The sequence below is a fragment of the Streptomyces sp. NPDC005263 genome (assembly GCF_042872365.1).
Lineage (GTDB): Bacteria > Actinomycetota > Actinomycetes > Streptomycetales > Streptomycetaceae > Streptomyces.
The window spans coordinates 56,354-111,195 of sequence record NZ_JBIAKJ010000009.1 but is presented as its reverse complement, the minus strand read 5'-3'; the positions used below and the strand labels follow the sequence as shown (position 1 = coordinate 111,195).

At 70.5% G+C, this 54,842-nt stretch carries 50 protein-coding genes (1 of these 50 cut by a window edge); 16 read left to right on the top strand and 34 right to left on the bottom strand.

Going from position 1 to position 54,842, the window contains the following annotated elements; all coding sequences use genetic code 11:
* Nucleotides 1–111: 111 nt before the first annotated feature.
* From ACFYRY_RS33410 to ACFYRY_RS33395, 4 genes are all read right to left on the bottom strand, one after another.
* A complete protein-coding gene (locus ACFYRY_RS33410; protein ID WP_389154212.1) occupies nt 112–1,164 on the bottom strand; it encodes an aminotransferase class V-fold PLP-dependent enzyme in 1,053 nt (350 codons plus the stop codon).
* A 116-nt stretch (nt 1,165–1,280) separates the two neighbouring features.
* A complete protein-coding gene (locus tag ACFYRY_RS33405; protein WP_389154209.1) occupies nt 1,281–1,997 on the bottom strand; it encodes a DsbA family oxidoreductase in 717 nt (238 codons plus the stop codon).
* Between the two features lie 74 nt (nt 1,998–2,071).
* A complete protein-coding gene (locus tag ACFYRY_RS33400; protein ID WP_389154206.1) occupies nt 2,072–2,623 on the bottom strand; it encodes a GNAT family N-acetyltransferase in 552 nt (183 codons plus the stop codon).
* Nucleotides 2,620–3,615, bottom strand: coding sequence for a GlxA family transcriptional regulator (locus ACFYRY_RS33395; protein ID WP_389154203.1), 996 nt, complete (start codon nt 3,613–3,615; stop codon nt 2,620–2,622). Before ACFYRY_RS33395 ends, ACFYRY_RS33400 begins: the two co-directional genes overlap by 4 nt.
* 70 nt (nt 3,616–3,685) lie before the next feature.
* Here ACFYRY_RS33395 and ACFYRY_RS33390 point away from each other — a divergent pair, with 70 nt between their 5' ends.
* Nucleotides 3,686–5,068 (top strand): MFS transporter, encoded by a 1,383-nt coding sequence (locus ACFYRY_RS33390; protein WP_389154200.1) that lies wholly within the window; start codon nt 3,686–3,688, stop codon nt 5,066–5,068.
* On the opposite strand, the gene ACFYRY_RS33385 is transcribed toward ACFYRY_RS33390, so the two are convergent.
* On the bottom strand, nt 5,034–5,642 hold the full coding sequence (locus ACFYRY_RS33385; protein ID WP_389154197.1) for a DUF1349 domain-containing protein: 609 nt from the start codon (nt 5,640–5,642) through the stop codon (nt 5,034–5,036). The two genes, ACFYRY_RS33390 and ACFYRY_RS33385, sit on opposite strands and share 35 nt — an antisense overlap.
* A 46-nt stretch (nt 5,643–5,688) precedes the next feature.
* On the bottom strand, nt 5,689–7,218 hold the full coding sequence (locus ACFYRY_RS33380; protein ID WP_389154194.1) for an aldehyde dehydrogenase (NADP(+)): 1,530 nt from the start codon (nt 7,216–7,218) through the stop codon (nt 5,689–5,691).
* Nucleotides 7,219–7,372: 154 nt separating this feature from the next.
* Between ACFYRY_RS33380 and ACFYRY_RS33375 the strand changes: the two genes are divergently transcribed.
* The 3 genes from ACFYRY_RS33375 (at nt 7,373) to ACFYRY_RS33365 (ending at nt 10,184) form a co-directional block, all read left to right on the top strand.
* A complete protein-coding gene (locus tag ACFYRY_RS33375; RefSeq protein WP_356776745.1) occupies nt 7,373–8,146 on the top strand; it encodes an IclR family transcriptional regulator in 774 nt (257 codons plus the stop codon).
* 5 nt (nt 8,147–8,151) lie between these two features.
* Nucleotides 8,152–8,622, top strand: coding sequence for a GNAT family N-acetyltransferase (locus ACFYRY_RS33370; RefSeq protein ID WP_389154191.1), 471 nt, complete (start codon nt 8,152–8,154; stop codon nt 8,620–8,622).
* A gap of 113 nt (nt 8,623–8,735) precedes the next feature.
* Nucleotides 8,736–10,184 carry a peptidoglycan D,D-transpeptidase FtsI family protein gene (locus tag ACFYRY_RS33365; protein ID WP_389154188.1) on the top strand — a complete coding sequence of 483 codons (1,449 nt, stop codon included), beginning with the start codon at nt 8,736–8,738 and terminating at the stop codon, nt 10,182–10,184.
* Between the two features lie 98 nt (nt 10,185–10,282).
* Here the strand turns inward: ACFYRY_RS33365 and ACFYRY_RS33360 are convergent, their stop codons facing one another.
* A complete protein-coding gene (locus ACFYRY_RS33360) occupies nt 10,283–11,215 on the bottom strand; it encodes a formylglycine-generating enzyme family protein (RefSeq protein WP_389154185.1) in 933 nt (310 codons plus the stop codon).
* Between the two features lie 37 nt (nt 11,216–11,252).
* Between ACFYRY_RS33360 and ACFYRY_RS33355 the strand changes: the two genes are divergently transcribed.
* Entirely contained in the window at nt 11,253–11,402 is a 150-nt protein-coding gene (locus ACFYRY_RS33355; protein ID WP_389154182.1) for a hypothetical protein, read from the top strand.
* 43 nt (nt 11,403–11,445) lie between these two features.
* Here ACFYRY_RS33355 and ACFYRY_RS33350 read toward each other — a convergent pair whose 3' ends face one another.
* Nucleotides 11,446–12,897, bottom strand: a complete 1,452-nt coding sequence (locus tag ACFYRY_RS33350; RefSeq protein WP_389154179.1) for an NCS2 family permease — start codon at nt 12,895–12,897, stop codon at nt 11,446–11,448.
* Nucleotides 12,898–13,168: 271 nt separating this feature from the next.
* On the opposite strand from ACFYRY_RS33350, the gene ACFYRY_RS33345 reads away from it, so the two are divergent.
* Both ACFYRY_RS33345 and ACFYRY_RS33340 read left to right on the top strand, forming a co-directional pair.
* Entirely contained in the window at nt 13,169–13,735 is a 567-nt protein-coding gene (locus ACFYRY_RS33345; protein WP_356776800.1) for a SigE family RNA polymerase sigma factor, read from the top strand.
* Nucleotides 13,732–14,598: a hypothetical protein gene (locus tag ACFYRY_RS33340; protein ID WP_389154176.1), complete on the top strand. Its 867-nt coding sequence runs from the start codon at nt 13,732–13,734 to the stop codon at nt 14,596–14,598. The genes ACFYRY_RS33345 and ACFYRY_RS33340 overlap by 4 nt, the downstream gene beginning before the upstream one ends.
* 40 nt (nt 14,599–14,638) lie before the next feature.
* Here ACFYRY_RS33340 and ACFYRY_RS33335 read toward each other — a convergent pair whose 3' ends face one another.
* Nucleotides 14,639–15,793, bottom strand: a complete 1,155-nt coding sequence (locus ACFYRY_RS33335) for a right-handed parallel beta-helix repeat-containing protein (RefSeq protein WP_389154173.1) — start codon at nt 15,791–15,793, stop codon at nt 14,639–14,641.
* Nucleotides 15,794–16,026: 233 nt separating this feature from the next.
* Here ACFYRY_RS33335 and ACFYRY_RS33330 point away from each other — a divergent pair, with 233 nt between their 5' ends.
* On the top strand, nt 16,027–18,249 hold the full coding sequence (locus ACFYRY_RS33330; RefSeq protein ID WP_389154170.1) for a family 43 glycosylhydrolase: 2,223 nt from the start codon (nt 16,027–16,029) through the stop codon (nt 18,247–18,249).
* Here ACFYRY_RS33330 and ACFYRY_RS33325 read toward each other — a convergent pair.
* From ACFYRY_RS33325 to ACFYRY_RS33230, 20 genes are all read right to left on the bottom strand, one after another.
* A complete protein-coding gene (locus ACFYRY_RS33325) occupies nt 18,242–19,039 on the bottom strand; it encodes an HAD family acid phosphatase (protein ID WP_389154167.1) in 798 nt (265 codons plus the stop codon). The two genes, ACFYRY_RS33330 and ACFYRY_RS33325, sit on opposite strands and share 8 nt — an antisense overlap.
* Before the next feature lie 693 nt (nt 19,040–19,732).
* On the bottom strand, nt 19,733–20,845 hold the full coding sequence (locus ACFYRY_RS33320; protein ID WP_389154164.1) for a chondroitinase-B domain-containing protein: 1,113 nt from the start codon (nt 20,843–20,845) through the stop codon (nt 19,733–19,735).
* A 39-nt stretch (nt 20,846–20,884) separates the two neighbouring features.
* Nucleotides 20,885–22,036 carry a dienelactone hydrolase family protein gene (locus tag ACFYRY_RS33315; protein WP_389154161.1) on the bottom strand — a complete coding sequence of 384 codons (1,152 nt, stop codon included), beginning with the start codon at nt 22,034–22,036 and terminating at the stop codon, nt 20,885–20,887.
* Nucleotides 22,029–23,303 (bottom strand): polysaccharide lyase family 1 protein, encoded by a 1,275-nt coding sequence (locus ACFYRY_RS33310; RefSeq protein WP_389154158.1) that lies wholly within the window; start codon nt 23,301–23,303, stop codon nt 22,029–22,031. The genes ACFYRY_RS33315 and ACFYRY_RS33310 overlap by 8 nt, the downstream gene beginning before the upstream one ends.
* Entirely contained in the window at nt 23,296–24,339 is a 1,044-nt protein-coding gene (locus ACFYRY_RS33305; RefSeq protein WP_389154155.1) for a pectinesterase family protein, read from the bottom strand. Before ACFYRY_RS33305 ends, ACFYRY_RS33310 begins: the two co-directional genes overlap by 8 nt.
* A gap of 1 nt (nt 24,340) precedes the next feature.
* The gene (locus tag ACFYRY_RS33300) at nt 24,341–25,465 is read right to left on the bottom strand and encodes a pectinesterase family protein (protein ID WP_389154153.1); all 1,125 of its coding nucleotides are present in this window, start codon (nt 25,463–25,465) and stop codon (nt 24,341–24,343) included.
* A gap of 233 nt (nt 25,466–25,698) precedes the next feature.
* Nucleotides 25,699–27,012 carry a polysaccharide lyase family 1 protein gene (locus ACFYRY_RS33295; RefSeq protein ID WP_389154150.1) on the bottom strand — a complete coding sequence of 438 codons (1,314 nt, stop codon included), beginning with the start codon at nt 27,010–27,012 and terminating at the stop codon, nt 25,699–25,701.
* A gap of 30 nt (nt 27,013–27,042) precedes the next feature.
* Nucleotides 27,043–27,834, bottom strand: a complete 792-nt coding sequence (locus ACFYRY_RS33290; protein WP_389154147.1) for a rhamnogalacturonan acetylesterase — start codon at nt 27,832–27,834, stop codon at nt 27,043–27,045.
* 123 nt (nt 27,835–27,957) lie between these two features.
* Nucleotides 27,958–29,307: an ABC transporter substrate-binding protein gene (locus ACFYRY_RS33285; RefSeq protein ID WP_389154144.1), complete on the bottom strand. Its 1,350-nt coding sequence runs from the start codon at nt 29,305–29,307 to the stop codon at nt 27,958–27,960.
* Nucleotides 29,308–29,387: 80 nt separating this feature from the next.
* Nucleotides 29,388–31,370, bottom strand: a complete 1,983-nt coding sequence (locus ACFYRY_RS33280; protein ID WP_389154141.1) for a pectinesterase family protein — start codon at nt 31,368–31,370, stop codon at nt 29,388–29,390.
* Between the two features lie 30 nt (nt 31,371–31,400).
* Entirely contained in the window at nt 31,401–32,906 is a 1,506-nt protein-coding gene (locus ACFYRY_RS33275) for a family 43 glycosylhydrolase (RefSeq protein ID WP_389154138.1), read from the bottom strand.
* Nucleotides 32,903–33,748, bottom strand: a complete 846-nt coding sequence (locus tag ACFYRY_RS33270; RefSeq protein ID WP_389154135.1) for a PmoA family protein — start codon at nt 33,746–33,748, stop codon at nt 32,903–32,905. Before ACFYRY_RS33270 ends, ACFYRY_RS33275 begins: the two co-directional genes overlap by 4 nt.
* On the bottom strand, nt 33,748–34,890 hold the full coding sequence (locus tag ACFYRY_RS33265) for a Gfo/Idh/MocA family protein (RefSeq protein ID WP_389154132.1): 1,143 nt from the start codon (nt 34,888–34,890) through the stop codon (nt 33,748–33,750). The genes ACFYRY_RS33270 and ACFYRY_RS33265 overlap by 1 nt, the downstream gene beginning before the upstream one ends.
* Entirely contained in the window at nt 34,887–35,099 is a 213-nt protein-coding gene (locus ACFYRY_RS33260; RefSeq protein WP_389154129.1) for a hypothetical protein, read from the bottom strand. The genes ACFYRY_RS33265 and ACFYRY_RS33260 overlap by 4 nt, the downstream gene beginning before the upstream one ends.
* On the bottom strand, nt 35,096–35,992 hold the full coding sequence (locus tag ACFYRY_RS33255; protein ID WP_389154126.1) for a carbohydrate ABC transporter permease: 897 nt from the start codon (nt 35,990–35,992) through the stop codon (nt 35,096–35,098). Before ACFYRY_RS33255 ends, ACFYRY_RS33260 begins: the two co-directional genes overlap by 4 nt.
* On the bottom strand, nt 35,989–36,924 hold the full coding sequence (locus ACFYRY_RS33250) for a sugar ABC transporter permease (protein WP_356776785.1): 936 nt from the start codon (nt 36,922–36,924) through the stop codon (nt 35,989–35,991). Before ACFYRY_RS33250 ends, ACFYRY_RS33255 begins: the two co-directional genes overlap by 4 nt.
* 287 nt (nt 36,925–37,211) lie before the next feature.
* Nucleotides 37,212–38,951, bottom strand: a complete 1,740-nt coding sequence (araD, locus tag ACFYRY_RS33245; protein ID WP_389154122.1) for an L-arabinonate dehydratase — start codon at nt 38,949–38,951, stop codon at nt 37,212–37,214.
* Entirely contained in the window at nt 38,948–39,856 is a 909-nt protein-coding gene (locus tag ACFYRY_RS33240; protein WP_389154119.1) for a dihydrodipicolinate synthase family protein, read from the bottom strand. The genes araD and ACFYRY_RS33240 overlap by 4 nt, the downstream gene beginning before the upstream one ends.
* On the bottom strand, nt 39,853–40,527 hold the full coding sequence (locus tag ACFYRY_RS33235) for a GntR family transcriptional regulator (RefSeq protein WP_389154116.1): 675 nt from the start codon (nt 40,525–40,527) through the stop codon (nt 39,853–39,855). The genes ACFYRY_RS33240 and ACFYRY_RS33235 overlap by 4 nt, the downstream gene beginning before the upstream one ends.
* 266 nt (nt 40,528–40,793) lie before the next feature.
* Nucleotides 40,794–41,390, bottom strand: coding sequence for a TIGR03086 family metal-binding protein (locus ACFYRY_RS33230; RefSeq protein WP_389154113.1), 597 nt, complete (start codon nt 41,388–41,390; stop codon nt 40,794–40,796).
* Between the two features lie 240 nt (nt 41,391–41,630).
* Here ACFYRY_RS33230 and ACFYRY_RS33225 point away from each other — a divergent pair, with 240 nt between their 5' ends.
* Nucleotides 41,631–42,911, top strand: coding sequence for an MFS transporter (locus ACFYRY_RS33225; RefSeq protein WP_389154110.1), 1,281 nt, complete (start codon nt 41,631–41,633; stop codon nt 42,909–42,911).
* Here ACFYRY_RS33225 and ACFYRY_RS33220 read toward each other — a convergent pair.
* Both ACFYRY_RS33220 and ACFYRY_RS33215 read right to left on the bottom strand, forming a co-directional pair.
* Nucleotides 42,848–44,011: a hypothetical protein gene (locus ACFYRY_RS33220; RefSeq protein ID WP_389154107.1), complete on the bottom strand. Its 1,164-nt coding sequence runs from the start codon at nt 44,009–44,011 to the stop codon at nt 42,848–42,850. The two genes, ACFYRY_RS33225 and ACFYRY_RS33220, sit on opposite strands and share 64 nt — an antisense overlap.
* A gap of 33 nt (nt 44,012–44,044) precedes the next feature.
* Nucleotides 44,045–44,986, bottom strand: coding sequence for a 5-dehydro-4-deoxyglucarate dehydratase (locus ACFYRY_RS33215; RefSeq protein ID WP_389154105.1), 942 nt, complete (start codon nt 44,984–44,986; stop codon nt 44,045–44,047).
* A gap of 227 nt (nt 44,987–45,213) precedes the next feature.
* Here ACFYRY_RS33215 and ACFYRY_RS33210 point away from each other — a divergent pair, with 227 nt between their 5' ends.
* The 6 genes from ACFYRY_RS33210 (at nt 45,214) to ACFYRY_RS33185 (ending at nt 51,380) form a co-directional block, all read left to right on the top strand.
* Nucleotides 45,214–46,023: an NAD-dependent epimerase/dehydratase family protein gene (locus ACFYRY_RS33210; RefSeq protein WP_389154102.1), complete on the top strand. Its 810-nt coding sequence runs from the start codon at nt 45,214–45,216 to the stop codon at nt 46,021–46,023.
* A gap of 333 nt (nt 46,024–46,356) precedes the next feature.
* A complete protein-coding gene (locus tag ACFYRY_RS33205) occupies nt 46,357–47,127 on the top strand; it encodes a DeoR/GlpR family DNA-binding transcription regulator (protein ID WP_389154099.1) in 771 nt (256 codons plus the stop codon).
* A 110-nt stretch (nt 47,128–47,237) separates the two neighbouring features.
* Nucleotides 47,238–48,611 (top strand): ABC transporter substrate-binding protein, encoded by a 1,374-nt coding sequence (locus ACFYRY_RS33200; protein WP_389154096.1) that lies wholly within the window; start codon nt 47,238–47,240, stop codon nt 48,609–48,611.
* Nucleotides 48,608–49,546: a carbohydrate ABC transporter permease gene (locus ACFYRY_RS33195; RefSeq protein ID WP_389154093.1), complete on the top strand. Its 939-nt coding sequence runs from the start codon at nt 48,608–48,610 to the stop codon at nt 49,544–49,546. Before ACFYRY_RS33200 ends, ACFYRY_RS33195 begins: the two co-directional genes overlap by 4 nt.
* On the top strand, nt 49,543–50,394 hold the full coding sequence (locus ACFYRY_RS33190; RefSeq protein WP_356776397.1) for a carbohydrate ABC transporter permease: 852 nt from the start codon (nt 49,543–49,545) through the stop codon (nt 50,392–50,394). Before ACFYRY_RS33195 ends, ACFYRY_RS33190 begins: the two co-directional genes overlap by 4 nt.
* Nucleotides 50,391–51,380: a zinc-dependent alcohol dehydrogenase family protein gene (locus ACFYRY_RS33185; protein WP_389154090.1), complete on the top strand. Its 990-nt coding sequence runs from the start codon at nt 50,391–50,393 to the stop codon at nt 51,378–51,380. Before ACFYRY_RS33190 ends, ACFYRY_RS33185 begins: the two co-directional genes overlap by 4 nt.
* Nucleotides 51,381–51,426: 46 nt before the next feature.
* On the opposite strand, the gene ACFYRY_RS33180 is transcribed toward ACFYRY_RS33185, so the two are convergent.
* Nucleotides 51,427–51,783 (bottom strand): hypothetical protein, encoded by a 357-nt coding sequence (locus ACFYRY_RS33180; RefSeq protein ID WP_389154087.1) that lies wholly within the window; start codon nt 51,781–51,783, stop codon nt 51,427–51,429.
* A gap of 294 nt (nt 51,784–52,077) precedes the next feature.
* Here ACFYRY_RS33180 and ACFYRY_RS33175 point away from each other — a divergent pair, with 294 nt between their 5' ends.
* Nucleotides 52,078–53,307 (top strand): TerD family protein, encoded by a 1,230-nt coding sequence (locus ACFYRY_RS33175; RefSeq protein ID WP_389154083.1) that lies wholly within the window; start codon nt 52,078–52,080, stop codon nt 53,305–53,307.
* A 50-nt stretch (nt 53,308–53,357) separates the two neighbouring features.
* Here the strand turns inward: ACFYRY_RS33175 and ACFYRY_RS33170 are convergent, their stop codons facing one another.
* The gene (locus tag ACFYRY_RS33170) at nt 53,358–53,945 is read right to left on the bottom strand and encodes a TetR/AcrR family transcriptional regulator (protein WP_389154080.1); all 588 of its coding nucleotides are present in this window, start codon (nt 53,943–53,945) and stop codon (nt 53,358–53,360) included.
* 120 nt (nt 53,946–54,065) lie between these two features.
* Nucleotides 54,066–54,842 carry the 3' portion of a carbohydrate ABC transporter permease gene (locus ACFYRY_RS33165; protein WP_389154077.1) on the bottom strand. 96 nt of this gene lie beyond the right edge of the window, so only the last 777 of its 873 coding nucleotides appear in the window; its start codon lies off the right edge, out of view; the stop codon is at nt 54,066–54,068.

The window sequence follows — 54,842 nt, the reverse complement described above, 5'->3', positions numbered from 1 at the left end:
GAAATCCCCCCGGGTCATTTACCCCCGGGCCCCGGGGGGGGGGGGGGCCCCCCGGGGGGGGCCCCCCCCCCCCCCGCGCCCCCCCCGCCCGCTCCAGTGCGTTCCCCGCCTTCAGCCGGACAGGACGTCCAGCAGCCGGTCGACGTCGTCGGACGTGTTGTACAGGTGGAAGGAGGCGCGCAGATTGCCCGCGCGGCTGGCGGTCTGGATCCCGGCGTCGCTCAACCGGGGCATGTGGTGGCCGAGCCCCGGGACGGAGACGATCGCCGAGCCGGGAGCGGGCACGGGTTCGTGGCCGAGGGCGGCCAGCCCCGTGCGGAACCGGTCGGCGAGGGCGAGGTCGTGGGCGTGTACGGCGTCGACGCCGAGTTCCTCGACGAGTTCCAGGGAGCGGCGCATCCCGGCGTAGGCGGCCAGGTCGGGAGGCAGGTCGAACCGGCGGGCGGAGTGGGCGAGTTCCGCCAGGGGTCCGTAGCAGCTGTCCCAGGGGTTCTCCCCCGCGACCCAGCCGGCCAGGATCGGCGTGAGACCGCCGAAGTCCTCCGGTACGACGAGGAAGGCCACCCCGTGCGGGCCGAGCAGCCACTTGTAGCTGACCGAGACGGTGTAGTCGTACGCGTCGGCCCCGATCGGCAGCCATCCGGCGGACTGGGAGACGTCCACGTACGTGCGGGCGCCGTGCTCGCGGGCTGCCTCCCGGAGCGCGGGCAGGTCGGCGATCCGGCCGTCGGCGGACTGCGCGGAGCTGACGGCGACGAGCGCGGTGCCGGGGCGGACGGACTCGGCGAGCCGCTCCAGGGGCACGGCGCGCACCTTGAGGTCGCCGCGGGCGTGGAAGGGGTTCACGACGGAGGCGAAGTCGCCCTCGGCGGTGAGGACTTCGGCGCCCGCGGGCAGTGAGGCGGCGACCAGCCCGGTGTGCGCGGTCACCGAGGACCCGGCGGCGACCCGGCCGACCGGGACGCCGGCCAGCCGGGCGAAGGCGGCCCGGGCGCTCTCCACGTCCTCGTACAGCGCGTCCAGCGGACTGCCGTCGGCCCGCGTCAGCGCCGCCTCCTGGAGGGCGGCCACGGTACGGGCGGGGAGGAGCCCGCTGCTCGCGGTGTTCAGAAAGGTGTTCTTCGGGGCGAACTCGGCTCGGACGAGGCTCTCGAAGGTCTCCATGAGACCACTGTGAGCCACCCCTCATCCCTCGTCCATTGGGCGTTTCCACGTGGGTCCGCCAAGGGATCCTTATACGTCAGCCCCGACCTGCCCGCCGTTCAGCGGCCCGGTACGGCTCAGTGCTGCGGCACCGCGCACCCGTCGGGACCGCACGCCTGTGCGTCGCCCTCGTCGATCAGCTTCAGCGGTGACCGCTCGCCCCACGCCTCGGTCAGCGCCTGTGCGAAGACCTCCGCGGGCTGGGCGCCGGAGACACCGTGCTTGCGGTCGAGGACGAAGAAGGGCACGCCGTTGGCCCCGAGCTGGGCGGCCTCACGCTCGTCGGCGCGGACGTCGTCGGCGTACGCGGTCGGGTCGGCGAGGACCGCGCGGGCGGCGTCGGCGTCCAGGCCCGCGGCGACGGCCAGCTCCACCAGTCGTTCGTCGCCCTCGGAGAAGACGGACCGCTCCTCGGCGAAGTTGGCCGTGTAGAAGGCCTGGATGAGCTCGCCCTGCCTGCCGTGCTCCTTGGCGAGGTGGAGCAGCCGGTGCATGTCGAAGGTGTTGCCGTGGTCGCGGTCCCGGGTGCGGTACTCAAGCCCCTCGGCGGCGGCCTGCGCGCCCAGGTTCTCCTCGCCGGCCTGGGCCTGGGCCTCGCTCATGCCGTACTTCTTGGTGAGCATCGCGAGCACCGGCTGGACGTCGCCCTTGGCCCGGCCCGGGTCCAGCTCGAACGACCGGTGCACGACCTCGACCTGGTCGCGGTGCGGGAAGGCCTCCAGCGCCTTGTCGAAACGGGCCTTTCCTACGTAGCACCAGGGGCAGGCGATGTCCGTCCAGATCTCGACGCGCATGGTCTCGGCTCTCTCCAGTCGTACGGGTGCGAAGGCTCCCTCCGCCGAGTGCGTGAACGTTAAAGCAGTGTGGTTCATTCCCGGGTGGCGTGCGGACGGGAGGTACCGTCGCCGGGATTGCTGACGTGGCCGTCGACGGCGTACCGCAGGAAGAGGTGGTGGTCGTCGTCGGCCGGTGGGTTCTCCGGGTCGGGGATCCAGCCCTGGCGGGCATAGAAGGCCTGGGCCCGCCGGTTGTCGACGTGCACGTCGAGCACCGCGGTGCGTCTGCGGTCGGCCCGCCACTGCTCCACGCAGGCCGTGTGCAGGGCCGTACCGATGCCGGCGCGCCAGTGGCCGGGGTCGACGTGGAACTGGAACAGCTTGACCATGTCCGCGGGGGCGCCCTCCGGGGTGCTGAAGGCCGCGAGGCCGATGATCCGGCCCTGCTCGACGGCGCACAGCACATGCCTGTCGGACCGCTCGACGGCCCCCCGCCAGGCGGCGGTCCAGTCGGTGCCGTCGTCGGGGATCCCGTCCGGATAGTAGGTCGCCCGGGCCCGCGCGTGCAGCGCGGTGACGTCCTCGACCTCGGCGGGCAGTGCGGTGCGGATCACCAGGCTTCCGGTCACGCGTTCGTTGATCATGCAGCGGAAGACGTGGCCGCCACGGACGTGGTTCCCAGGCGGCTGAACTGCGTCCGGTAGGCGCTGGGGGTCAGTCCGGTCCGCCGCACCACATGGGCGCGCAGTGAGTCGGCGGTGCCGAGGCCGCAGGCGCGGGCCACCTGGTCCATGGGCAGGGTGGTGGTCTCCAGGAGTTCCTTCGCCCGCTCGATGCGCTGGTGGAGCAGCCATTGCAGCGGGCTCACCCCGCTCTCGGCGTGGAAGCGCCGGGTGAGGGTGCGCACGGAGACGCCCGAGTGCCGGGCCAGCTCGGCCAGGGTGAGCGGCTTGTCCAGGTTGCGCATGGCCCAGCCGCGGGTGTCCGCGCAGGCGGTGCCGCGCTCGGGCGGCAGCGGGGTCTGGGTGAACTGCGTCTGGCCGCCCGGGCGTACCGGGGCGACGAGGGCGAGCCGGGCGACCTGGTTGGCGACGGCGGCGCCGTAGTCGGTGCGGATGAGGTGCAGGCACAGGTCGATGCCGGCGGCGTACCCGGACGCCGTCAGATACGGCCCGTCCTGCACGTACAGCACGTCCGCGCAGAGTTCGACCTGCGGGTACCGGGTGCGCAGTTCCTCGGCGTGCGCCCAGTACGTCGTGGCCTTGCGGCCCTGGAGCAGGCCCGCCTCTGCGAGTTGGAAGGCGCCGGTGCACAGGGACGCGATGCGGGTGCCGGCGGCGGCCGCCTCGCGGACGGCGGCCACGATCCGCGGCTCCGGCTCGAACGGTGCCCCGGTGCCCGCGACGAGCACCGTGTCCGCGTCCCGCACGGCGTCAAGGCCGTGCGGGACGTGCAGGTCGAGGCCGCCGGTCGTGGGCAGCGGGCCGGGCTCGGCCGCGCAGATGACCACCTCGTACCCCGGCCGCCCGTCCCGCTCGACCTTGCTGAAGAGCATCTCCGGGATGGCGAGGTTGAACATCGAGACGGGTGAGGGCGCGATGACCGCGATGCGGTGCGGGGCGAACTGCTCGGGCATGGCCAGAACCTCCGGGCATATGGCATTGCGGCCACTACTGTACGTCGGCGGAGATCCGCAGCATGGAGTCATGACCACGAAACAGTCCCTCCGCCCCGATCGACTCGCCCCTCTGGAGCGCGAGTTGGGACCCAGGAGAGCCTCCTCCGCGCTCACCCTCACCGCCGCCCTGCTCGGCTTCGCGCTGATCTGCCTGGACGCGTCGGTGGTGAACGTGGCGCTGCCCGCGATCGGTTCGTCCCTCGACGCCGGCATGTCCGGCCTGCAGTGGGTGGTGGACGCCTACACGCTGGCCTTCGCCGCGCTGATGCTGTCCACCGGGGCGTTCTCGGACCGGGTGGGGGCGAGCCGGGCGTACGCGCTCGGCGCCACCGTGTTCACGTTCGCCTCGGTGGCCTGCGGACTGGCTCCGAACCTGCCGACCCTGATCGGCGCCCGGGTGGTGCAGGGGGTGGCGGCGGCCGTCGTGCTCCCGGCCTCGCTGGCGCTGGTGCGGCAGGCGTACACCGATCCGGCCCGGCGGGCTCGCGCGGTGGCCCTGTGGGCGGCCGGTGGTTCGGCGGCGGTGGCGCTGGGCCCGGTGGCGGGCGGTGCGCTGACCACGGCCTGGGACTGGCGTGGGATCTTCTTCGTCAATCTGCCGGTGGGCGCGCTGATCCTCGCGCTGCTCCTGCGGGCCCCGCGCTCCGAGCGTCGTCCCGCGCCCCTGGATCTGCCCGGTCAGGTGACGGCGGTGCTGGCCCTGACGGCTCTGGCGTTCGCGGTGATCGAGGGCGGCACGGCGGGCTGGGCGGCGGGAGCGGTGGCGGTCGTCGCGGCGATCGCGTTCCTGCGGATCGAGGCGCGCACACCGCACCCGGTCGTCCCTCTCGGCCTCTTCCGCGACCGGACCGTGGTCGCGACGGTCGCCGCGGGAGCGGCGGTCAGCGTGGCCTTCTACAGCATGGTGTTCGTCTTCTCGCTCTTCTTCCAGCAGGTGCAGGGCCGTTCGGCGCTGGCCGCCGGGCTGATGTTCCTGCCGATGACCGGACTGATCGCGGTGACGAACGTGGTGGCGGGCAAGCTCGCCGGCCGCCACGGCCCCCGGCTGCCCATGCTCGTCGGGCAGGCGCTGGCCGTCGCGGGACTGCTCGGGCTGCTGTACGTCGACGCCGGCACCCCGACGGCCCTGGTGGCCGTACTCCTGGTACCGATGGCGCTGGGCTGCGCGCTGACGGTGCCGCCGCTGACCGCCGCGATGATGGACGCCGTACCCGCCGAACGGGCGGGCCTGGCGGCCGGGGTGCTCAACGCGGCGCGGCAGGTGTCCGGAGGTCTGGGCATCGCCGTCTTCGGGGCGCTGGTCTCCGACGGGTTCGTCGCCGGGATGCGGCTGAGCCTGGCCATCAGCGCGGCCCTGCTGGTGGTGACCTTCGCCCTCAGCTGCCGTCTCGCAGGTCGTCCGGCCAGGTAGGCCGGAACTCGATGTGGTCGTACGTCACGACGCACCCCTCCCCCATCGGCGACTGCGTCATGAAGCCGACGAGTGCGGCACCGGTCTCCTCCTCGTCCCCGAGGGTGAAGAGCCGGACGAAGGTCCAGCGCTCACCGTCGCGGGAGGCGTGGAAGGCGAAGGCCCGACCGGTGCGGCTCACCCGCAGCCACACCGAACTGCCGTCCACGGTGAAGGAGTTGGCGTCGTCCGAATGACCCCGGGTGACCACCGTGCAGACGGTGGGCACCTTCGGGGAGTACTCCAGGCACAGCTTCGCCCAGGCCCGCTCACCCACATGGACGTACAGCACCCCGGCGTCGAAGGCTCCGGCGAACCCGACCGTGACCCGGGCGATCAGCTGGAAGTCGCCCTCCGGCGCCCCGAGCAGCCGGGGCGCGTCGGAGGCGGGGTCGAGCCCCTCACCGGTCGGCGTCACGAAGCGGTCCTGGCGGGGTCCGGCCCATCCGGTGAGGACACCGTCCTCGTGGGACCAGTTGCCGTCCGGGCCGTAGGTGCGCAGGGGGAAGGGGAGTTCGGGAAGTTTCACGTCCATGCTCAGAGTTTCCCAGTTTCCCCTTCTCCGCGCGCCCGTTGTGCGATCAGCGTTCGAGTCGGCCGTTGAAACGGCGGGGCAGCCCGAGCGGGTTGTCGTCCCGCAGCTCCTGCGGCAGCAGCGCCTGCGGCGCGTTCTGGTACGCCACCGGCCGCAGCCACCGCTCGATCGCCGTACCGCCGACGGAGGTCGACGTGGAGGTCGTGGCCGGGTAGGGCCCGCCGTGATGCTGGGCCGGTGCTACGGCGACACCCGTCGGCCAACTGTTGACCAGCACCCGGCCGGCCAGCGGGGTCAGCTCCGCCAGGATCTCGGCGCCGCGCCCCTCACCGGCGGCCTCCTCCGTCGACAGGTGGACCGTCGCGGTGAGGTTGCCCGGCAGACGGGACAGCACGGCCTGGGCCTGGGCGTCGTCGTCGTAGCGGACCACCACCGTCACCGGGCCGAAGCACTCCTCCAGGAGGAGGTCGTAGGCGCCCTCGGTGGCCAGCTTCTCCGCCGCCACCGTCAGGAAGCCCGCGCTCACCGTGTGCTCGCCGCCCGCGCCCGGGGTCACCGGGGACTCGACGTCGGGGAGCTCCACCCGCTCGGCCACGCCGGCGACGAAGTTGTCCCGCATCCGGTGGTCGAGGAGGACCCCGGCCTCGGTGTCGCTGACGGCGTCGGTCAGGGACTTCAGCAGGCGGTCACCGGACGCGCCGGACGGCGCGAGGACCAGGCCCGGCTTCACACAGAACTGGCCGACGCCCAGCGTCATCGAACCGGCGAGGCCGGTGCCGATCGCCTCGGCCCGTTCCGCGGCCGCCGCCTCCGTGATCACGACCGGGTTCAGCGACCCCAGCTCGCCGTGGAAGGGGATCGGTACCGGCCGCGCGGCCGCCGCGTCGAACAGCGCGCGGCCGCCCCGGACGGACCCGGTGAAGCCCGCCGCGGCGATCAGCGGGTGCTTGATCAGCTCGATGCCCGCCTCGAAGCCGTGCACCAGACCCACGACGCCCTCGGGGATGCCGTGCCCGGCGGCGGCCCGGCGCAGCACGGACGCGACCAGCTCGGACAGTCCCGGGTGGTCGGGGTGCGACTTGACGACGACCGGGGCGCCCGCGGCCAGCGCGCTCGCGGTGTCGCCGCCGGCGACCGAGAAGGCGAAGGGGAAGTTGGAGGCCGAGTAGACGGCGACCACACCGAGCGGCACCTTGTAGCGGCGCAGGTCCGGGATCGGCGGCGTCGCGGTGTCGTCGGGGTGGTTGATGACGACGTCGAGGAAGGCGCCCTCATCGACGATGTCCGCGAAGGCCCGCAGCTGGTAGCAGGTGCGGGCGAGTTCGCCGGTCAGCCGCACCGGACCGAGCGCGGTCTCGGCGTCGGCGGCCTCGACGAGGTGGTCCTTGGCCGCCTCCAGACCGTCGGCGGCGGACCGCAGGAACGCCGAGCGCACGGTTCGGTCGGCCAGCGACCCACGCGCCGCGTGCGCGGCGCGGACGGTGGCGTCCACCTCCTGGGCCGTGGCCTCCACCGCAACCTGTTCACGCTGCTTCCCGGTTCGGGGGTCGACACTCCAGACTGGTGCTGCTGCCACCGCGGGTCCCTCCAGGTATGTCTTGCGTATGTCTTGCGCTGTAATGCCGCAGTATCTGGGTCATTCACCAGGGCGTTCGATATACTGAACGCTGTCTCTGGTGGTGAATATGCTGTTGGAGACTATTTCCCGTCGAACGAAGGGGTCAAGGGCGATGTCGGCAGCCGAGACAGGCGGCGGGGCGCAGGTCAAGTCCGCGGTACGGACCGTGGAACTGCTCGAGTACTTCGCCGGACGCCCCGGCATGCACTCCCTGGCGGCGGTCCAGGAGGCCGTCGGGTACCCCAAGTCCAGTCTGTACATGCTACTGCGCACCCTCGTGGAGCTGGGCTGGGTGGAGACGGACGCCACCGGCACCCGGTACGGCATCGGCGTGCGGGCGCTGCTGGTGGGCACCTCGTACATCGACGGCGACGAGGTGGTCGCGGCCGCCCGGCCGACCCTGGACCGTCTCTCGGACGACACCACGGAGACCATCCACCTGGCCCGTCTGGACGGCACCAACGTCGTCTACCTCGCCACCCGCCAGTCGCAGCACTACCTGCGGCCCTTCACCCGGGTCGGCCGCCGCCTGCCCGCGCACTCGACCTCCCTCGGCAAGGCGCTGCTGAGCACCTACCCGGACGAGCAGGTCCGCAAGATGCTCCCGGAGACCCTGCCGGCGCTCACCGAGCACACGATCACCGACCGGGAGAAGCTCATCGAGGAGCTGCACCAGATCAGAGAGCAGGGCTTCTCCGTCGACCGCGAGGAGAACACGCTGGGGCTGCGCTGCTTCGGCGTGGCGATCCCCTACCGCACGCCCGCGCGGGACGCGATCAGCTGCTCCGTGCCGGTGGCTCGGCTGACCCCCGCCCACGAGCAGATGGTGAAGGACGCCCTGTTCGACGCCCGTGACCGGCTGACGCTCGCCACCAGGAGGCTCTGAACCCGATGGAGATCACGCTCCGCGAGGTCCACGAGAGCGACCTGCCGGTCTTCTTCCGGCAGATGAACGACCCGGAGGCGGTCCGTATGGCGGCCTTCACCCCCAAGGACCCCGCCGACCGGGACGCCTTCGACGCCCTCTGGAAGCAGATCCGCGCCTCGGACGCCGTCGCCCGGACGGTCCTGGCCGACGGTGACGTGATCGGCAGCGCGGCGGTGTACGGGGAACCGGGTGAGCGCGAGGTGACGTACTGGGTGGACCGCGCGTACTGGGGGCGGGGCGTGGCCACCACGGCTCTGCGGGCGCTGGTGGCCGAGGTGCCGGAACGCCCGCTGTACGCCCGCGCGGCCGCCGACAACGAGGGTTCCCTGCGGGTCCTGGAGAAGTGCGGCTTCGAGGTGGCGGCGCGGGAGCGGGGTTTCGCCAACGCGCGCCGCGAGGAGATCGACGAGGCCGTGCTGATCCTGCGGGGGTGACGGCCACCGCCGCGCGTCGGCGTGCGTGAACACCCCATGTGTACATGAACGTCCGATGAGAAATCCGGCCGAAGGGAACGATCCGATCGCCCCCGCTCGTCTTTCAGAGCGGCATGAACAAGACGATCAGGCGCGCCTCCGCCTTCACGCTGCTCCTGGTGCTCGCCCTGCTGGTCCGGGCGACCTGGGTGCAGTTCTACGACGGCCGGGCGCTCGCGGACGACAAGGACAACCGGCGCAACGCGATCGAGACGTACGCGGACCCGCTGGGGAACATCATCGTGGCCGGCAAGTCGATCACCGGTTCCGCGCAGACGAAGGGCAGCGACCTCAAGTACAAGCGCACCTACGCCAACGGCCCGCTGTACGCGGCGGTGACGGGCTACGCCTCGCAGGCGTACGCGCCGACCCAGCTGGAGGGCGTCTACCAGGACCTCCTCAACGGGACGGACAACCGGCTGAAGACGGTCATGGACACCGTCACCAACGAGCGGGCCGAGCCCGGCAATGTGGTGACGACGATCGACCCGAAGGTGCAGAAGGCGGCGTACGACACGCTCGGCGACAAGAAGGGCGCGGCCGTCGCGATCGACCCGAGCACGGGCCGGATCCTCGCGGTCGTGTCGACGCCGTCGTACGACCCCACCTCGCTCACCGACGCCAACAGCGCCGGTACGGCCTGGTCGAAGCTGACCGAGGACCCCGACAAGCCGCTGACCAACCGGGCGCTGCGCCAGCCGCTGCCGCCGGGCTCGACGTTCAAGCTGGTCGTGGCGGCGACCGCGCTGGAGGACGGTCTGTACTCGTCGGTGGACGAGAAGACGGACAGCCCGAACCCGTACAAGCTGCCGCAGTCGAACAGCGTCCTGGCGAACGAGAACCCCTCGGCGCCCTGTGAGAACGCCACGATCCGGGTGGCCCTGGAGTACTCCTGCAACAACGTCTTCGCGAAGATGGCCGTCGACCTCGGTGAGGACAAGGTCCGGGCGACGGCGGACAAGTTCGGCTTCGACGATCCGACGCAGGACGTGCCGGTGCGCGCGTACGAGAGCGTGTACCCGAAGGACATGGACCAGGCGCAGACGGCCCTGTCGGGCATCGGCCAGTTCGATGTGACGGCGACGCCGCTGCAGATGGCCATGGTGTCGGCGGCCATTGCCAACGACGGCAAGCTGGTCTCGCCGCATATGGTTTCGCAGATCACCAACAGCGGTGGTGACGTCCTGGAGAACTACGACGACGACGCGGACACCCAGGAGATCGTCAGCTCCTCCACCGCCGAGCAGCTGCAGTCCGCGATGCGGACGGTCGTCGAGGAGGGCACCGGTACGAACGCGCGGATCCCCGGTGCGACGGTGGGCGGCAAGACCGGCACCGCCCAGCACGGCGAGAACAACAGCCAGACGCCGTACGCCTGGTTCACGTCGTACGGCAAGGCCGACGGCAAGGAGGTCGCCGTCGCGGTGGTCGTGGAGCAGTCGAACGCGGCGCGTTCGGAGGTCAGCGGCAACGGGCTGGCGGCACCGGTGGCCAAGGCCGTGATGGAGGCGGCGCTGAACTAGGGCCTGTCGCTTGGATCAGGCCGCAGGAAACCGACGGTTCTGGTCGATGCCGGTGAGCGGCGGCCGGCAGGCCCACGGGCCGATGGCTCCAGGTTCACTCAGTCGCTGACGAGGACGGTACGGAACCCGCAGTTGCCGGTTGAGGAATCGGGGGTGTTCCTGGAGCGGGCGGCTACCCGGTAGCGGAAACAGTAGGAGATGTGGCAGAGGTAGGAGCCGCCTCGGGTGACCTTCTCACGTCCGTGCGGAGGACCGGCCGGGTTCGTGCGTGGGGAGCGCAGGTACGCACCTGGGTCGAACCAGTCGAGGCACCATTCCCAGACATTGCCGGTCATGTTGAACAGTCCGAGGCCGTTCGGTTCGAAGGCGTCGACCGGGGCGGTGGTGGAGTAACCGTCCGCCGCGGTGTTGTCCATCGGGAACCGTCCACGGAAGATGTTCAGGCGCGGGGTGCTGTCCGGCTCCAACTCGTCACCCCATGGATACCGCTTGGCGTGCAGGCCGCCGCGGGCGGCGTACTCCCACTCCGCCTCGGTCGGCAGCCGGGTGCCTTCCCATCGGCAGAACGCGATGGCGTCGTCCCAGGAGACGTGGACCACCGGGTGGTCCGGCACGTCCTGCCAGGACGAGCCGGGACCGGTCGGATGCGCCCAGTCCGCGCCTCGCACATCGAGCCACCACGGGGCCGACGGGGCCCGTCCGGCCACGGCATCGGCGGCGCCCGGATACAGCGCGCTGTGGAACACCGCGGAGGACCCTTCGACCTCGGCCGTCGTGCGGTAGCCGGTATCGACGACGAACCGGGCGAACCGCTCGTTCGTCACCGTCGTCGGTGAGATCGCGAAGGCATCGACCTCCACCTCGTGCAGATGCTGCTCGCCATCACCCGGGTACCCCTCGCCGAACGGATCCCCCATCTGAAAGGCCCCTGCGGGTATGCGCACATGCCCATAGTCAAGGCCGACTGCACGGACTTCCGACACCTCTGGGGTCGCGCGGCCGGAACTGTGGGGCATGCAGCAACCGGGCATTACATCACCTTGGCTTTCCTTTGCCCCCCATATTTTCATGCACATAGATGCCGCGATCCCTCTCACCAACACCGAGGCGATCGTCCTCGGTGTCCTGGCACGCCGCCCCGCCTCCGGCTACGACCTGCGAGCCTGGCTCGACAAACACGGCGTCTTCCTGGGCTACCGGGCGTGGATGCGCCGCTGAGGAACGGGCGGAAGCCCCGGCACCCTGCTGCCGGGGCCCGCTCTCACTTCGCGCCGAGGATCTGCTCGATCGGGTCGATCGCGAAGTACACCAGGAACAGCGCGGCCGTCCCCCACAGCAGCCAGTGGACGTCCTTCGCCTTGCCGAGGACCGTCTTGAGCACGACGTAGGAGAGGAAACCGGCACCGATGCCGTTGGTGATGGAGTAGGTGAACGGCATCACTGCGATCGTCAGGAACGCCGGGACGGCGATCTCGTACCGGTCCCAGTCGATGTTCTTGACCTGGGTCATCATCAGGAAGCCGACGGCGACCAGGGCCGGGGCCGCCGCCTGGAGCGGGACGATCGTCAGCAGCGGGGTCAGGAACAGGGCCAGGGCGAACAGGCCGCCGGTGACGAGGTTGGAGAAGCCGGTGCGTGAGCCCTCGCCGACACCGGCCGCCGACTCGATGTAGGAGGTGGCGGAGGAGGACGAGGCCGCGCCGCCCGCGACCGCCGCCGCGCCGTCGATGAGCAGCACCCGCCCGAGGTTGGGCACCCTGCCCTGATCGTCCAGCAGTCCGGCCTCGGCGCTGATGCCGACCACCGTGCCCATGGTGTCGAAGAAGTCGGACAGGATCAGCGTGAAGACCAGCAGGACGACGGTGATGGCGCTGGTCTGACCGAAGGCGCCGAACAGACTGAAGTGGCCGACGAGACCGAAGTCGGGCGAGGCGACCACGTCGTCCGGGATCTTCGGCGTGGTCAGGCCCCAGGTCTTGATGTCGGCGACCGAGTCGATGACGATCGCGACGACCGTCATGGTCACGATGCTGATGAGGATGGCGCCCTTGACCTTGCGGGCGAGCAGTCCGATGGTCAGCAGCACCCCGAGACAGAAGACCAGGACCGGCCACCCGGTGAGGGTGCCCGTGGAGCCGAGCTGGACCGGGACGGTGGTGCCCGCCACGTCGGGGATCCGGCTGACGAACCCGGCGTCGACGAAGCCGATGAAGGCGATGAACAGACCGATGCCGACGCTGATCGCCTGCTTCAGCGACTGCGGGATGGCGCGCATCACGGCCTCGCGCAGCCCGGTCACCACCAACACGCAGATGAGCAGGCCTTCGAGGACGATGAGGCCCATCGCGTCGTCCCAGCTCATCAGCGGGGCGATCTGGAAGGCGACGACCGCGTTCAGTCCGAGGCCGGCCGCGAGCGCGAGGGGGAGGTTGCCGCCGACGCCCATGATGATCGTCATCACCGCGGCCACCAGGGCGGTGGCGGTGGTCAGTTGGACGGCGTCCAGCTGGTGGCCGAACTTGTCCTTCGCGCTGCCGAGGATGATGGGATTCAGGACAAGGATGTAGGCCATCGTGAAGAAGGTGGCGAGGCCGCCGCGTATCTCCCGGCCGAGGGTGGACTCCCGCTCGGTGATTCTGAAGAACCGGTCGACGCTGTTCGCCCCTGGTGGCGGGCCACTCGGCCGGTCGGCCGGCCGCTGTGTCACGGACATGGTCGTTGCTCCTTGATGCCTGAATGATCGGTGCGCGGATGCTGGCTGGATTGTTCCTTCGTTGAACCGGTTTCGGGTTTTCTCCGTGTTACGGAATCAGGGTCGCGCCGCCAAACGGCGTTCGAAGACTCGTACGAGCCATGTATACGATCACTGCTACGCTTCCGGATCCCGAACCGGCCGAACGCCGGATGATCGCATGTCATTCACATGACACGCACACCGTCATCCGTCTGCCGGATGCCCGAGCCGCCGTGAGGAGAGGTCGCCCGTGGGCACAGTCGTCGACGACGCAGCCTCCGTGGAGTTCCACGCCTTCTTCGAGCGTCACTACGCCGAACTGTCCCGTCTCGCACATCTGCTGACCGGTGAGGCGGACGCCGCCGACGACCTGGCGGCGGACGCCCTGCTGGCGTTGTGGCACCGCTGGGACCGGGTGCGCGCGGCCGACCACCCGGCGGCCTATGCGCGCGGTGTCGTCGCCAACCTGGCCCGCACCCGCATCCGCAGTGCCGTCAGGGAGCGGCGACGCGTCGCGCTGTTCTGGTCGCAGCGCGAGGAGAAGACCGAGAACCCGGACGTGGCGGGCGTGGTCGACGTGCAGGAGGCGCTGCGGGGGCTCCCGTTCCGCAAACGCGCCTGCGTGGTGCTGCGGCACGCCTTCGACCTCTCGGAGAAGGACACCGCGCTCACCCTGGGCGTCTCGGTCGGTACGGTGAAGAGCCAGACCTCCAAGGGAATGGCCGAACTACAGCGGTTGCTCGGGACACCGGCAGCTCCGCGGCAGGTGCGCGCGGCGATGGTGCGCACCGGTGACGCCGGAGGAAGGGACCGATGACGATGCGGCGGGACGTGCACGACGAGCTGCGCGCTCGGCTGCACCAGGCGGCCGGGGCACACGAGCCCGACCGCGCGCGCATCCTGGCCCGGGTCGAGCGCGGGATGACCGAACAGGCCCGCGCGGACCACCGGGTGACCCGGCCGCCGGTGTCGGGCTGGGTGCGGGTGGTCGGCGCCACCGCCGCGGTCGCGTGCGTGCTCGGCGTCGGCGGTTACGCGGTCGCCTCCGCGGTCAAGGACGAGGCTCCCCCTCAGGCGGTCGACGTGTCGCCGACGCCCACCCCCTCCCCGGACGCGACGAGCCGCGCGCCCGCCCCGCCGGCGGATCCGACACCGAGTCCCACACGGGAGCCCGACGCGCCGAGCAAGTCACCCACGCACGCGCCGAGTTCCACCGCGACCGCGCCGCCGTCGACTGCGACGGCCTCCGCCGGCTCGGGCTCGGGCCCCGAGGACGGCCCGCTGTGGTCGGACGGTTCGGTGGACCCGCACAGCAACGAGTTCTGGGCGCAGAGCAACGTCACCCTGAAGACGAGCGAGAAACTCACCGCGCTCACCGTCCGGTTGAAGGTCAGACAGACCGGCGGGGTCACCTCGGCCGGCGCCTGGCGTTCCGCGCCCGAGGACGACTTCACGGCGACGGTCGCCGAGCAGGACGGCTTCCTCGTCTACACCTGGGTGCTCAAGCCGGGTCGTACGGTGTGGCCGGGCGAGTGGGTGTTCGCGGGCCAGTACGACCACGACCGCGGCGGCCGGGACGCGAAGGACGACGGCTACTCGGTCACCGGCACCGCGGGCGGCGGGCACCGTGCCGTGACCGGCGACTTCGCCGCCCACGAAGGCGACGAGGGCGACTCCTGAAAAAGGTGGCGGGGGCGTTTCGGACTGCTGCGGACCGAACTCAGTCCATGGCGGCACCGATGGTGGTCGACCCGGTGGTCAGAAACGTGAGGGGCGGCAGGGCCCCGTTCCGGCCCCGGGCACCGTACGCCGCCGTCGCGTCGGTCGACCTGAAGGCGGGGGTGCTGACGCCGCTGTCCCAGTTGTTCGCCGCGGAGACGGTGGCCGACGTCAGCTCCGACAGGCCGCCCTTGTTGCTCACCGCGAGGTTCCGGGCGAGCCGGGCCTTGCCCGTGGCGAAGGAGAACCCCGCCTCGGCGTTGGCGTAGGCCGTGTTCCGGTTGAGCACGATCGCGCCCGGGTTGGAGTTGTCGGTGAACCCGTGCGAGGCGTTGTCCCAGGCCGCGTTGTGGTTGACGACATGCGCGACGGTCACGCCCCCGCCGCCCAGCTTGAACCCGTTCCCGTTGCCCTCGAACGCGGTGTCACCCCACCGGTCGCGGCCGTTGCCGAAGGCCCAGGTGTGCTCGACGGTGACCGGCGAGGAGAACTGCCACAGGTCGAGGCCGTCGTCGGAGTTGTCGTACAGCCGTGCCCCGGTGATCCGGTTGCCGGTGCCGGAGCCGAACTTCACGGCGATCCCGTCGGCGTTCTGCCCGTGCCCCGCGGGGTCGTAGTTGCCGTGGCTGTCCAGGTTCTGCACGAGGTTGCCGGTCGTGCCGTCGCCGCGCAGCGTGAAGCCGGAGTCGCCGTTGTCGGCGGTGACCAGGTTCCTGAAGACACCGCCCACGGAGGACGTGGCCACGAAGCCCTGCGCCGGGGAGTTCTGGAAGGTGAGGTTCTGGACGGTCCAGTAGTCGCCGTGGATCCCGGCCAGCCAGGAGCCGTCGGGCAGCATGGACCCGTCGATCCGCACCTTCTCGGTGCCGTACGCCCGCAGCGTGATCCGGGCCGAGGCGGTGCCGTCGGCGGTGGACTCGAGGGTGGCCTTCGGGAAGTACGTGCCCTGGCGGACCTGGATGACGGTACCGGCGGCCGCGTCCCTGACCGCCGACTCCAGCTGCGCGGTGGTGGACACGGTGACCGTCGTCGTGGCGGCCTGCGCTCCGACGCCCGAGAGGCCGAGGTAGACGCCGCCCGCCCCCGCGGCGACGGCCACGGTCGCGGCGATCGGGAGGGTCCGGGTCCTGCGGTGACGTCCGGTGCCATGACGCACGAAGCGTTCCTTTCCTGGTGGGCGGGGCGAAACGGGCCGGAGGGGCCGCCCCGGCCCGTTTCTGGGACCTGGTCGCCGCCACTGACCGAAAGGTTGCCGCCGCCCCACGAAAACGATCGAAAGTTTCGATCGCTGTGGTCTCGCCCGCATCGATTGACGCGCTGTGGCACTCCTATGACACTCCGAGGGCACGTTGACTCAACAGAAACCCCCACAGTCCCACAGGATGTGTCATGCGACCCCCCAGACGCCGTACCGCCCGCACTTTCCTGGTCCCCTTCCTGGCGCTTCTCCTCTCCCTCCTCGCGATACCCCCCGGCGCCACCTATTCAGGAGCATCGCCCGTGAAGCAACCCAAGTACGCCGGGTACCTGTTCACCTACTTCACCGGCGAGGGCACCGCCGACGGGGAGCAGATCCGCTACGCCCTCAGCCGCGGCAACGACCCCCTGCACTGGCGGGAACTGAACGCGGGCAAGCCGGTCCTGACGTCCACCATCGGGGAGAAGGGGCTGCGCGACCCGTTCGTCATCCGCTCCCCCAAGGGCGACAAGTTCTTCCTGATCGCCACCGACCTCAGGATGTACCAGAACAGCAGCGGCAGCTGGGACGACGTCCAGCGGCACGGCAGCAAGTCGATCATGGTGTGGGAGTCCACGGACCTGGTCCACTGGACGGACCAGCGCCTGGTGAAGGTCGCCCCCGACAGCGCGGGCAACACCTGGGCACCGGAGGCCTACTGGGACGACTCCCTCGGTGAGTACGTCGTCTTCTGGGCGTCGAAGCTGTACGCCGACGACGATCCCGACCACAAGGGATCGACGTACAACAAGATGCTCTACGCGACCACGAAGGACTTCCGTGCCTTCAGCGAGCCGAAGGTCTGGGACGACCCGGGCTACTCGGTCATCGACTCGACGGTCGTGAAGGACAAGGACACCTACTACCGCTACACCAAGGACGAGCGGGACCCGACCTCCAGCTCGCCGTGCGCCAAGTTCATCACCGGGGAGAAGTCGACCAGCCTGACGTCGACCAGGTACGACCTGGTCGCGGACTGCATCGGCAACGGTGCGATGGACCGCGGTGAGGGCCCGACGGTCTTCAAGTCCAACACCGAGAAGAAGTGGTACCTCTTCATCGACGAGTACGGCGGCCGGGGCTACGTCCCCTTCGAGACCACCGACCTCGACTCGGGCAAGTGGACCCCGTCCACCAACTACCAGCTGCCCGCGAGCCCCCGGCACGGCACCGTCCTCCCGGTGACGCAGCAGGAGTACGACCGGCTGCTGGCCGCGTACCCGGCGAGCCCCACGTCGGTCGTGGACGCGACCGTGACGGGCCAGAAGGGATACGCGATCGTCACGGAGGCCGCGTCGAAGGCCGTGCTGCCGATGGAACCCGGCACGGATCTGCGGCACCTGGCTCCGAAACTGTGGGTGGGCGAGGGTGCGACGGTCAACCCGAGGTCCGGCACCCGCCGGGACTTCCGCACACCGCAGACGTACACCGTGACGGGCGCGGACGGCACGAAGCGCACCTGGACCGTCGAGGCGGTCCGCACCGGCAGCCCGACCCTGCCCGGCCTCAACGCCGACCCGGACGTGCACTACCTGAACGGCGAGTACTGGATCTATCCGACGACGGACGGCTTCCAGGGCTGGAGCGGGACCCGGTTCAAGGCGTACTCCTCGAAGGACCTGGTCCACTGGAAGGACCACGGCGTGATCCTGGACCTCGGGCCCGACGTGGCCTGGGCGGACAAGAACGCGTGGGCGCCGGCGATCGCCGAACGCGACGGAAAGTACTACTTCTACTTCTGCGCCGAGCAGCAGATCGGCGTGGCGGTGGCCGACTCCCCCGCCGGTCCCTTCAAGGACGCCCTGGGCAAACCCCTGGTGGCGAAGGGCGGTTCACTGAGCGGCCAGATGATCGACCCGGCGGTCTTCACCGACGACGACGGCCAGTCGTACCTCTACTGGGGCAACGGGCACGGGTACGTGGTGCCGCTGAACGACGACATGGTGTCCTACGACGCGGCGAAGGTGCAGGACATCACGCCGGACAACTTCCGTGAGGGATCCTTCGTGATCAAGCGGAAGGGCACGTACTACTTCATGTGGTCCGAGGACGACACCCGCAGCGAGAACTACCACGTCGCCTACGCGACCGGACCGTCCCCGCTCGGCCCGTGGACCAAGCGGGGGACGATCCTGTCCAAGCGGGCCGAGTACGGCATCCTCGGCACCGGCCACCACTCCGTGGTGAACGTCCCCGGCACCGACGACTGGTATGTCGTCTACCACCGGTTCGCCCTGAACGGCCCCGGAAAGCCGGGCGGCGACGGCATGCACCGCGAAACCACCATCGACCGCATGGAGTTCGCGCCGGACGGCACGATCAAGCCGGTGGTGCCGACGCTGGAGTCGGTGCAGCCGGTACGCCGGGTCAGCTGACGAAGTACGTCGGGTTCGGCAGCTTGTACGTCCGGTCGGCGTAGCCGCCGTCGAGATCGGAGTACTGGTCGCCGAAGTTGGCGACGACCTCGTACCCGAGGTCCTTCTCTATGTGCTTCCGGGTGCCGGACTTGTACTGCACGGTGGTGCAGGTCCAGGCGCCCGGAGTGGCACAACCGCTCAGGTAGGACGGCGGGTTGGCGGTGTTCTTCAGGAACATGTGATCGGCGTCGAGGTTGCTGTCGGCGCCGATCTTCTTCAGGTTCTCGACGGCGGCCGTGCGCTGCGCCTCGCTCAGGCCCGAGTTGTAGAACACCTCGACGCCCTTCTTCTCGGCGTACCGCACGAGCTCGGCGCTGCCGAAGACCGCCGGGCGGTCGGCCTTGTTGACATAGGCCGCCCAAGTGGCCGAGTTGTAGGTGTAGTTGTAGCGCTTCTCGTAGTCGAGACTGAGCAGCAGCGTGTCGTCGATGTCGAAGACGACCGCGGGCTTCTCGCCCCTGTGGTGGGCCTTGCGCGCCGCCTGGTCGAGGTACTTTCTCGCGGCGGCGTCGATCCGCGCGAGATCCTTGGCGTACGGGCTGTCCGGTGACGCCTGGTAGACGCCGTTCGTGTCGGCCGCGGTGCCGTAGTAGGTGTCGATGTCCTTGACCAACAGCCCGATGTTGTAGGGCTCGTGGGTGGAGTTCGCCGTGGACTGACCGGCGGTGGCCGCGCCGGCGCCGTACAGGGCACCACCGGCGACGACACAGGCGGCGCCGACGGCGGCCGCTTTGAGGGACTTCCGCATGGGATCTCCGGATCTGATGGGTGATTGATTCCCCAGGTCAGGGCTTTGTCTACGCGCATCACACGCTCGACGCGAGCCCTGTTATCCGATCGATACGCAACCCGTGGTGGGGGTATTGCCCGCCCATGAACCGGGGTTGGCCATCCGTTGACCTGCCTCTCCTAGGGTCGGCAACAGGGCACCATCGATCTGAGGAGGGCGCTGACCACGCCCATCGAGGCCCTGGACGGTCTGGGCGAGCGGGTGGTCTACGAGCTGCGGAAGGTCGGTCGCATCGGGCCCAAGGGGACCGAGGACATCACCGGAGACAATTGGAGGCGACCGCCTCTCGCCGCGGAAGGTTGCACATGAAGTACGTCACGGCCGTCTGGGACGATGGCGGGTTCTACGTAGACCCGAGTGCCTACCTGGCCGAGCTGCAGGTACTCGGGGGTGACGCACTTCTCCATCGACCAGGAACACTCCATCGACTGGATGAGCGTCGACACCGTCCTCCTCGACGAGATCCTTCCGACGAGGAGGGCGGTTGCCTGCACGAGATCGCGCTCACCGACGCGTCGATCACCGTCCGGTGTGAGGATCTGCAAGCCGTGTGGGGGGACGCGGGCTGAGGAGTGGCCCTTCGGTCAGGCGACGATGATGTGGCGAGCACACCGACCTGGCACTCCGTGATCACTGTGAGCCCACCCCACCTCAGTTCATCGTCGCCCCGATCGTCGTCGAGCCCGTGGTCAAGAACGTCGTCGCGGGCAGCGTGCCGCTCGAACTGCGGGCGTTGTACGTGCTGCTCGCGTCCGTCGACCTGAAGGCGGGCGTGGCGACGCCGGAGTCCCAGTTGTTGCCGGAGGAGACCACCGAGGAGCCCTTGCTCACCGAGCCGCCGCCGTTGCTCACGGCCAGGTTCTTGCCGAGGCGGGCCGCGCCGGTGGCGAAGTAGTAACCCCATTTGGCGTTGGCGTAGGCGGTGGTGCGGTTGATGACGATGGCGCCCTTGTTGGAGTTCTCGGTGAAGCCGTTGCCCGCGTTGTCCCAGGCGGCCGAGTTGTTGATGACGTGGGCGACGACCTCGCCGTCACCGCCCAGCTTGTAGCCGTTGCCGTCGCCCGCGAAGGCGGAGTCGGACCAGCGGTTCCTGCCGTTGCCCATGGCCCAGGTGTGTTCCACGGTGACCGGTGAGGAGAACGACCAGAAGTCCAGGCCGTCGTCGGAGTTGTTGTAGAGGCGGGCCCCGGTGATCAGGTTGCCGGTGCCGGAGCCGAACTTCACGGCGACGCCGTCGGCGTTCTCACCGTGGCCCGCGGCGTCGTAGTTGCCGTAACTGTCGATGTTCTTCACGGTGTTGTTGACCGTGCCGTCGCCGGTGAGGGTGAAGCCGGAGTCGCCGCCGTTGATGGTCTTGATGTTGTTCCAGTTGGTGCCTGTGCAGGACTGGCAGACGACCGCGCTGTCCGGGGAGTTCTGGAAGGTGATGGCGGAGACGTTCCAGTAGTCCGCGGTGAGCTTGAAGATCCAGTCGCCGTCGGGCAGCGAGGAGCCGTCGATCTTCACCGTCTCCGAGCCGTACGCGGTCAGCGTGATGGGCGCGGACGAGGTGCCGTTGGCCGTCGACTGGAGCGTGGCCGTCGGGTAGTAGGTGCCGCCGCGGACCTGGATGACGGTGCCCGCGGTGGCGTTCTTGATGGCGTTGGACAGGTCGGTCGAGTTGCTGACGACCACGGTCGCGGCCTGGGCCTGGGTGGGGAGTACGGCGAGGCCGGCGCCGAACGCGAGTGCGGCGACGGCCAGGGAAACGGTACGACGAGACATGGAGAGCGGGTCCTTTTCTCGTGCGGGTGGGGGGACGGTTCACAGGACGGAGTCGAGCCAACTGAAGACCTCGTCCTGCATGCGGTCGACGAAGACGTGGCCGAGGTCGGGCCAGGTCTTCAGACGCAACCGCTCCTCGGCGTGGCGGGAACGCCAGACGGCGCGGAGTTTGTCGTGGGCCACCCGTATGCCGTCGGCGGTGAAGAGGGTGTCCTGGGCGCCGTTGAGGAAGAGCATCGGCCTGGGGGCGGCGATGCTCGCCACGTCGGGGATGTCGAGGTGCCGGGCGAGCCCGGGGTGCAGCATGTAGTACGACGACTGTCCGCGCAGCGTGTTGTTGCCGGGCACCATCATGTCCTTCAGGCCGGTCATCCAGCAGACGGAGGCGGCGGCCGCGATGTCGTCGCTGAGCGCGGCCGTCTGCCAGGCCCGGAAGGCGCCCATGGAGAACCCGACGGCCGCGACCCTGCGGGCGTCCACGCGGGCGAGGCCGGCCAGGAAGGCCGCGGCGCGGGCGTCCTCGCGGGCCATGAGTCCGGCGAGGGAGGAGCCGAGGTTGTAGAAGTTGGAGGCGAGGGCCTGCTGCTGGTCGTAGGCGAGCGGGCCGCGGTCGCCCCAGCCGAGCGCGTCCAGGCAGAGGACCACGTATCCGCGCCTGGCCAGTTCGTCGCCGACGAAGCGTCCGCTGAAGTACCTGTCCGCCCACGCCTGCGCGGAGGCGAGGCGCGTGTCGTCGTACCAGGGGCGGACGAGTTTCTCCTTGCCGATGTCGAACCTGGCCCCGTGGTCGTGGAGGAGCAGAACGGCGGGGAAGGGCCCGGGGCCGTCCGGGGTGAGCAGGGTCCCGCGGACGCGTTCGAAGCGGGTGAGGGAGACCGTGACCAGCTCCCTCGTGCAACTGTCGCCTGGGGGGCCCGGGGTGAACTCCGGCGCGTACGGCGTCCCGTGCTGCCGGTCGACGAGGAGGTGCTCCTCGACGGTGGAACGGGCGGCGCGCCGCCAGGCACGGAAGTCGCGGATCGGTGAGGTGCCCCAGGCGAGGGGAAAGGTCAGCTCGTCCTTCAACGCCGGGTGGAAGTCGGGGAGGTTTCCGGCCACCAGGTCGGCGGCTTCGGAGCTTCCCGGGGCGCCGGCGAGGAACGCGGCCGCCGCGGCTGACGCGACGAAGGTCCGGCGACCGAACTCACTCATACTGCCTCCCGGCTCCGGCGTGGGTCAGGACGTAGTGCTCGACCGCCGACCGGGACGTGAACGGCCGGTAGGCGTAGGTGTGGGCGGGATCCCAGCCGATGTCCCTGCTCAAGCCGAGTCCGCCGGCGACGGTGTTCAGGCGGGCGGGGCGGCCGTTGAGCCAGGAGCCGGTGTCCCGGAAGCGCTCACCGCCGTAGGCCGCGACCGCGAGGGCCGGGGAGCCCTTCGGGTAGGTGAAGACGTTGCGCTCGGAGAAGATGGCCGACTCCACGCCGACGCCGAGCGCGTAGAAGGTGTCGGCGGCCCGCCCCCGGTAGACGTTGTTGACGACGTGCACCTGTCCGAAGCGGACCCGGGGCCCGCGCTGCACGATGTCGGTGAAGAGGTTGCGGGCGAAGGTGACCTTGAGGTGCCCGCGGTCCCGGTCGCCGCGCCCGTCCCCCGAGCCGATGAGGAGCGCCTTGTCGTGGTCGGTGAAGCGGCTGTCGGAGACGGTGACGAAGTCGGAGCCGTCCTCGATGTCCAGCAGCCCGTCGTGCCGTTGGACGTGCTCCCCGTGGAAGCCGAGGGGTGCCGCGCGGTCCGGGAAGCGGCCGTCGGTGAAGGTGCAGTGGTCGACCCAGATGTTCTTCCCGGTGATCACCGTCATCGCGTCGAAGCGGGCGTTCCAGCTGCCTCGGGTGCCGTCGTCCGGGGACCAACTGGTGAAGTGGTCGACGGGGGCCTCAAGACGGAGGTTGCGGACGATGATGTTCGTGCCCGTTTTGACCGTCAGGAACACCCCCAGGAGCCGCGCGTCGCCGCCGACACCGACGAGTGTGGTGTTGCTCGGCACGGTCAGCTGGATCTGCGCCTTCTCCTTGTTCGACCCGGTCTGCCGCAGGGTGCGCTGCTGTCTGCAGTAGTCGTGGCGGGTGTCGGACCAGGTGCTGCCGTCCGCACCGAAGCAGGACATGTACTTCGCGAGGTCGTACCCGGGCGCGTAGTCCTGCTCGCCGAGCAGCGAACCGTCGTCCGCCTCATGTCCGTTGACGGCGCCGACGACCCGGATCACCTTGGGTGCGCCGGGTTCCCCTTCGTTGGCCAGTGCCTCCTTGAGTTCGGCGCGGGTGCGCACCGTCCAGGTGGTGCCGCCCGCCCCGCCGGTGGTGCCGGTGCCCGTGGCGGCCCAGCCGACGGGGGTGCGGGCGGCGGAGGTGGAGGCGGAGGCCTCGGTCGGAAGGAGCAGGAACGCGCAGGCCAGCAGGGCGCCGAGGGCCCTACGCACGGGGCCGCCAGTCACCGAGGTAGGCCGACCTGGTGTGCGACCGGGCTTCCCCGCGGCCGAGTTGGGGCCGGTTCTCCGGCACGGTGATCTCCGCTCCCGGGCCGGTGTTGCGGTACTCCCGAAACCGCATGGTCTGCCAGGGGTAGGCCTCCCGCATGTTGGTGTACGGGGCCGCCGCGTCGATCCCGGGACCGATCCGGGTGTCGCGTACGACGAGGGACGGCCAGGCGGTCGTCTCGTACGTCGGCACCCAGGGCCGGGCCAGTTTGTACGCTCCGTCCTCGGCGCCGGAGGTGATCCGGGAGCCGAGCACCAGGATGCCGTGCGGGTTGGCGCGGGCCGTGGAGGGGGCGAAGACCATGCCCTTGGGGGTGAAGTCGACGTCCCGTCGCAGCGTGTGGAAGTGGCAGTCCTCGAAGACGGCGGTCGCCCGCCCGAAGACGAAGTCGACGTCGCCCTCGATGTGGCAGCGGTGGAAGTACTGCCGGTCGAAGACGTCCAGCGCGGTCGTCTCGACGAAGAGGGTGTCCTGGTGGGCGAGCAGGCGCACGTTCTCGAAGTGGGTGCGGTCGCCGTAGGTGTACGCGGCCACCGCCTGGGTGCCGGTGATCTCGGGGTGGTCGGCGCGCAGCCAGTCGTTGGCGAGGGTGAGGTCGCGGACCCTCAGCCCGGGGGCCGCCGAGGTGAAGGTGGCGGAGCCGGCCGTGCCGTAGGTGGTGCCGTCGGGCTTCTTGGTGCCGTTCGCGTTGTCGTAGACGATGACGACGTCACGCGGGTCGCGGGTGGCGCCGCGCAGGGTCAGCCGCGCCTTGTCGGGGGCGACGGTGACGACTTCGCGGTACGTCCCCGGGTGCACGACGATCGTCCAGCCGGGCCCCGGCACCGCGTCGACCGCCGCCTGCACGGACTCGCCGGGCCGCACGTGCAGGACCCGGCGGCCGGAGACGGAGGCAGAGGCGGAGGCGGAGGCGGAGGCGACGGGAGCGGTGGCGAGCACGCCCGCGGTCAGTCCTGTCAGGAGGGTGCGCCGGTGCATGTCAGCATCCCCGCTTCCATGGCTGCCAGTCGCCCAGGTAGGCGGTACGGGTCGCCGACCGGGCCTGTTGGGTGGTGAGTTGGGGACGGTTCGCGGGGACCGGGATCTCGGCGCCGGGGCCGGTGTTGCGGTACTCGGCGAACCGCTGGCTCTGCCACGGGAAGCTGTCCGACATGTTGGCGTAGGGCGCGGTCGCGTCGATGCCGTGGCCCAGCCAGGTGTTCCGCACGGTGAGCGAGGGGCGGGCGGTGGTGTCGGAACTGGGCACCCACGGGCGGGCCAGCTTGTAGTGGGCGTCCGGGGCCTCGCTGCTGACCCGGCCGCGGACGACCAGGTAGCCGCGCGGGTTGGCGCCCGCTGTCGAGGGTGCGAAGACGAAGCCGTAGGGGGCGGCCGCCAGGTCGGTGCGGTTCAGGGTGCGGAAGTGGCAGTTCTCGTAGACGGCGGTCGCCCGGCCGAAGACGAAGTCGACATCGCCCTCGACGTAGCAGTGGGCGTAGTACTGGCGGGCGAAGACGGACAGGGACAGGGAGTCGGCGTACAGGGTGTCCTGGTGGCCGAGGAAACGGCAGTGGTGGAAGGCCGAGCGGTCGCCCTGCACCTTGATGGCGACGGCCTGGGTGCCGGTGATGCCGGGGTGATCGGCGCGCAGCCAGTCGTTGGCGAAGGTGATCCAGCGGGCGGTGAAGCCGTCCGCCTGCACGGTCGTGGTGGCCGATCCGGTGGTGCCGTAGGTGCCGCCGCCCGGCTTGGGGGTGCCGGCCGCGTTGTCGTACACGATCACCACGTCCCGGGGGTCCTGGGAGGCGCCGATCCAGGTCGCCTCCGTCCGGGTGGCGTCGACGGCGACCGTCTCCCGGTAGACGCCCGGTGCGAGGACCAAGGTCCGGCCGCTACCGGTCGCGGCGGTCACGGCGGCCTGCACGGAGGTGAAGTCGCCGCGGCCGTGCGGGTCGACGTACAGGGTCCCCGGGGTGAGGCGGGCCGCGGGCGACCCGTACCGGCCGAAGGGGCGCGTGCCGGCCCGCGCGGGGGCCGGTCCGAGGGTGAGCGCGGCGCCGGCCCCGGCGCTCGCGAACAGCAGTCCCCTTCTGGTCAAGGGGAGTTGGGGAAGGTGCGAGGGCATACGGGGGCTCCTTGGATGTGCGGCAGAGTGACTCGGTGTTTCCTCGCGTGGTGCCTGCGGTTCGGGGGTGGGTCGGGGCCGGGTCGGGGGTGTCCGTCCTCGGAACGTCGCGGAATCGGTTTCTTGGGGTGCGGGGCGGTGTTGACGCGACAACCGCTGCGGGCGGACACCCCCGCCCCGTCCCCTTCGCGCCGTACGCGGGTGCGGCCCGAAGGGGACGGGGCGGGGCTGCGTCAGCGCAGTCGGCCGGCGCCGGCCGAGCAGTTGACGATCCGGGGCACCGCCTCCGCCCGGTCGACCTTGGTGCGCAGGGTCGGCTTCCAGCCCGCGCCGGACGGGACGGCCTCGCCGGGGAGCTCCGCGTTGTGCACGGCGATCAGGTCGACGGGCTTGCCGTTGACGTAGTTGTCGGCGGCGGTGACCGGCGACACGTTCCACCGCTTGAGGACCTTCGCCGCGCTGACGCCGGTGGGCAGCGTGAACGCGTTGTGCTCGGCGACGAGTTGGGACTCCTTGCCGATGCCGTAGCTGTAGGCGTAGCCGGAGTCCGCCACGAAGTGGTTGTTGTACGAGTCGACCTGGCCGAAGCGGACCCGGGGCGCGCGCTCGACCAGCTTCGAGAACAGGTTGTGGTGGAAGGTGACCTTGAGGTGGCCCCGGTCGCCCGCCGCGGTGGACTCGCTGTCGCTGTTGCCGATCAGGATCGTCTTGTCGTGCTCGGTGAAGACGTTCCAGGAGGCGGTGACGTAGTCGGCGCCGCGGACGATGTCCAGTTCACCGTCGTGCTGCTGGTAGAGCATCCCGAAGTAGGTGGGCGCCGCGCTGTCGGGGTGGGTGCCGTCGGTGAACGTGTTGTGGTCCAGCCACACATGGGTGGAGCCGTAGACGACGGTGGTGTCGTACTCGGAGTTCCAGTTGCCGGTGGAGCCGTCCGTCGGGTCCCACTGCGGGAAGCAGTCGATGGGGCTCTCGAAGGTGAGGTTGCGGACGATGACGTTGTCCACGGCCCTGATCTGGAGGCTGGCGCCCTTGAAGCCGGCGTTCTTCCCCACCCCGATGATCGTGGTGTTGGCCGGGACGTTCGCCTTGATGGTCTGGTCCTGGTTGGCGGCGGAGACCCTGCGCAGGCCCTCGGGGCTGTCGGCGGGCTCGGCGCTCAGGTCGGTGTCCAGGCCCCACTTCTCGGGCGCGTACTTCTCCAGGTAGGCGTCGAAGTCGTAGCCGGGCGCGGCGAGCGCGGCGCAGCCCTCCGACACCGCGTCGATGGTCCCCCGCACCTTGATGATCTTCGGTGCGCTGCCCCCGGCGGCCAGGGCGGCCTTGAACTCGGCCCAGGTGGTCACGGTGTAGACGTGGTCGGCGTCGGCGGTGGCACCGCCGGTGGTCCCGGTCCCGTACGAGGCCCAGCCGTCGTTCGCGGCGAGCGTTCCCCGGGCCGGGTCACGGGGCTGGGCCTGGGCGGCGGGACCGGTGGCCGTCAGGGCGAGGGCGGTGCAGCCGACTAGAGCGAGGCGTGTGGCATGCCCATGCCATCTCTGTGTGTTCACTGTGCGGCTCTCTCTTCCGGATGAGGGTGGTTACGCGGCGGCCTGCGGCCAGGTGATCCAGGACGCCGGGATCTCGTCGTGCAGACGGCGGACGTCCTGCGTGCTCAGTACCCGGGTACGCAGCAGTTCCCGGGCCACCAACCGGGCCACGGCGATCGCGCCGGGCGGGTTGAAGTGCGTGTTGTCCTGCTCGGTCGCGGTCCAGTTGAAGTACGTCTTCGTCTCCTCGACCCCCAGCTCCTGCCACAGCGCGAGGGACAGGGCCTGGATGTCGAGCAGCGCGACCTGCTCCCGCTGGGCGAGCGCGCGCATCGCCGCCGGATAGTCGCCGTGGGTCGGCACGGCGTTGCCGCTCGTGTCGAACTTTCTGCGTTCGACGGGCGTGGCGAGCACCGGCCGGGCGCCACGGGCCCGGGCTCCGTCGACGTACTGGCGCAGATGGTCCTGGTACGTCGTCCAGGGCTCGGTGTAACGAGTCGGGTCGTCCGCCTTCTCGTCGTTGTGCGCGAACTGGATGACCAGGACGTCACCGGGCCGGATCGCGCCGAGGATGACGTCGAGCCGTCCCTCGTCGATGAAGCTCTTCGAACTCCGGCCGTTCACGGCGTGGTTGGCGACGGGCCGGTCGCCGTGCAGGAAGAACGGGAGTGCCATGCCCCACCCGGTCTCGGGCGCGGCGGGGGCGTACTTCTGTGCGGCGGTGGAGTCACCGGCTATGTAGAGCGTGCGGGAGCGCTGCGCGGCGTGGGCGGTGCCGGTCGCGGCGGCGAGCGGCAGAGCGGCAAGAGCCGCTGAAGCGACTTGTCTACGTGTGAGGGACACGGGGGTGCACCTTTCGACAGAGGTGAGTGTCCTGACTCAAGGGGCGCGGGGAACTGCGCGCCCAGCCGGGGACGGCCCGCAGCCTGCAACGGGCCGGGCCGTCCCACGGCGGAGCCCAGGGAATCAGGCCTTCTGCTCGTTCCACTCGGCCTGAGCCGTGTTCAGCTGGTCGGCCAGCGTGTCCAGGAATTCCTTCGCGCTCATCTTGCCGAGGAGCACCTTCTGGAAATTCGGCTCGTTGTCCGACTTGGAGATCGTGTTCCAGTCCGGCAGGTAGTACGGCAGCTGCACGATCGTCGTGGAACCGTCGGTCAGCGCGGCCGCGGCCAGTTTGGTCGGCTCGGCCTTGGCTATCCACGCGTCCTTCGCCGCGTCCAGGTTGGCGGGAACCTGGCCGGCCGACTCGTTGAACTTCGAGCTCTCCTCGTGGGAGCTGGCGAACTCGATGAACTTCCAGGCGGCTTCCTTGTTCTTGGAGCTCTTGAACAGTCCGAGCCCGTCCACCGGGTTGGACACCTGGACCCGCTTGCCACCGGGCCCGGTCGGCTGGGGAATGCCCCGGAACTTGCCCACGCCGAGCGCCTTCACATGGTCCTGGTAGGAACCCAGGTTGTGGTTGAGCATCCCGATCGTGCCGGAGTCCCACTGCGCGACCATCTTGGTGAAGTCGTTGTTCAGGTCGGCGGCCGGGGTGACCTTCTTGTAGAGCTTCGCGTACTTCTCCAGCCCCGCGATGTTCTTCGGGTCGTTGACGGTGGTCTTCTCACCGCTCGCGTCCCAGAACGAGGTGATGCCGGACTGCCCGTACATCGCGTCCAGTGCCTGGGCGATGGAACCGGCGCCGCCTCGGATGGTGTATCCGAACTCGTTCTTGCTCGCCTTGGTGAGCTTGTCCGCGGCCGCGTAGAAGTCGTCCCAGGTCGTCGGCGCTTTGAGGCCCGCGCTCTTGAACAGGTCGGTGCGGTAGTAGAGGACGCCGTTGTTGGCGGAGGTGGGGATCGAGTAGAGCGTGTCGTCCCTGCCGCCGGCGGCCTTCAGCGACTTGATCATGTTCTCGTTGATCTTGCCGTTCAAGGACGACTTGGAGAGCCGGCCGTCCAGCGGGTCCAGCGCGTTCTGCGCGGAGAAGGACGCGATCATCGCCGCGCCGACACCGCCGACGTCCGGCAGACCGCCGCCCTGGATGGCGGTGTCGACCTTCGACTGGTACTCGGTGGAGGGGATCCCGACGTACTCGACGTCGATGCTGGGGTTCGCCTTCTCGAAGTCGGCGATGACCTCCTTCCAGATGTCGGTGCGGACACCGCCGTTGTTGTCCCAGAAGACGATCTTGCCCTTGCCGCTGCCCTCGGCGCCCTTGTCGCCGCCCGAGCCGCTGCCGTCGTCACCGCAGGCGGTGGCGGTCAGCGCGAGGACGGAACCCAGGGCGACGGCTGTGGCGACGCGCCTGCTTCTGCGGATGCTGCTCTTCATTGGTCGGCTCTCTTCTTCTGGATCCAGCGGAGATATGAAGGTGTGTGGGTCCGGTGTCCGGTCCTGGAAGGCCGGGTGCCTCAGCGGCGGGCGTGCGGCGCCCAGCCGTCCGCGCCCTTGAGGTAGTCGGTGACGGTGTACGACCGCGCGGCGGCGTCGCTCAGCTGCGGCCGGTCCGCGGTGACCGCCGCCCCCGCGCCGCGGTTGCGGTACTCGGCCAGTCGCGCGTCCTTCCACGAGAACCCGCTCATGTCGGTCCACGGGGCGGCCTTGACCGCGGCCGGCAGTTCGGTGTCGCGGATCAACACCTGGGCGACGGCTGCCGGTTCACCGCCCGGGTGCCAGGGCCGCCCGAGGTGGAAGGTCCCCGCGGGCGCGTCGCTCACGATCCTCGACCGGGTGATGAGGAAGCCGTACGGGTTTCCCGTCCAGGTGGAAGCGGCGGTGATGTAGCCGTTGTTGGTGTCCGAGCCGCGGCTCAGCGCGCGGATGACGGAGTGCTCGATGACGGTGGTCGCCCGTCCGTAGACGAAGTCGACATCGCCCTCGATGTACGCGTCACGGAGGTACACCCGGCTGATCACGTCCAGCTTGGGGCTGTCGGTCATGAGGGTGTCCTGGTTGCCCAGGAAGGCGGTGTCCTCGAAGACGATCCGGTCCCCGGTGGTCTTCATGGCGAGGGCCTGCTCGCCCTTCAGGTCGACGGCGGCCTCGTCGAAGTCGTTGCTGAAGGTGAGGTTGCGGGCGGTGACGTCGTTCGCGGCGATCCGTACGGTCGCGCTCCCCGTGGAGCCCCCGTACTCGGCGGGGGTGTCGTACACGATGACGGTGTCCGAGCGGTCGCGGCCGGTCCCCCGCAGCACGATGTTCGGCTTGGTGGCGGGGATCAGGACCTTCGCCCGGTAGGTGCCCGGCGCGATCTCAATGGTCACCGGGACGGCGTTGGCGTCGGGGACGGCGTCCACGGCGGCCTGCACGGTCGGGTACTCGGCCGGGACCCGGAGCGTCACGCCGATCTGCTTGTGCGGCCCGGAGAAGCGCTTGACCAGCGCCGGAACGGCCGCCGCCGGATCCAGTCGGTAGTCGTAGAAGTCCCGCGGGTCGAAGGCGGCACCCCACTCGTCGTGGCGGCCCGTGGTGTTCTTCAGGATCGACCCGCGCTGCACCAACTCCGCGGTGGCGTCGGCCTGGTAGGGGTGCTGGACATCCCGGTAGTAGCTGTTCTCGATGACCATCCTGGTCCGGCCGCGCGACCAGTTCCCGTACGTCCACACCGGATCACCGGGGTCCACCTGGGCCGTCAGGTAGTTGTTGTAGAGGTGCGCGTAGGCGGCGTTGTCGACGGACGGGTTGCGCTGCTTGGTGTGCGCGAACCAGTTGTGGTCGATGGTGATCTGGGTCCTGACGTTGCTGGTCCACCCGAGACCGAAGGTCTTGTTGTTGTTCTCGAACCGGTTGTACGAGACGGTCACGTACTCGCTGTCCTTGCGGATGTCCAGCTGTCCGTCGCAGATGTTCGAGAAGCGGTTGTGGTCGATCCACACGTGGTGGGCGGTGTCCATCTGGATGCCGTCGAAGTCGGTGTCCTTGCAGTCCCAGTTGCCCTCGACGGCCGAGTCCCGGATCGTCAGATTGCGGATGATCACGTTGCTGGTGCCGGGGTCGAGATGCAGTTCGCCGTGGACGATCTCGCCGGTGTCCCCGACGCCGACGATCGTCTTGTCCGAGGCCACGACGATGTTCGCGCCGAAGGGTTCGACGGCCAGCGTTCCCGACACCCTGATGACGTACGGCTCCTCGGCGGCCGCGTACCGGGCCAGCGAGGCCGGGTCGGTGACGGTGACGACCTTGCCGCCCGCGCCGCCGGTGGTGCCGCCGGCCAGCGAGGCGAAGCCGTGCGGCCGGTCGTCGAAGCGGTCCACGGACGCCCGCGCCGGGTGGGCGTCCGCGGCCTGCGTCTCCCCGGCCGCCCCGAGGCTCAGCGCGGCCACCAGACCGAGCACGGCGGCCACCACCTTGCCGTGCCCAGGTCTCGGCAAGCGCTTGCTACGGAAGTGCGTCATTGCGGCTCCCAACAGGCGGAACGGGGTGGGTTACAAGGAGGTGATCCGGAACTGGGTGAAGCTCGCCGCGCCGGCGTGTCCCGAGCCGACGGGCGCGAGGGCGAAGAGGCAGAGCAAGGCGCCGACCCAGCGCCAGGGGGTGGCGGCGAAGACGGGACCGGACGGCGTGAGTCCGTCACCGACGTCGTAGAAGAAGCGGCAGCGCGCGCCCGCGCCGATCTCGACGCGCAGTCGCGCCCGTCCTTCGGGCGCCGGTCGCGGGTGGTCGGCGTCGCGCTCCCTCTCGGCGACCGCCTCGGCGAACCGGTGCACCAGCTGCACGGTCCCGTCACTCCCCCGCTCGAGCCCGATCCAGCCGAAGGCGTCCCCGAGGACGGCGAGCCCGGCCCGCGCCCCCGGCGCCTCGCCGTGCAGCGTCAGCTCCACCTCGGCCACGGACGGGACGCCCGGCAGCCGCTGGGTGAGGACGTTCGGCAGGGTGCGCAGGTCGTGCGGGTCGGCCGAGCGGACGCAGGACAGCCTGAGGCCGTCCCCGGAATGCTGGGTGGCCCAGCCCTCACGGGGGTTGGCGGTCCACTGCCACTGGCGGCCGAACCGCCCGCCGGGGAAGTCGTCGTCGGTGGCGGGCGCGGCGGGCGGCTGCGGCGGCAGGTCGGGGCGCCGGTGTACGGCGACGGGGGCGCCCTCGGCCCCGAGCACCGGCCAGCCGTCGGTACCCCAGCTCATCGGCTGGAGGTGGACGACCCTGCCGTAGGCGCCGCGCTGCTGGAAGTGCAGGAACCAGTCCTCGCCCGACCGGGTGCGCACCCAGCCGCCCTGGTGGGGGCCATTGACGTCGGTGTCCTTCTGCTCCAGGACGATCTTCTCCTCGTACGGCCCGAAGAAGTCGCGCGAGCGGAAGGCGCCCTGCCAGCCGGTCTCCACGCCCCCGGCCGGGGCGAAGATCCAGAACCAGCCGTCGTGCCGGTAGAGCTTGGGGCCTTCGAGGGTGAACCAGCCGGGGATCCGGTCGCCGTCGACGATCACCTTGCCCTCGTCGAGAAGGGACGTGCCGTCAGGGTGCATGCGGTGGCCGGTGAGCCGGTTCTTGACGCCGGAGCGGGACTTGGCCCAGGCGTGCACCAGATACGCCTCGCCGGTCTCGTCGTCCCACAGGGGGCAGGCGTCGATCAGGCCCTTGCCCGCCTTGAGCAGGTGCGGGCGGGTCCAGGGGCCGCGTATCTCGGGGGCGTTGACCTGGAAGACGCCGTGGTCGGGGTCGCCCCAGAAGATCCAGAAGCGGTCGTCGTGGTGGCGGAGCGCCGGTGCCCAGACCCCGCAGTCGTGCCGCGGAACCCTGAACTCGCCCACCGGTTCCAGGCGTTCGAGGGCGTGGCCGACCAGCGTCCAGTTCACCAGGTCGCGGGAGTGCAGCAGGGGCAGGCCGGGGGCGCGGCCGAAGCTGGACGCGGTGAGGTAGAAGTCGTCGCCGACACGGACCACGTCCGGATCGGACCAGTCGGCGTTCAGGACCGGGTTCGTGTACGTGCCGGTCACAGGCTCACCGCCTTGCGTACCAGGGCGGCGGCGCCGTCCCGTTCGAGGCTCCCGTCGGCCACCACCGTGACGATCCGCCGTACGACGGTGTCACCCGGCTCGATCGGCAGCCGCTCGTCGAACGCCAGGGACGAGCCGACGCCCGGGTACTCGGCGGTGCGCACGAACCACGGGTCGCGGCGGGTTTGTTCGGTGGCGCCCGCGAACACCAGGGTCCAGGTGGATCCGGCCAGGGCGAGCCAGTCGGCGCGGGTGCCGTGGATCTGGGCCTCGCCCTCGCCGCCGGCGGTGAAGACCCGCGGGGGCTCGCTCTCCTTGCGGGCCCGCCAGAAGTAGCCGCCGTACGCCGCGCCGGGGCGCCCGTTGGTCGCCGGGGAGCCGATCGACAGCGGGCCCCGGGTGACGTTGGTGAGCGAGAAGGTGAAGTCCAACGCCCAGGCGGAGTCGGTGAGTTCGGTGGCGGCGACGGTACGGCGCTCACGCAGCAGCTCGGCTCCCGAGGCGACCCAGCGCAGCTCCTCCACGAAGCCGTCGGGGTCGCGCAGCTGGAACGTGGTGTGGCGCTGGGCGCCGTGGTTGTCGAGCTCGGTGGGGCCCTGGTCGCGGACGTAGGTGCGTCCGCCCCAGAAGTTGGTCCCCTCGACGTCGGGAACGGCTACACCGACGCCGAGGTGGTGTGAGTGGTCGGCAGGGCTGAGTTCGGTGACCGCCGTGCCGGCCAGGGTGGTGACCGGGTGCAGATAGGGGCGCGGGGAGAGCCGCGCGGGCAGCTCGGGCCGGGTGACGTACCGGCCGACCGGCCGGCCCGCGACGCGCAGCACCGGCGTGTCGTTGGTCGTCATCAGGTACTCACCTCTCTCGGTGGGGCCCAGGTGGCGCCGAGCTCGGAGAAGAGGGCGAGGCTGTCCGCGGAGGCCGCGACGAATCCGTCGACGCCGGGGACGACCCTGCGTTCCTCTCCGGGCAGCAGATGCCAGGCGCTCTCGGGCAGCGGGGCCGGGTCGGGGGCCCGGCGGATCGCCTCCACGACCTTCATGAAGGCGCCGGTCGCATCCGGCGGCACCAGCAGGCCGGCACCGTCGGTGAGGTGCCCGACGAGGTTCTCCAGCAGGTCGGTGCGGCCGTACTCGTACTCCTCGGGGCCGTGGTCGGCGCGCTGGAGCAGCACGCGGTCCTGCTTGTACCAGAAGGTGATCCGGCCGCTGTCGCCGTGCACGACGACGTACGGATCGTCGGGGTCCTCGGCGCACAGGGTCGCGGCGACGGTGACCGGGAGGCCCCGCGTGGTGGTGACGCGCACGCAGGAGGTGTCGTCGGACTCGATGTCGTTGGCGCGCAGCAGTTCGGTCTCGATCCCGGCGACGTCCTCCGCTTGCGGGGCGCCGGCCAGCGCGAGTCCGGTCGCGACGGCGTGCGCGAGCGGGTTGGTCAGCGCCCCGTCGATCACGTCGACGCCGTTCAGCCGCCGCTTGCCCGCCCAGGGAGCGCGCCGGAAGTACGACTCGGGACGCGCCCAGGCGCCCGCCCCGCCGACTCCGGCCACCTCGCCGATCGCGCCCTCGGCGATCAGCTTCCGGATCGCGGGCACGGCGTGCGAGCCCAGCGACTGGAAGCCGATCTGGCAGACCACCCCGGCCGCGGCGACCCCGTCCGCCATCCGTCGGAACTCGGCGTACGACGGGGCGGGCGGCTTCTCCAGCAGGAGGTGCACTCCCCTGCGCGCGGCCGTCAGCGCCAGGTCGGTGTGGGTGTGGATCGGCGTGCAGATCACCGCGATCCGGGCGCCGGTCGAGTCGAGGAGGGCACCGAAGTCGGCGGACTGCTCGGGTGTGCCGAGCCCCTCGGGGAGCTCGTTCGCGGTCAGCGGGTCCAGTTCGCAGATGCCGGCGAGCCGGACGATCCCCTTGTCCTGGAGCCTGCGGATGTTGTCCAGGTGCCAGCGGCCGTGGCCGCGCGCGCCCGCCAGGACGATGTCTGTGCTCATGGGGTCCTCCCCGCGCCCGCGCCGCGTGCCACCTCTCGGTCGGCCGCCCCGGCGCTGTCGATCTTTGTGTGCAGGGTAGGTGTCCGGCCGGCGTCCGGCGTGAGGTCACGCTCGCCGCCCGGGTGGCGGGCGTTGTCGAGGGCGAGCGGATCCACCGGACAGCCGTCCATGAACAGCGCGCCCGCTTCAGCTGCCTGGCGGAGCCTCATCCCTTCACCGCCCCCGCACTGAACCCGGTGATCAGCCACTTCTGGATGAAGGCGAACACGATCACCACGGGTACGGCCGCGATGATGCCGCCCGCGGCGAGCGCGCCGAGGTCGACGCTGTCCGCGCTCATCAGGGTGTTGAGGCCGACCGGGATGGTCTGCTTGCCCTGGTTGTTCAGGAACATCAGGGCGAACAGGAAGTGGTTCCAGGAGTGCACGAAGGCGAACGAGCCCACCGCGATGAGGCCGGGCCGCAGCAGCGGCAGGACCACGATCCTGAAGGCGGTCAGCCGGTTGCAGCCGTCGACCCAGGCCGCCTCCTCCAGGGAGTACGGCACGTTCTTGATGAAGTTGCTGATCAGGATCATCGACAGGGGCAGCTGGAAGACCGTCTCCGCGATGATGACGCTGCCCAGCGAGTTGATCATGTTCAAGTTGGCGAAGATCTCGAACAGCGGGACCAGCAGCAGCGCGCCCGGCACGAACTGGGAGCACAGCAGCGCCAGCATGAACGCCTTCTTGACCCGGAAGTTGAAGCGGGCGAGGGCGTACCCGCCGGCCAGCGCGACCAGGGTGGTCATCAGCAGGGTGGCGACGCCGACGAGCAGGCTGTTCTGGAAGTAGGTGCCGAAGCTGCGGTCGGTCCACACCTTCTCGAAGTGGTCGAAGGTCATCGGCCAGGGCACGAGCGAGGTCGAGCCGGCCGGGCGCAGCGCGAAGAGCAGGATCCAGTAGAACGGGATCAGGGTGAAGACGAGGTAGATCGACAGCGGCAGGTAGATGTGCCAGCGCGGTACCTCGTCCCAGTTGCGGCCGGCCTTGAGGGGGCGCGGGGGGTCGGCGGGCAGGTGCGCGGGAGCGGGTGCCGCCTTGGTGGCCTCCTTGGTGATCACTTGTCCGTACCTCCGAACTTGCTCAGCCGCAGATAGACCATCGAGCAGAAGAGCAGGATCACGAACGCGACCGCGGTCAGGGCGGACGCGTAGCCGAAGTTGTGGGCGTCGACGCTGGTGTTGGCGATGTAGAGCGGGAGGGTCGTGGTCTCGCCCGCGGGTCCGCCGCCGGTCAGGGTGTACAGCAGGTCGACGTTGTTGAACTCCCAGACCGCGCGCAGCAGCGTGGACAGGATGATGGCGTCCTTCAGATGGGGCAGCGTGATGTGCCAGAACTGCTTGACGCGGCTCGCGCCGTCGACCTCGGCGGCCTCGTAGAGGTCCTTGGAGACGGACTGGAGGTCGGCGAGGATGAGGATCGCGAAGAACGGGACACCGCGCCACAGGTCGGCGACGACCGCCGCCGGGAACACCGTCGAGGTGTCCGACAGCCAGCTGGTCCCGTAGCTGCCGATGCCCATGTCCGCGAGGTAACGGGTGATGCCCGTCTGGGAGTTGTAGAGCAGCACCCAGATCGCGGAGGTCAGCACACCGGAGACGGCCCACGGTGAGAAGACCATCGCGCGGCCGAGCCCCCGCCCCACGAAGGTCTGGTTGACGATCAGCGCCAGCGCCAGACCGAACAGCAGCTGGAGTCCGACCTCGACGACCACCCATTTGGCGCTGAAGGTCAGGGTGTCCCAGAACACCGGGTCGTCGGTGAAGGCGTGGACGAAGTTGTCGAAGCCCGCGTAGCCGTTCCGCCACGGTTTGGTGGGGTTGTAGTTCTGCAGGCTGTAGTAGAAGACGCTGATCACCGGGTAGGCGATGAAGCCCAGCATCAGCAGGGCCGCCGGGGCGATCAGCAGGTACGGCAGCCTGCGCGGCGTGGCGGAGGCCCGGCGCCGCCGGGGTGGCGCGGGCGGCTTCGCCACGGCTGCGGCTTGGGCCATGACAGTTCTCCGTTCTCGTGCGTCTGGTGCAACGTGTGCGTTTCGTGCGGGAAAGCGCTTGCTGTACGGCGTGCGAGAGGCCCGGCCGTCATGGTGGAGGCGGCCGTCAGGTGGTGCGGGGTGGCGCGTGGTGCGGGAGTGAGCCCTGGTGCGGGGTGGCGCGTGGTGCGGTGGTACCGGCTCGGTGGTGCCGTGCGGTGCCCGTCGGTGCGCGCTGGTGCGGTCGTTCCGGCTGCGCTGTGCCGTGGTGCCGTAGGTGCGTGGTGGGTGGGTGGCCGGGCGGTCGTTCAGCCCGCGTACGGGTCCTGCACCTTGCCCGGACGGGCCAGGAACTCGAAGTCGCAGCCGGTGTCGGCCTGCGTGATCTGCTCGTTGTAGAGCGCCCCGTAGCCGCGCTCGTACCGGACGGGCGGCGGCGTCCAGTCCGCCCGACGGCGGGCCAACTCCTCGTCGTCCACGTGGAGATGAAGGGTGCGTGCCTCGACGTCCAGGGTGATCTGGTCGCCAGTGCGGACCAGCGCCAGCGGTCCGCCGATGTACGACTCGGGGGCCACGTGCAGCACACAGGCACCGTAACTCGTGCCGCTCATACGGGCGTCGGAGATGCGGACCATGTCCCGCACGCCCTGCTTGAGCAGGTGGTCCGGGATCGGCAGCATGCCGTACTCGGGCATCCCGGGGCCGCCCTTGGGCCCGGCGTTGCGCAGCACCAGCACGCTGTCCGCGGTGATGCCCAGCTCCGGGTCGTTGATGGTGCGCTGCATGGTCCGGTAGTCGTCGAAGACGACCGCGGGCCCGGTGTGCGCGAGCAGGTGCGGCTCGGCGGAGATGTGCTTGATGACGGCGCCGTCCGGGCAGAGGTTGCCGCGCAGCACGGCGACCCCGCCCTCGCCGGCGACCGGGTTGTCCCGGGGCCGGATGACGTCGTCGTTGTGCACCCGCGCGCCGGCGATCTGCTCGCGCAGCGTGTCGTACGAGACGGTCGGACGGTCCAGATGGAGCAGGTCCGGGATCCGGGACAGGAACCCGGGCAGCCCGCCGGCGAAGTGGAAGTCCTCCATGAGGTACGTCTGTCCGCCGGGCCGTACGTTGGCGAGCACCGGCACCGTACGGGCGATGCGGTCGAAGTCGTCCAGGGTGAGCTTCATTCCGGCCCGGCCCGCCATGGCGATCAGGTGGATCACGGCGTTGGTGGAGCCGCCGAGACCGAGGACCGTCGTCACCGCGTCCTCGAAGGCGTCATGGGTGAGGATGTCGGAGAGCCTTCGGTCCTGGTGGACCAGGTCGACGATCCTCAGGCCCGCGGCGGCCGCCATCCGGTCGTGCCCGGAGTCGACGGCCGGGATGCTGGAGGCCCCCGGGACGGTGACGCCGAGGGCTTCCGCGGCGGCCGTCAGGGTGGACGCCGTACCCATCGTCATGCAGTGGCCGGGCGAGCGGGCGAGACCGCTCTCCAGTTCGGTCATCTCGCAGTCGCCGATCAGGCCGACCCGCTTGTCGTCCCAGTACTTCCACATGTCGGTGCCGGAGCCGAGGACCTCGTTGCGCCAGTGCCCCGGCAGCATGGGCCCGGCGGGCACGAAGACGGCGGGCAGGTCGGCGGTCGCGGCACCCATCAGCAGGGCGGGCGTGGACTTGTCGCAGCCGCCCATCAGCACGGCGCCGTCGACCGGGTAGGACCGCAGCAGCTCCTCGGTCTCCATCGCGAGCATGTTGCGGTAGAGCATCGGGGTCGGCTTCTGGAAGGTCTCGGAGAGGGTGGAGACCGGGAACTCCAGCGGGAATCCGCCCGCCTGCCACACGCCCCGCTTCACGGCCTGCGCACGGTCACGCAGGTGGACGTGGCAGGGGTTGATGTCGGACCAGGTGTTGAGGATCGCGATGACCGGCTTGCCCAGGTGCTCCTCGGGGAGGTAGCCGAGCTGGCGGGTGCGGGCGCGGTGGCTGAAGGAACGCAGGCCCTCGGTGCCGTACCACTGGTGGCTTCGCAGTTCCTCGGGGCTCTTCTGGTGGCGCGGCTGGTTCATATCGACCACCCGGAGGCGATGGCGGCGACCTCGGCACGTTCGTCCTCGGGCAGTTGCCGGCTCGGCGGACGGACGTCGCGGCGGCACAGGCCCAGGGAGGCGAGGGCCTCCTTGACGACGGTGACGTTGTTGGCGGAGTTGTTGGCCGCCCGGAGTTCCTCGAAGCGGCGGATCTGCTCCCAGACCTTCATCGCGGCCGGATAGTCGCCGGCTCGAAGAGCCTCGATCATGTTCAGGGAGACGGACGGGGCGACGTTCACCAGGCCCGAGGTGAAGCCGGTGGCGCCCGCGGAGAAGTACGAGGGGGCGTAGGGCTCGGCGAGACCCGCGACCCATACGAAGCGGTCGAGGCCGGCGTCCCGGGCGAACGCCGCGAAGGCGGCCGCGTCCGGGACGGCGTACTTCACACCGATCACGTTGGGGCAGGCGTCGGCGAGTTCGGCGAGGCGGGCACCGAGCAGCTGGGGGTTGCGGACGTACGGGACGACGCCCAGCTCGGGCACCGACTCGGCGATCGCGCGGTGGTAGTCGACCCAGCCGCTCTGCGAGACGTACGGGTGGACCGGCTGGTGGACCATGACCATCTGGGCGCCGAGCTCCCGGGCGTGCCGGGCGGAGGCGACGGCGGTCGGCACGTCGTGCCCGACCCCGACCAGGACCACGCCGCGGTCGCCGGCCTCGTCGACGGTCCACTCGGTGACCAGCTGACGCTCCTGCGGGGTGAGGGCGTAGAACTCCCCGGTGTTGCCGTTGGGGGTGAGGGTCCTGACGCCGCCGTCGAGCAGACGACGCAGCAGGGCCCGGAGGGTGTCCTGGTCGAGGCCGCCGTCCTCGGCGAACGGGGTCACCGGGATCGCCACCACGTCGGCCAGCGCCGCCCGCTGGGACTCGAACGATGTCGTCATGCCTGACCGCCCTCTTCCTGGACCTCGGACTCGGACTCCGTCTGCGGAAAGGCCCGTTGGACGAACGACCCGATGTGCGCGTGCAGCGCGCGTGCCGCGCCGTCGGCGTCACCGGCGAGGGCGAGCCGCAGGATCTCCCGGTGCTCGCCGGCCTCCCGTTCCCAGGACGGTGAGGCCGCCCACGCCACGGCGGAGACCAGGGCCGCCTGGTCGCGGACCTCGTCGAGCATCCGGCCAAGCAGCGGGTTGCCGCACGGCAGGTACAGGGCGCGGTGGAACTCCCGGTTGGCGAGGGAGCGTTCGGCGGTGTCCGTGGCCTGGTCGGCCCGGGTGAGCGCGTCGCGGGCGGCGTCGAGGGACGCTCCGCGCCGCACCGCCCGCTTCAGCGCCTCGGGCTCCAGGAGGAGCCGCACGTCGTAGACCTCGCGCGCCATGTCCGCGTCCACCATGCGCACCGTGACGCCCTTGTACTGGTTCATCACCACGAGCCCGGTGCCGGCCAGCGTCTTGAGCGCCTCGCGCACCGGGGTCTTGGACACCCCGAACTGCGCGGCGAGTTCGGTCTCGACGAGGGCCTGACCGGGCGTCAGCTGCCCGGTGAGGATGCGGTGTTTGATCCCTTCCAGCACGTACTGCGTGCGGGAGGGGATCGGCGTGGGCACAGAGGTCATGCGCGCCTCTCGGATATCGCGTATCGGATCTCACGTATCGCGTCTCATATATGACGTACGAAGTACGACGGGGTTGAAGGTAGGGAGGGGTCGCGTGTTTCGTCAATGCTTCTGACAAAGGAAGGTGGGGTTTCGGCAAAGACCCGCCGGTCGGTCGGGACTGCTCCACCGGTTCGCTTACGCGATGCAGACCTGATGACGCCCTGAACCTGGAAGGGTTCATGGCGTCTGGATCAGTGTGCCGACGCGATGTGGCAAAGCCCAGGTCACCGCCTCGGCGACCACCGCGGATCCCGCCCGCTCAGCCCCACCGCCCGGTCGAGGAGCGGGGCGTCGGCGGGGACGGGGACGACCGGACCGAAGATGCCGCCTCCGTCGTCGCCCTCCTCGGCGGCGGCGCGGAGGAAGTCGTGCGACACCTGGAGCACGGTGGGGTCGGGGGCGTAGGACTGCCCTGTCGCGCGGGCCAGGTCCCAGCCGTGGATGGCCAGTTCGTCGGCCGCGACGGCGGCGGCGACCGCGCCGGGCAGGTCGACGCCGCCCGCGCGGGTCATGCCGGTCCAGGCGGCCGGGTCGCGCCAGGCGTCGGCGAGTTCGTCGAGGGCCTTCGTGAGGTCCTCGCGCCAGCCGGGCCCGATGTCGGGCACCACACCGTTCGGGCTGTTGTCCGTGGTGACACCCAAGTCCTTTCGTGCCGCGTCACGGAAGGCGACGGCCAGACCGGTCAGGTGCCCCAGCAGGTTGCGCACTGCGAGGTCCGGGCACGGCGTCGGGTCCGCGAGCTGCTCGTCCGTCACGCCGTCCGCGAGGCGGGCGACGATCTGGGCCTGCGGTTCGATGTCGAAGGTCGTCGGGTCGGTCATGTGCTGCTCCTCAGGGAACCAGGATGCGGAGTGCGAGCTGTCCTCGGAGGGTGGACCGGCCCCACGCCCCGAACTCATCGCCGCACCGCGACCTCGGCTCGCTGCGTCCGCACGAACTCGCCGGCGTCCGACCGACGGCCACTCAGGGGAATCCGCCCGGTCCCCCGCGCTTCTAGTGCCGCGGCACTAGGGCACCTGCCCGATCCGTACACCCCCTCCTTAGCCGCACGATGACCGGGCATGACGACGAAACGTACTGGTACCAGGACCAGGACCGGGAAAAAGGCACGGGCACGGACGTGGCCGGTGGTGCGTGTCCTGCGCGACCGCGAGGCGGGGCTGTACCTCGCCGGAGTCGTGGTCTCCGGCTTCGGCACGTCCGCGCTGTGGCTGGCGTCCGGCGTATGGGTCAAGGAACTCACCGGGTCGGACGGACTTGCCGCGCTGTGCCTGCTCGCCCTGTGGGCACCGACCCTCGCGGGCCCGCTCCTCGGCACGCTCGCCGACCGGTTCCGCCGCAAGCCGCTGCTGATCGGCGTGAACCTGTCGCTGGGCGCCCTCCTGCTCACCCTCCTCACCGTCGGCTCGGCACGGGACCTCTGGCTGCTGTACGCGGTCCTGTTCGTGTACGGCGCCGCCGGCGTCGTCCATGACGCCGCGGAGTCCGCCCTGGTCGCCGCCGCCGTGGGCCCGTCCCTGCTCGGCGACTTCAACGGACTGCGGATGACGGCGAGCGAGGGCGTGAAGCTGGTGGCCCCGCTGGCCGGAGCCGGACTCTGCGCGGCATACGGCGGTCCGAGCGTCGCCCTGCTGGACGCGGTCACCTTCGTCCTCGCCGCGGGCCTGTACGCCGCTCTGCGGGTCCACGAGGAGAAGCCCGCGCGGCCCGCGAACGGCTGGCGCGAGCGGACCGCCGAGGGGGCCCGGCATCTGCGGAGGTGCCCCCGGCTGCGGTCGCTGGTCCTGGCAGGCGGCGCGACCATGCTGTGCGCGGGCGTCAACGGGGCGTTGATCTACGCCGTGGTCGAGGGTCTCGGGCACTCCCCCGCGTACGCCGGTGTGCTGTACGCCGTGCAGGGCGCGGGCTCGGTCGTGGTCGGCCTGGCGTCGGGCCCCGCGCTACGGCGGCTCGGGGCGCGCCGGTTCGCGGCCTGCGGTATCGCCGTCACGGCCGTCGCGGTGGCTCTGCGGGCCGTTCCGTGGGACCCGTCGGCCCTGGTGTGCAGTGCGGCGATCGGTGCGGGCCTGCCCTGTGTGCTGATCGCCGCGCTCACGGCCGTGCAACGCGAGACCCCGGGTCCGCTGCTGGGCCGGGCGGTCGCCACGGCCAACACCCTGATGTTCGCGCCGAACGTGCTAGGGCTGGCCGTGGGCGCCGCCCTGGTCACAGCGGTCGGCCACCGGACCCTGCTGGCCGTCCTCGGCGCGCTGTGGCTGCTGACCGTGGTGCCGCTGCTTCACAGCCCGGCGAGCGCCTCCCGTGCCGTCTCCAGGTCGCCGTCCGACGCCAACCCGGCGTGATACAGCCGCAGCTCGGTGGCCCCCAGCTCCCGGGCCCGCGCCGCGTCCGCCGCGAGCGTGCCGGGGCTGCCGCCCATCCCGGAGACCAGCCCGAAGTTCGCGGCGATCACGGTGTTGTCCCGCCGGTGCTGTGCGAACGGTGTCAGCGGCGCCGGGCCGCCCGCGCACGGTACGACCACGCCGTCCGCGACGGACAGGATGTGCGCGGGGTCGACGCCCGGGTTGGCGCCGACGCGGTAGGTGAGGGGGTCGGCGTGCAGCAGGACCTGGAATCCCTCGGGAGCGGCGGCCCGGACGGCGCCGACGGCCGCCTCCTGGAGCGTGCGGGCGGTGTCGTCGCGCCACCCGCGGGTGGCGGCCGCGTTCGTCTCACCGAGCAGCTTCTCGACTCCGGCCCAGCCGTCGTCTTCGGGCGCGCCCCGCCACACCGGCGCCAGCGCCTCGCGTACGGCGGCCGCCAGCTCGTCGGCGTCCAGGCCCTGTCGGCCGTAGCCGTCCCGGCAGGTCGGGCAGAAGCAGAGCGACATCAGGTACTGGCCGGCGTCGCCGAGGCCGACCCCGGCGGTCTTGTCGTGGGCGTGCAGGTGCTGGAGTCCGTACCAGCCGAGGGACTCCAGCTCGGTGCCGGCCGCGCCGGGGCGTACGGCGGCCTCGGCGGCCAGGTCGACGAGGTAGGCGCGGGTGGCGGGCTGCGCGATGCAGGGGGCCCACGGGTAGCGGTCACCGTAGGCGTTGACCACCGAGGTGTCCGGGTGCTCGGCGCCCAGGCGGGAGTTGTGCGCGAGGACGACCCAGGTGTGCACCTCCAGGCCGGCGTCCGTGAGCGCGCCCGCCGCCTCACCGAACGCGTCTCCGGGGGCCCAGTCCCCGGCGGCGTACGGGCGCAGCTCCCGTCCCTCCCACCGGTCGTCGGTGGGGTACAGCACGGCCGCGTGCTCGGCGGTGACGACGCGATGGCGCGGGTGGCGGGGGGTGAGCGCCCGCGTGGAGTGGTAGGCGGCGGCCAGGGTCACCTGCTGCACTCCGAGCGCGGCGATGCGTGCCGCGGCTTCCGGGTCCCCGTTGACATCCCAGGGGTAGACGAACGTCGACGCCTTCACTTGTCCTCCGCGTTCACGTGCTCGTGGTCCGGTTCACTTGCCCTCGTCCAGCAGGGCGTATCCCCGCTCGACGATCTGGGCGAGCTGTTTCACATGGTCCTCGGTCGGCTCGTGCAGCGGGGGCCGCACCTCTCCCACGTCGAGTCCGCGCATCCGTACGCCGGCCTTGACGAGGGCGACGGCGTAGCCGCGGCCCTGGGCGCGCAGGTCGACGAAGGGCCGGTAGAAGCCGTCGAGGAGACGGTGGGCGGTGGCGTCGTCGCCGGTCTTGTGGGCCTCGTAGAAGGCGAGGGCGATCTCGGGGGCGAAGCAGAAGACGGCGGAGGAGTAGAGCGTGATGCCGATGCCGCGGTAGGCGAGCTGGGTCTGTTCGGCGGTCGGCAGCCCGTTGAAGTAGAGGAAGTCGCCGGGAACCTCGGTGCGGACCGCGCTGATGATCCGCTGCATCAGGTCGAGGTCGCCGAGGCCGTCCTTGAAGCCGATGATCCCGTCGGTGCGGGCCAGCTCGACGACGGACTCGGGGGTGAACACGGCGTTGTCGCGCTGGTAGACGATCACCGGCAGCGAGGTGGCCGCGGCGACCTCGCGGTAGTGCCGCAGCAGCCCCTCCTGCCCGGCGACGACGAGGTAGGGCGGCATGGCGAGCAGCCCGTCCGCCCCGGCCGCCTCGGCGAGCCGCGCGTACCGCACGGCGAGCGCGGTGCCGTATCCGGCGCCCGCGACGACCGGGACGCGGCCCGCCGCCTCCGCCACCGCCGCGCGGACACACGCCTCGAACTCCTCCGGCGTGAGGGCGTGGAACTCCCCGGTTCCGCAGCACGCGAAGACGGCGGCGGCGCCGGTCTCGATCCCGCGGCGCACATGCGCGCGGTAGGCGTCCAGGTCCACCGAGCCGTCCGGGCCGTAGGCGGTGACGGGGAAGAACAGCGGCCCGCCGGGGATGCCGAGTCGAGCGGCGAGGGGGGCTGACGTCACGGGCTCTCCCTAGAACGAGCGCTCACGTTTATGATTCACATCCATATTTATGAACGACTCCACCCTAAGGATCCCCGTCGGGGCCGGTCAAGCGCACAAACCCGCGTCGCGAGGGTGGATCCGCCGGGTTCGCGCCACACTTGACGGAGAACACCCGCGCTCCATAGCGTGTCCACGCATGTGAATGGGATCCATGCATGCGGCCGCCGACTCAAGGAGACCCGAGGATGCCCGCTCCCCGCACCGTTCTGCTCACCGGCGCCGCCGGCGGGCTCGGCACCCTGATGCGGAACCTGCTCCCGGCCTTCGACTACGAACTGCGCCTGCTCGACATGCGCCCCATCGAGGGCGACCCGGACGCGGTCACCGCGGACCTCGCCGACAAGGACGCCGTGCGGAAGGCCGTGCGGGGCGTCGACGCGATCATCCACCTCGCGGGCATCTCCCTGGAAGCCCCCTTCGAGAAGATCCTCACGGCGAACATCGAGGGCACGTACAACCTGTACGAGGCCGCGCGCGAGGAGGGCGTGCAGCGCATCGTCTTCGCCTCCTCCAACCACGCGGTCGGCTTCACCCCGCGCCCCCAGGGCGACGATCCCCTCATCCCCATCGACACCCCGCGCCGCCCGGACACCTTCTACGGCCTCTCCAAGGCGTTCGGCGAGGACCTCGCCCAGTTCTACTGGGACAAATACGGCATCGAGACCGTCTCCGTCCGCATCGGCTCCTGCTTCCCGGAGCCGACCAGCGTGCGCATGCTCTCGGTGTGGATGAGCCCCGCCGACGGCGCCCGCCTCTTCCACGCGGCCCTGACCGCCGAGAACGTCGGGCACACCGTCGTCTACGGCTCCTCCGCCAACACCCGCCTGTGGTGGGACCTCAGCACCGCGCGGGCCCTCGGCTACGAGCCGCGGGACGACTCCGAGCCGTACGCCGAGAAGCTGATCGCCGAACAGGGCGAACTGGACCCGGACAACGTGGGCCACGCCTACCTGGGCGGCGCCTTCGTCAACGACCCGCCGATCTGGCCGTACTGACCGGCGGCGGCACTGACCGGCGGACGCGCTGACCGACCGGCCGTACTGGCCGACCGGCCGCGCCGACGCGGCGCGAAACCATCGTTCGCGGCGGCGGGCGGGCACCGAACGGGCCCGCCCGCCGCCGCATTCGGGCATCCGCGCTGCCCGATCGCCCGCCCGCGCCCCCTGCCCCGCAGGTCCGAGACGGTCACGCCGCCCCGTGAACGGGCACACACGGGCAGCATCGAGCCCGCAACAGGCCTGGTCAGTGCCGCGTACCCGCTGTAGAACTTCCCCCATGGGTCCCACCGGGCCCGAACGGGCAGACAGGTACGGAGGCGGGTGACGGCCATGACCACCAGGACGGCGGAGGAACGCCAGCGGGAGATCGTCCGGGTCGCCCGCGCCACCGGTTCGGTCGACGTCACCGCGCTCGCCGACGAGTTGGGCGTGGCCAAGGAGACCGTACGGCGGGATCTGCGCGCCCTGGAGGACCACGGCCTGGTCCGCCGCACCCACGGCGGGGCCTATCCGGTGGAGAGCGCCGGTTTCGAGACCACGCTCGCCTTCCGCGCCACCAGCCATGTCCCCGAGAAGCGCCGGATCGCGGCAGCCGCGGCCGAGCTGCTCCAGGACGCCGAGACGGTCTTCGTCGACGAGGGCTTCACCCCGCAGCTCATCGCCGAGGCTCTGCCCAGGGACCGGCCGCTGACCGTGGTCACCGCGTCCCTGCCGGTCGCGGGCGCGCTCGCCGAGACCGAGAACACCTCCGTGCTGCTGCTGGGCGGCCGGGTCCGCTCCGGCACCCTCGCCACGGTCGACCACTGGACGACGAAGATGCTGGCCGGCTTCGTCGTCGACCTCGCCTACATCGGCGCCAACGGCATCTCCCGCGAACACGGACTGACCACGCCCGACCCCGCGGTCAGCGAGGTCAAGACGCAGGCCGTCCGGGCCGCGCGCCGCACGGTGTTCGCGGGCGTCCACACCAAGTTCGGAGCGGTCAGCTTCTGCCGGTTCGCCGACATCGGCAGCCTGGAGGCGATCGTGACGAGCACCCTCCTGCCCACGGCCGAGGCCCACCGCTACGCACTGCTGGGACCCCAGGTCATCCGCGTCTGAACAACCGACTCACCAGCCAGATGGGCGCCTCCGCACCCTGTCGCGCCCTTTATCTCCCCATACGTCTAACTCCCCATACGTCCAACTCCCCATACGTCCAGGAGCGATCCATGCGAACCCAGAGCCGACGACGGCCCCCGCGAGCCACGCTCGCCATGGCCGCCGCAGGGACGCTGCTCGCCCCGCTGCTCTCCGGCTGCTGGGTCGGAGCGGGCGGGTCCGGGTCGGGCGGCGACTCCATCAACGTCCTGATGGTCAACAACCCCCAGATGACCGAGCTGCAGAAGCTCACCGCCGCCCACTTCACCCGAGAGACCGGCATCAAGGTCAACTTCACCGTCCTGCCCGAGAACGACGTCCGCGACAAGATCAGCCAGGACTTCGCCAACCAGGCCGGCCAGTACGACGTCGCCACCCTCTCCAACTACGAGATACCGATCTACGCCCGCAACGGCTGGCTGCACGAGATGAACTCCTACGTCACCAAGGACCCGGCGTACGACGAGAAGGACGTCCTCAAGCCGATGCGCCAGTCCCTCACCGGAGAGGACGGCAAGCTCTACGGCCAGCCCTTCTACGGCGAGTCGTCCTTCCTGATGTACCGCAAGGACGTCCTGGCCGCGAAGGGCCTGACGATGCCCGCGCACCCGACCTGGACCCAGGTGGCCGACCTGGCCGCGAAGGTCGACGGGGCCCAGCCCGGCATGAAGGGCATCTGCCTGCGCGGCCTGCCGGGCTGGGGCGAGGTCATGGCACCCCTGACCACGGTGGTGAACACCTTCGGCGGCACCTGGTTCGACAAGGGCTGGAAGGCGCGGCTCGACTCCCCCGAGTTCGAGAAGGCGGTGACGTTCTATGTCGACCTGGTCCGTGAGCACGGCGAGTCCGGCGCCGCCCAGTCCGGCTTCGCCGAGTGCCTGAACAACATGACCCAGGGCAAGGTCGCCATGTGGTACGACGCCACCTCCGCGGCCGGATCCCTGGAGGCGGCGAACTCCCCGGTCAAGGGCAAGCTCGGATACGCCCCCGCCCCCGTCGAGCGGACGAAGTCCGCCGGCTGGCTCTACACCTGGGCCTGGGGCATCCAGGACGCCTCCCGCAACCCCGACAAGGCCTGGAAGTTCGTCTCCTGGGCGTCGAGCAAGCAGTACGAGCAGCTGGTCGGCGACCAGATCGGCTGGTCCAACGTCCCCGCCGGCAAGCGCGCGTCGACGTACACCAACCCGGCCTACGTCAAGGAGGCCGCCGCCTTCCAGGAGATGACCAAGGAGGCCATCGAGGGCGCCAAGCCCAACGACCCCGGCGTGCAGCCGCGCCCCGCGCCCGGCATCCAGTTCGTCGGCATCCCCGAGTTCACCGACCTCGGCACCAAGGTCTCCCAGGAGATCAGCGCGGCCATCGCCGGACGCCAGTCCGTCGCATCGGCCCTGAAGAAGTCCCAGCAGCTCGCCGAGCGGATCTCCGAGGAGTACGAGGGACGATGACCGCGACCATAACGGCTCCGACAGCCACCACTGACGTGCCCTCCGTGCGCCCGCCCTCCGCCCGCCTGCGCGCCTGGGCCACCCGCGCCCCCCTGCTCCCCGCCCTGATCTTCATGATCGCGGTCACCCAACTCCCCTTCGTGGCCACGCTCGTGATCTCCTTCTTCGACTGGAACGCCCTCTATCCCAAGGCCCGCCACTTCACCGGCCTCGACAACTACCAGCAGGTGCTGACCGACACCGACCTGCGCCAGTCCGTGTGGACGACGGTGCTGCTGACGGTCGCGGTGGTCCTCGCCAGCCTGGTCCTTGGGCTGGCCCTGGCGTTGCTGCTCGACCGGAGATTCCGCGGCCGGGGCGTGGTCCGCACGCTCCTCATCGCGCCCTTCCTGGTGGTCCCGGTGGCGGCGGCCCTGCTCTGGAAGCATGTGCTGTACAACCCTGAATACGGCCTGCTCAATGGGTTGTTGCACTATGTGGGCGGTCCGCAGCCGGACTGGATCTCGGGCACCCCGCTGCTCGCGGTCGAGGCCTCCCTGGTCTGGCAGTGGACCCCGTTCATGATGCTGATCCTGCTGGCCGGACTGCAGAGCCGCGACCAGCAGCAGATGGAGGCGGCGCGGGTCGACGGCGCGAGCAACTGGCAGATCTTCCGCTATCTGACGCTCCCGCACCTGCGCCGGTACCTCGAACTCGGGGCGCTGCTCGGCTCGATCTACATCGTCCAGAACTTCGACGCGGTCTTCACGATCACGTCCGGCGGCCTGGGCACCGCCAACCTCCCCTACACCGTCTACCAGAGCTTCTACCAGGCCCACGAGAACGGCCTCGCCTCGGCCGCCGGCGTCCTGGTGGTCATCGGCTCGATCATCATCGCGACCTTCGCCCTGCGCGTGGTGTCGTCCCTGTTCCGCGAGGAGGTGGGTCGGGCATGAGCGGCATCGCCGTACGGCCGAACAGTGGCCGTCGTAAAGGAGCGGGCCTCGGCCTGGTGGCCTGGCTGCTGGGGATCGTCTTCTTCCTCCCCATCGCGTGGATGGCCCTGACGTCCTTCCACTCGGAGCAGGACGCGGCAACCAACCCGCCCTCCTTCGGGGCCGCCCTCACCCTGGACGGCTACCGCGAGTTCTTCGGCACGGGCGGCGGCGCGAGCCCCTGGCCCGCGCTGGTCAACTCGACGGTGGCCTCGCTGGCATCGACGCTGTTCGTGCTCCTGCTGGCCTTCCCGGCGGCGTACGCGCTGTCGATCCGCCCGGTGAAGAAGTGGACGGACGTCCTGTTCTTCTTCCTGTCCACGAAGATGCTCCCGGCGGTGGCGGGCCTGCTCCCGATCTACCTGTTCGCCAAGAACACCGGCATGCTCGACAACATCTGGCTGCTGGTCATCCTCTACACCTCGATGAACCTGCCGATCGCGGTGTGGATGATGCAGTCCTTCCTCGCCGAGGTCCCGGTCGCGGTGATCGAGGCGGCGAAGGTGGACGGGGCCCGCCTGCCGACGATCCTGGCCCGCGTGGTGGCCCCCATCGCCCTCCCGGGCATCGCCGCGACCGCGCTCATCTGCTTCATCTTCAGCTGGAACGAACTGCTCTTCGCCCGCGTGCTGACCGGCGTGGTGGCCGAGACGGCCCCCGTCTTCCTGACCGGCTTCATCACCAGCCAGGGCCTGTTCCTGGCGAAGGTGTGCGCCGCGTCGCTCGTGATCTCCCTGCCGGTGCTCGCCGCGGGGTTCGCCGCCCAGGACAAGCTGGTCCAGGGCCTGTCGTTGGGAGCCGTGAAATGAAGGCCGCCGTCATCGAGTCCGTGGGCCGTGCCGTCGTCACCGAGGTCCCGGACCCGACGCCGGGCCCCCGGGAGGTCGTCGTCGAGGTCGCCGCCTGCGGCCTGTGCGGCACCGACCTGCACATCCTCCAGGGCGAGTTCGCGCCCAAGCTGCCGATCGTGCCCGGGCACGAGTTCGCCGGCGAGGTGGTCGGGGTGGGCACCCAGGTCACCGAGGTCGCGGTCGGCGACCGGGTCGCGGTGGATCCCTCGCTGTACTGCTACGAGTGCCGGTACTGCCGTACGGGGCACAACAACCTCTGCGAACGGTGGGCCGCGATCGGGGTCACCACGGCCGGGGGCGCGGCGCAGTTCGCGGTGGCGCCGGTGGCCAACTGCGTGAAGCTGCCCGAGCACGTGCGCACCCAGGACGCGGCGCTGGTCGAACCGCTCTCCTGTGCCGTCCGCGGCTACGACGTCCTCCAGTCCCGTCTGGGCGCGCACGTCCTGATCTACGGCTCCGGGACGATGGGCCTGATGATGCTGGAGCTCGCCAAGCGGACGGGGGCGGCGAGCGTGGACATGGTGGACATCAACGCCCAGCGCCTGGCCACGGCCCGGCTGCTCGGGGTGTCGTCCTCGGCGACCGGCGCCGACGAACTCGACCGCCCGCAGGGCTGGGACGTCGTGGTCGACGCGACCGGCAACGCGGCGGCGATCCAGGACGGCCTGGACCGGGTGGCCAAGGCGGGTACGTTCCTCCAGTTCGGCGTCGCCGACTACGCGACCCGCGTGACGATCGACCCGTACCGCATCTACAACCAGGAGATCACCATCACCGGTTCGATGGCGGTCCTGCACAGCTTCGAGCGGGCGGCGGAGCTGTTCGCGAACGGGGTCCTGGACCCGGAGGTCTTCATCAGCGACCGCATCCCGCTGGACCGCTACCCGGAGGCACTGGACCAGTTCAAGGCGGGGGTGGGGCGGAAGATCGTGGTGGTGCCGTAGCGGACGGCGCCGGGCCTGCCCGACGGTGCGGCCGTCGGGCAGGAGGTCACAGCGGCAGCGCGCCGTACAGCGCGGCACCCACGGCGGCGAACGCCACAGTGGCCCACCGGGGCCAGGAACGGGTGCGTCGTCCCGCCACGCGGGCGAGGGTCGATGCCGCCATCGCCGGCCACAGCACGGCGAAAGCGGCGCTGGGAAGCGAGACATGGCCTCGGACGGCGGCGGCGACCGCGTATCCGGCGATCGCCGCCAGAGCGACGACCGGGAAGTCCGGACCGAAGGGGTTCCAGGCGGCGGACGCCGGCTCCCGACGCCTGGGGAGCACGATCACCGCGATCACCGCGACACCTGCGACGACGGTCCACAGCACGGCGGGGACGACCAGGAGGGGGCTGGGGTTCATGGGAATCCTTCACATCAGCCCGCTCCAGCGGGGGGTGACCCGGCCGGAGCGGACTGTGGGGGTGGATGAAACGGGTACCTCGGGGCGTCGTCCAGGTCAGCCCCGACGACGCCCGGTGGCTACAGTTTCGTCTTGACGCGCAGGACGGCGCCCACGCATCCGGTGATCCGCCAGGGCCGGCCCCAGGAGAACCAGCCTCCGCTCGACCCCCGCGGCGCGCGGGCTCTTACCCGATTGGCCCCCGGGTAAGGGAACGGTAAAACGCCCTCGCTCGTTCGACGGGGTATGACAGCTATGACCCCCGGCTCGAACATCCCCCTCTCCGCCGCCCGCGTGACGGTGGACGTCGCCGCCCCGGTGCGGCTCGACGTATCGGGCCTGCTGCTCACCGCCGACGGCAAGGTGCGCTCCGACGACGACTTCATCTTCTACAACCAGCCCACCGGCCCCGGCGTGACCTACCGCTCCGGCGGCGGCACGGCCCCGGACGCGATCACCGTCGACACCTCCGCCGTCCCCCCGGGCATCGAGAAGATCGTCGTCACCGCCAGCCCGGACGCGGCCGGTCAGACCTTCCAGGGCATCGAACCGACGGCCACCATCCGCGACGCGGACGGTGGCAGCGTCCTGGCCACGTTCACGCCCCCGCAGCTGGGCACCGAGACGGCCCTGGTGATCGTGGAGGTCTACCGCCGCAACGGCGCCTGGAAAGCCCGCGCGGTCGGCCAGGGATACGCCGACGGCCTCGCGGGCATCGCCACCGACTTCGGCGTCTCCGTGGAGGAGCCCGCCGCCCCGGCCGCCGCTCCCGCCCAGCCGGTGGCTCCTCCCCCGCCGGCCACGCAGCCCCCGGCGGCGCCGTCGGCCCCGCCGGTCGACCCACGGGTCGCGGCTCCCCCGGCCCCCGCCGCGCCCCCGGCGCCGCCCGCCCCCGCCCCGGGCGCCGGGAAGATCAACCTCGACAAGGGCCGGGTCAGCCTCCAGAAGAACCAGACCGTCTCCCTGGTCAAGGGCGGACGCCCGCTGCTGTCCCAGGTCAAGATGGGCCTCGGCTGGGAACCGGCGTACCGCGGCAAGGACATCGACCTGGACGCCTCGGTCATCGCGTACGGTCCGCAGCGCAACCACATCGACAGCTGCTACTTCGGCAAGCTGTCCATCGTGAACGGCGCGATCAAGCACTCCGGCGACAACCTCACGGGCGAGGGAGGCGGCGACGACGAGGTGATCGTGGTCGACCTCGGCCGACTCCCACAGGAGGTCACCGGCCTGGTCTTCACCGTGAACTCCTTCTCCGGCCAGAAGTTCACCGAGGTCGCCAAGGCCTACTGCCGCCTCCTGGACGCCACGACCGGCGAGGAGCTCGTCCGTTTCGACCTCACCAACGCCGAAGCGCAGACCGGCGTGATGATGGCGAAGCTGGTCCGCCAGTTCTCCGGCGAGTGGGACATGACGGCGATGGGCGACTTCGTGAAGTCCCGCACGGTGCGGGGCATGGTGAAGCCTGCGGCGCAGGCTTTGTAACCACCGCTACGACCATCGGGGCGCCCCCTGTGGCAGGGGGCGCCCCGCGTTCAGGTTATCGCGTCGGTCGTTCCCGGCCTCAGGCCCTCCGTCAGCAACGCCACATACCGGCGGACGGCCCTGCCCTGCCCGTCCGCCAGTTCCGACGCCGTGGCGACTCCGTGCGCGAGCCGCAGCACGTCGATCGGTTCGACATCCGCTCGCAGGGTGCCCTCCCGCTGGGCCGCCGCCACCAACCGCGTCGCCGCCGCCTTCATCGTGCCGGCGCACACCGTGGCCGCGGCAGAACTGCCGTCCGTGACGGTCGACCCCAGCAGCGCCTTCAGCCCCCGGACCTGGATCAGTCCCACGCCGAGTTCGTTCAGCCACTCCACCAGCGCGTCGCCCGGCGGCAGCCGCGCCGCGATCTCGTCCGCGCGCGCCGCGATCGCCTCGACACGGTCGACGTAAGCCGCCTCCAACAGCGCCTGACGCGTCGGGAAGTGCCGGTACAGCGTGCCGGCTCCGACGCCCGCACGCTTGGCGATGTCGTCGAGGGACGCGCCTTCCCCGTGCTCGGCGAAGGCGTCCGCCGCCACCGTCAGCAACCGCTCGTAGTTCCGCCGAGCGTCCGCGCGCATGGGCCTGACCTGCGTCATCCAGCAACTCCCTCGCACCACCGGGGACCTGCTCCGTAGCCTACCGAGCACGGATCCGGGACAGGCCCCCCAGTGCGATGCGGGGGATGCGGGGGATGCGGGGGATGCGGAGAGAGGCGATCACATCTTGGTCGCCCCCGCCGCGAGGTCGCGCAGGAAGTGCCGGGCCCCGACCAGGAAGACCAGAATCAGCGGGATGACGCTCATCAGCGCCCCGGCCATCACCAGGGAGTAGTCGGTGTTGTACAGGACGTTGAGGTTCGCGAGAGCGACCTGGAGGGTGACCTTGTCGGGGTCGATCATGACGACCAGCGGCCAGATGTAGTCGTTCCAGATGCTGATGAACGTGAAGATGCCGAGGAAGGCCAGAGCCGGCCGGAACAACGGCATCGCGACCTGCCAGTACAGCCGGAAGAAGCCGGCGCCGTCGATCCGCCCGGCGTCCAGCAGTTCGTCGGGCAGCGAGTTCTGGGCGTACTGACGCATCCAGAAGATGCCGAAGGCGTTGGCCGCACCGGGAATGATCAGCGCCTTCAGTGAACCGGCCCAGCCGAACGCGGCCATGGTGACGAACTGCGGCACCAGGGAGAGCTGCGCGGGAATCATGTACGTGATCAGCAGCGCGCCGAAGAGGAGCTTCTTGGCCGGGAACTCGTACTTGGCGAAGGCGAACGCGGCCAACGAGTCGAAGAACAGCACCAGCGCGGTCCCGAGGACCGCGGCGACGACGGTGTTGAACAGCGACCCGAAGAAGTCGACGGTGTCGAGCACCCGCCGCATGTTGTCCAGGAGATGCGGTCCCGGTACCAGCTTGGGCGGGTAGCGGTAGATGTCCTCGGTGGTGCCGGAGGCCATCACCACCAGCCAGTAGAAGGGGAACAGCGAGACCAGCACGCC

Bases quoted from the DNA above. Each gene is read 5' to 3' on its own strand.
- ACFYRY_RS33410 (WP_389154212.1), bottom strand. From the start codon at position 1,164: ATGGAGACCTTCGAGAGCCTCGTCCGAGCCGAGTTCGCCCCGAAGAAC.
- ACFYRY_RS33405 (WP_389154209.1), bottom strand. From the start codon at position 1,997: ATGCGCGTCGAGATCTGGACGGACATCGCCTGCCCCTGGTGCTACGTA.
- ACFYRY_RS33400 (WP_389154206.1), bottom strand. From the start codon at position 2,623: ATGATCAACGAACGCGTGACCGGAAGCCTGGTGATCCGCACCGCACTG.
- ACFYRY_RS33395 (WP_389154203.1), bottom strand. From the start codon at position 3,615: ATGCCCGAGCAGTTCGCCCCGCACCGCATCGCGGTCATCGCGCCCTCA.
- ACFYRY_RS33390 (WP_389154200.1), top strand. From the start codon at position 3,686: ATGACCACGAAACAGTCCCTCCGCCCCGATCGACTCGCCCCTCTGGAG.
- ACFYRY_RS33385 (WP_389154197.1), bottom strand. From the start codon at position 5,642: ATGGACGTGAAACTTCCCGAACTCCCCTTCCCCCTGCGCACCTACGGC.
- ACFYRY_RS33375 (WP_356776745.1), top strand. From the start codon at position 7,373: ATGTCGGCAGCCGAGACAGGCGGCGGGGCGCAGGTCAAGTCCGCGGTA.
- ACFYRY_RS33370 (WP_389154191.1), top strand. From the start codon at position 8,152: ATGGAGATCACGCTCCGCGAGGTCCACGAGAGCGACCTGCCGGTCTTC.
- ACFYRY_RS33365 (WP_389154188.1), top strand. From the start codon at position 8,736: ATGAACAAGACGATCAGGCGCGCCTCCGCCTTCACGCTGCTCCTGGTG.
- ACFYRY_RS33360 (WP_389154185.1), bottom strand. From the start codon at position 11,215: ATGCCCGGTTGCTGCATGCCCCACAGTTCCGGCCGCGCGACCCCAGAG.
- ACFYRY_RS33355 (WP_389154182.1), top strand. From the start codon at position 11,253: ATGCACATAGATGCCGCGATCCCTCTCACCAACACCGAGGCGATCGTC.
- ACFYRY_RS33350 (WP_389154179.1), bottom strand. From the start codon at position 12,897: ATGTCCGTGACACAGCGGCCGGCCGACCGGCCGAGTGGCCCGCCACCA.
- ACFYRY_RS33340 (WP_389154176.1), top strand. From the start codon at position 13,732: ATGACGATGCGGCGGGACGTGCACGACGAGCTGCGCGCTCGGCTGCAC.
- ACFYRY_RS33330 (WP_389154170.1), top strand. From the start codon at position 16,027: ATGCGACCCCCCAGACGCCGTACCGCCCGCACTTTCCTGGTCCCCTTC.
- ACFYRY_RS33325 (WP_389154167.1), bottom strand. From the start codon at position 19,039: ATGCGGAAGTCCCTCAAAGCGGCCGCCGTCGGCGCCGCCTGTGTCGTC.
- ACFYRY_RS33320 (WP_389154164.1), bottom strand. From the start codon at position 20,845: ATGTCTCGTCGTACCGTTTCCCTGGCCGTCGCCGCACTCGCGTTCGGC.
- ACFYRY_RS33315 (WP_389154161.1), bottom strand. From the start codon at position 22,036: ATGAGTGAGTTCGGTCGCCGGACCTTCGTCGCGTCAGCCGCGGCGGCC.
- ACFYRY_RS33305 (WP_389154155.1), bottom strand. From the start codon at position 24,339: ATGCACCGGCGCACCCTCCTGACAGGACTGACCGCGGGCGTGCTCGCC.
- ACFYRY_RS33300 (WP_389154153.1), bottom strand. From the start codon at position 25,465: ATGCCCTCGCACCTTCCCCAACTCCCCTTGACCAGAAGGGGACTGCTG.
- ACFYRY_RS33285 (WP_389154144.1), bottom strand. From the start codon at position 29,307: ATGAAGAGCAGCATCCGCAGAAGCAGGCGCGTCGCCACAGCCGTCGCC.
- ACFYRY_RS33280 (WP_389154141.1), bottom strand. From the start codon at position 31,370: ATGACGCACTTCCGTAGCAAGCGCTTGCCGAGACCTGGGCACGGCAAG.
- ACFYRY_RS33270 (WP_389154135.1), bottom strand. From the start codon at position 33,748: ATGACGACCAACGACACGCCGGTGCTGCGCGTCGCGGGCCGGCCGGTC.
- ACFYRY_RS33265 (WP_389154132.1), bottom strand. From the start codon at position 34,890: ATGAGCACAGACATCGTCCTGGCGGGCGCGCGCGGCCACGGCCGCTGG.
- ACFYRY_RS33260 (WP_389154129.1), bottom strand. From the start codon at position 35,099: ATGAGGCTCCGCCAGGCAGCTGAAGCGGGCGCGCTGTTCATGGACGGC.
- ACFYRY_RS33250 (WP_356776785.1), bottom strand. From the start codon at position 36,924: ATGGCCCAAGCCGCAGCCGTGGCGAAGCCGCCCGCGCCACCCCGGCGG.
- araD (WP_389154122.1), bottom strand. From the start codon at position 38,951: ATGAACCAGCCGCGCCACCAGAAGAGCCCCGAGGAACTGCGAAGCCAC.
- ACFYRY_RS33240 (WP_389154119.1), bottom strand. From the start codon at position 39,856: ATGACGACATCGTTCGAGTCCCAGCGGGCGGCGCTGGCCGACGTGGTG.
- ACFYRY_RS33235 (WP_389154116.1), bottom strand. From the start codon at position 40,527: ATGACCTCTGTGCCCACGCCGATCCCCTCCCGCACGCAGTACGTGCTG.
- ACFYRY_RS33230 (WP_389154113.1), bottom strand. From the start codon at position 41,390: ATGACCGACCCGACGACCTTCGACATCGAACCGCAGGCCCAGATCGTC.
- ACFYRY_RS33225 (WP_389154110.1), top strand. From the start codon at position 41,631: ATGACGACGAAACGTACTGGTACCAGGACCAGGACCGGGAAAAAGGCA.
- ACFYRY_RS33210 (WP_389154102.1), top strand. From the start codon at position 45,214: ATGCCCGCTCCCCGCACCGTTCTGCTCACCGGCGCCGCCGGCGGGCTC.
- ACFYRY_RS33205 (WP_389154099.1), top strand. From the start codon at position 46,357: ATGACCACCAGGACGGCGGAGGAACGCCAGCGGGAGATCGTCCGGGTC.
- ACFYRY_RS33200 (WP_389154096.1), top strand. From the start codon at position 47,238: ATGCGAACCCAGAGCCGACGACGGCCCCCGCGAGCCACGCTCGCCATG.
- ACFYRY_RS33195 (WP_389154093.1), top strand. From the start codon at position 48,608: ATGACCGCGACCATAACGGCTCCGACAGCCACCACTGACGTGCCCTCC.
- ACFYRY_RS33190 (WP_356776397.1), top strand. From the start codon at position 49,543: ATGAGCGGCATCGCCGTACGGCCGAACAGTGGCCGTCGTAAAGGAGCG.
- ACFYRY_RS33185 (WP_389154090.1), top strand. From the start codon at position 50,391: ATGAAGGCCGCCGTCATCGAGTCCGTGGGCCGTGCCGTCGTCACCGAG.
- ACFYRY_RS33180 (WP_389154087.1), bottom strand. From the start codon at position 51,783: ATGAACCCCAGCCCCCTCCTGGTCGTCCCCGCCGTGCTGTGGACCGTC.
- ACFYRY_RS33175 (WP_389154083.1), top strand. From the start codon at position 52,078: ATGACCCCCGGCTCGAACATCCCCCTCTCCGCCGCCCGCGTGACGGTG.
- ACFYRY_RS33170 (WP_389154080.1), bottom strand. From the start codon at position 53,945: ATGACGCAGGTCAGGCCCATGCGCGCGGACGCTCGGCGGAACTACGAG.